This is a genomic window from Amycolatopsis jejuensis, assembly GCF_000717335.1.
Lineage (GTDB): Bacteria > Actinomycetota > Actinomycetes > Mycobacteriales > Pseudonocardiaceae > Amycolatopsis > Amycolatopsis jejuensis.
In genome coordinates this window covers 225,156-282,090 of record NZ_JNYZ01000020.1, presented here as the reverse complement: position 1 = coordinate 282,090, position 56,935 = coordinate 225,156, and the positions used below count along the sequence as shown (strand labels likewise).

At 68.3% G+C, this 56,935-nt stretch carries 51 protein-coding genes, 2 pseudogenes and 1 riboswitch (2 of these 54 only partly in view); of the genes and pseudogenes, 26 read left to right on the top strand and 27 right to left on the bottom strand.

The window, feature by feature from the left end; all coding sequences use genetic code 11:
* The 3 genes from OO71_RS27365 to OO71_RS27355 all read left to right on the top strand — a co-directional run.
* Positions 1-39 carry the end of an SAM-dependent methyltransferase gene (locus tag OO71_RS27365; RefSeq protein ID WP_033292845.1) on the top strand. 1,215 nt of this gene lie to the left of the window's left edge, so the window shows 39 of its 1,254 coding nt (coding positions 1,216-1,254); the start codon falls outside the window, past its left edge; its stop codon occupies positions 37-39.
* A gap of 112 nt (positions 40-151) precedes the next feature.
* Positions 152-1,348 (top strand): LCP family protein, encoded by a 1,197-nt coding sequence (locus tag OO71_RS27360; RefSeq protein WP_033292723.1) that lies wholly within the window; start codon positions 152-154, stop codon positions 1,346-1,348.
* A 66-nt stretch (positions 1,349-1,414) separates the two neighbouring features.
* Complete coding sequence (locus tag OO71_RS27355; RefSeq protein ID WP_211260612.1) at positions 1,415-1,936, top strand: GNAT family N-acetyltransferase; 522 nt, start codon at positions 1,415-1,417, stop codon at positions 1,934-1,936.
* 128 nt (positions 1,937-2,064) lie between these two features.
* Here the strand turns inward: OO71_RS27355 and OO71_RS27350 are convergent, their stop codons facing one another.
* From OO71_RS27350 to OO71_RS27340, 3 genes are all read right to left on the bottom strand, one after another.
* A complete protein-coding gene (locus tag OO71_RS27350) occupies positions 2,065-2,523 on the bottom strand; it encodes a peroxiredoxin (RefSeq protein ID WP_033292721.1) in 459 nt (152 codons plus the stop codon).
* Positions 2,524-2,554: 31 nt separating this feature from the next.
* A complete protein-coding gene (locus tag OO71_RS27345; RefSeq protein WP_033292720.1) occupies positions 2,555-4,390 on the bottom strand; it encodes a diguanylate cyclase domain-containing protein in 1,836 nt (611 codons plus the stop codon).
* A gap of 263 nt (positions 4,391-4,653) precedes the next feature.
* A complete protein-coding gene (locus OO71_RS27340) occupies positions 4,654-6,231 on the bottom strand; it encodes a cytochrome P450 (protein WP_084145326.1) in 1,578 nt (525 codons plus the stop codon).
* Between the two features lie 262 nt (positions 6,232-6,493).
* On the opposite strand from OO71_RS27340, the gene OO71_RS27335 reads away from it, so the two are divergent.
* From OO71_RS27335 to rfbH, 3 genes are read left to right on the top strand one after another with little or no spacing between them, the layout of a single operon-like run.
* Positions 6,494-7,663 (top strand): nucleotide disphospho-sugar-binding domain-containing protein, encoded by a 1,170-nt coding sequence (locus OO71_RS27335; RefSeq protein ID WP_033292719.1) that lies wholly within the window; start codon positions 6,494-6,496, stop codon positions 7,661-7,663.
* Positions 7,663-8,847, top strand: a complete 1,185-nt coding sequence (locus tag OO71_RS27330) for an MFS transporter (protein WP_051792361.1) — start codon at positions 7,663-7,665, stop codon at positions 8,845-8,847. Before OO71_RS27335 ends, OO71_RS27330 begins: the two co-directional genes overlap by 1 nt.
* Positions 8,844-10,157, top strand: coding sequence for a lipopolysaccharide biosynthesis protein RfbH (gene rfbH / locus OO71_RS27325; RefSeq protein WP_033292718.1), 1,314 nt, complete (start codon positions 8,844-8,846; stop codon positions 10,155-10,157). The genes OO71_RS27330 and rfbH overlap by 4 nt, the downstream gene beginning before the upstream one ends.
* 36 nt (positions 10,158-10,193) lie before the next feature.
* Here rfbH and metE read toward each other — a convergent pair whose 3' ends face one another.
* The 5 genes and pseudogenes from metE to OO71_RS27300 all read right to left on the bottom strand — a co-directional run bounded on the left by metE (position 10,194) and on the right by OO71_RS27300 (position 18,442).
* Positions 10,194-12,455 (bottom strand): 5-methyltetrahydropteroyltriglutamate--homocysteine S-methyltransferase, encoded by a 2,262-nt coding sequence (metE, locus tag OO71_RS27320; RefSeq protein WP_033292717.1) that lies wholly within the window; start codon positions 12,453-12,455, stop codon positions 10,194-10,196.
* Between the two features lie 88 nt (positions 12,456-12,543).
* Positions 12,544-12,778: riboswitch (cobalamin riboswitch) on the bottom strand.
* 11 nt (positions 12,779-12,789) lie between these two features.
* Positions 12,790-13,863, bottom strand: coding sequence for a ribonucleotide-diphosphate reductase subunit beta (locus tag OO71_RS27315; RefSeq protein WP_033292716.1), 1,074 nt, complete (start codon positions 13,861-13,863; stop codon positions 12,790-12,792).
* Positions 13,864-13,944: 81 nt separating this feature from the next.
* Positions 13,945-16,842, bottom strand: coding sequence for a ribonucleoside-diphosphate reductase subunit alpha (locus OO71_RS27310; RefSeq protein ID WP_033292715.1), 2,898 nt, complete (start codon positions 16,840-16,842; stop codon positions 13,945-13,947).
* Between the two features lie 436 nt (positions 16,843-17,278).
* Positions 17,279-17,554 (bottom strand): annotated as a pseudogene (locus OO71_RS27305) (LppA family lipoprotein); the annotation flags it as partial.
* 57 nt (positions 17,555-17,611) lie between these two features.
* Positions 17,612-18,442, bottom strand: coding sequence for an enoyl-CoA hydratase-related protein (locus OO71_RS27300; protein WP_033292714.1), 831 nt, complete (start codon positions 18,440-18,442; stop codon positions 17,612-17,614).
* An 83-nt stretch (positions 18,443-18,525) separates the two neighbouring features.
* Here OO71_RS27300 and OO71_RS27295 point away from each other — a divergent pair, with 83 nt between their 5' ends.
* The 9 genes from OO71_RS27295 (at position 18,526) to OO71_RS27255 (ending at position 28,668) form a co-directional block, all read left to right on the top strand.
* The gene (locus OO71_RS27295; protein WP_033292713.1) at positions 18,526-19,047 is read left to right on the top strand and encodes a hypothetical protein; all 522 of its coding nucleotides are present in this window, start codon (positions 18,526-18,528) and stop codon (positions 19,045-19,047) included.
* A gap of 75 nt (positions 19,048-19,122) precedes the next feature.
* The gene (locus tag OO71_RS27290; protein ID WP_033292712.1) at positions 19,123-19,914 is read left to right on the top strand and encodes a TIGR03084 family metal-binding protein; all 792 of its coding nucleotides are present in this window, start codon (positions 19,123-19,125) and stop codon (positions 19,912-19,914) included.
* Positions 19,911-21,608: an acyclic terpene utilization AtuA family protein gene (locus tag OO71_RS27285; protein WP_033292711.1), complete on the top strand. Its 1,698-nt coding sequence runs from the start codon at positions 19,911-19,913 to the stop codon at positions 21,606-21,608. Before OO71_RS27290 ends, OO71_RS27285 begins: the two co-directional genes overlap by 4 nt.
* Positions 21,605-22,756 (top strand): acyl-CoA dehydrogenase family protein, encoded by a 1,152-nt coding sequence (locus tag OO71_RS27280; RefSeq protein WP_033292710.1) that lies wholly within the window; start codon positions 21,605-21,607, stop codon positions 22,754-22,756. Before OO71_RS27285 ends, OO71_RS27280 begins: the two co-directional genes overlap by 4 nt.
* A complete protein-coding gene (locus tag OO71_RS27275) occupies positions 22,753-24,354 on the top strand; it encodes an acyl-CoA carboxylase subunit beta (protein WP_051792357.1) in 1,602 nt (533 codons plus the stop codon). The genes OO71_RS27280 and OO71_RS27275 overlap by 4 nt, the downstream gene beginning before the upstream one ends.
* Positions 24,355-24,359: 5 nt before the next feature.
* Positions 24,360-26,309 (top strand): acetyl/propionyl/methylcrotonyl-CoA carboxylase subunit alpha, encoded by a 1,950-nt coding sequence (locus OO71_RS27270; RefSeq protein WP_033292708.1) that lies wholly within the window; start codon positions 24,360-24,362, stop codon positions 26,307-26,309.
* Positions 26,306-27,472 carry an acyl-CoA dehydrogenase family protein gene (locus OO71_RS27265; RefSeq protein WP_084145324.1) on the top strand — a complete coding sequence of 389 codons (1,167 nt, stop codon included), beginning with the start codon at positions 26,306-26,308 and terminating at the stop codon, positions 27,470-27,472. Before OO71_RS27270 ends, OO71_RS27265 begins: the two co-directional genes overlap by 4 nt.
* A gap of 217 nt (positions 27,473-27,689) precedes the next feature.
* The gene (locus tag OO71_RS27260; protein ID WP_033292706.1) at positions 27,690-28,295 is read left to right on the top strand and encodes a TetR/AcrR family transcriptional regulator; all 606 of its coding nucleotides are present in this window, start codon (positions 27,690-27,692) and stop codon (positions 28,293-28,295) included.
* Positions 28,296-28,443: 148 nt separating this feature from the next.
* Positions 28,444-28,668: a hypothetical protein gene (locus tag OO71_RS27255; RefSeq protein WP_051792355.1), complete on the top strand. Its 225-nt coding sequence runs from the start codon at positions 28,444-28,446 to the stop codon at positions 28,666-28,668.
* A gap of 675 nt (positions 28,669-29,343) precedes the next feature.
* On the opposite strand, the gene OO71_RS27250 is transcribed toward OO71_RS27255, so the two are convergent.
* A complete protein-coding gene (locus OO71_RS27250) occupies positions 29,344-30,327 on the bottom strand; it encodes a chitinase (RefSeq protein WP_051792353.1) in 984 nt (327 codons plus the stop codon).
* Between the two features lie 533 nt (positions 30,328-30,860).
* Positions 30,861-31,307 carry a nucleoside deaminase gene (locus OO71_RS27245; RefSeq protein WP_033292840.1) on the bottom strand — a complete coding sequence of 149 codons (447 nt, stop codon included), beginning with the start codon at positions 31,305-31,307 and terminating at the stop codon, positions 30,861-30,863.
* Between the two features lie 89 nt (positions 31,308-31,396).
* Between OO71_RS27245 and OO71_RS27240 the strand changes: the two genes are divergently transcribed.
* Positions 31,397-32,356: a helix-turn-helix transcriptional regulator gene (locus OO71_RS27240; protein ID WP_033292704.1), complete on the top strand. Its 960-nt coding sequence runs from the start codon at positions 31,397-31,399 to the stop codon at positions 32,354-32,356.
* A gap of 43 nt (positions 32,357-32,399) precedes the next feature.
* On the opposite strand, the gene OO71_RS27235 is transcribed toward OO71_RS27240, so the two are convergent.
* The 6 genes from OO71_RS27235 to OO71_RS27215 form a co-directional block, all read right to left on the bottom strand.
* A complete protein-coding gene (locus tag OO71_RS27235; protein ID WP_033292703.1) occupies positions 32,400-33,005 on the bottom strand; it encodes a TetR/AcrR family transcriptional regulator in 606 nt (201 codons plus the stop codon).
* Positions 33,006-33,394: 389 nt separating this feature from the next.
* On the bottom strand, positions 33,395-34,438 hold the full coding sequence (locus OO71_RS27230; protein WP_051792351.1) for a tyrosine-type recombinase/integrase: 1,044 nt from the start codon (positions 34,436-34,438) through the stop codon (positions 33,395-33,397).
* Positions 34,435-34,968, bottom strand: a complete 534-nt coding sequence (locus OO71_RS50335) for a hypothetical protein (protein WP_156096559.1) — start codon at positions 34,966-34,968, stop codon at positions 34,435-34,437. Before OO71_RS50335 ends, OO71_RS27230 begins: the two co-directional genes overlap by 4 nt.
* Positions 34,965-35,684, bottom strand: coding sequence for a 3-oxoacyl-[acyl-carrier-protein] synthase III C-terminal domain-containing protein (locus OO71_RS27225; protein WP_051792349.1), 720 nt, complete (start codon positions 35,682-35,684; stop codon positions 34,965-34,967). The genes OO71_RS50335 and OO71_RS27225 overlap by 4 nt, the downstream gene beginning before the upstream one ends.
* A gap of 249 nt (positions 35,685-35,933) precedes the next feature.
* A complete protein-coding gene (locus OO71_RS27220; RefSeq protein WP_033292702.1) occupies positions 35,934-36,128 on the bottom strand; it encodes a hypothetical protein in 195 nt (64 codons plus the stop codon).
* Between the two features lie 89 nt (positions 36,129-36,217).
* Entirely contained in the window at positions 36,218-36,406 is a 189-nt protein-coding gene (locus OO71_RS27215) for a hypothetical protein (RefSeq protein ID WP_156096558.1), read from the bottom strand.
* 357 nt (positions 36,407-36,763) lie between these two features.
* Between OO71_RS27215 and OO71_RS27210 the strand changes: the two genes are divergently transcribed.
* The gene (locus OO71_RS27210; protein WP_033292700.1) at positions 36,764-37,162 is read left to right on the top strand and encodes an oxidoreductase C-terminal domain-containing protein; all 399 of its coding nucleotides are present in this window, start codon (positions 36,764-36,766) and stop codon (positions 37,160-37,162) included.
* 126 nt (positions 37,163-37,288) lie between these two features.
* Here the strand turns inward: OO71_RS27210 and OO71_RS27205 are convergent, their stop codons facing one another.
* Positions 37,289-37,930: a TetR family transcriptional regulator gene (locus OO71_RS27205; RefSeq protein WP_033292699.1), complete on the bottom strand. Its 642-nt coding sequence runs from the start codon at positions 37,928-37,930 to the stop codon at positions 37,289-37,291.
* 102 nt (positions 37,931-38,032) lie between these two features.
* Positions 38,033-39,376, bottom strand: a complete 1,344-nt coding sequence (locus tag OO71_RS27200; protein WP_051792347.1) for an MFS transporter — start codon at positions 39,374-39,376, stop codon at positions 38,033-38,035.
* Between the two features lie 191 nt (positions 39,377-39,567).
* Here OO71_RS27200 and OO71_RS27195 point away from each other — a divergent pair, with 191 nt between their 5' ends.
* The 9 genes and pseudogenes from OO71_RS27195 to OO71_RS27160 all read left to right on the top strand — a co-directional run bounded on the left by OO71_RS27195 (position 39,568) and on the right by OO71_RS27160 (position 49,313).
* Positions 39,568-41,139 carry an AMP-binding protein gene (locus OO71_RS27195; protein ID WP_033292698.1) on the top strand — a complete coding sequence of 524 codons (1,572 nt, stop codon included), beginning with the start codon at positions 39,568-39,570 and terminating at the stop codon, positions 41,137-41,139.
* Positions 41,069-41,308: pseudogene (locus tag OO71_RS53385) on the top strand (hypothetical protein); the annotation flags it as partial. The gene OO71_RS27195 and the pseudogene OO71_RS53385, both read left to right, overlap by 71 nt.
* Positions 41,309-41,419: 111 nt before the next feature.
* The gene (locus OO71_RS52425; protein ID WP_245633789.1) at positions 41,420-41,572 is read left to right on the top strand and encodes a hypothetical protein; all 153 of its coding nucleotides are present in this window, start codon (positions 41,420-41,422) and stop codon (positions 41,570-41,572) included.
* A complete protein-coding gene (locus OO71_RS27185; protein WP_033292696.1) occupies positions 41,565-42,695 on the top strand; it encodes a thiolase family protein in 1,131 nt (376 codons plus the stop codon). The genes OO71_RS52425 and OO71_RS27185 overlap by 8 nt, the downstream gene beginning before the upstream one ends.
* Positions 42,696-42,713: 18 nt before the next feature.
* Positions 42,714-44,309 (top strand): amidohydrolase, encoded by a 1,596-nt coding sequence (locus OO71_RS27180; protein WP_033292695.1) that lies wholly within the window; start codon positions 42,714-42,716, stop codon positions 44,307-44,309.
* A 36-nt stretch (positions 44,310-44,345) separates the two neighbouring features.
* The gene (locus tag OO71_RS27175; RefSeq protein WP_033292694.1) at positions 44,346-45,494 is read left to right on the top strand and encodes a zinc-dependent alcohol dehydrogenase; all 1,149 of its coding nucleotides are present in this window, start codon (positions 44,346-44,348) and stop codon (positions 45,492-45,494) included.
* A gap of 36 nt (positions 45,495-45,530) precedes the next feature.
* Positions 45,531-46,259 carry a TSUP family transporter gene (locus OO71_RS47715; protein ID WP_162186112.1) on the top strand — a complete coding sequence of 243 codons (729 nt, stop codon included), beginning with the start codon at positions 45,531-45,533 and terminating at the stop codon, positions 46,257-46,259.
* 473 nt (positions 46,260-46,732) lie between these two features.
* Complete coding sequence (locus OO71_RS27165; RefSeq protein WP_051792342.1) at positions 46,733-48,211, top strand: aldehyde dehydrogenase family protein; 1,479 nt, start codon at positions 46,733-46,735, stop codon at positions 48,209-48,211.
* 97 nt (positions 48,212-48,308) lie between these two features.
* Positions 48,309-49,313, top strand: coding sequence for an AraC family transcriptional regulator (locus tag OO71_RS27160; protein WP_063740125.1), 1,005 nt, complete (start codon positions 48,309-48,311; stop codon positions 49,311-49,313).
* 153 nt (positions 49,314-49,466) lie between these two features.
* Here the strand turns inward: OO71_RS27160 and trxA are convergent, their stop codons facing one another.
* The 9 genes from trxA to OO71_RS27115 all read right to left on the bottom strand — a co-directional run.
* Complete coding sequence (trxA, locus tag OO71_RS27155; protein ID WP_033292693.1) at positions 49,467-49,793, bottom strand: thioredoxin; 327 nt, start codon at positions 49,791-49,793, stop codon at positions 49,467-49,469.
* A 41-nt stretch (positions 49,794-49,834) separates the two neighbouring features.
* On the bottom strand, positions 49,835-50,776 hold the full coding sequence (gene trxB / locus OO71_RS27150) for a thioredoxin-disulfide reductase (protein WP_033292692.1): 942 nt from the start codon (positions 50,774-50,776) through the stop codon (positions 49,835-49,837).
* The gene (locus OO71_RS27145) at positions 50,773-51,087 is read right to left on the bottom strand and encodes a YdhR family protein (RefSeq protein WP_162186111.1); all 315 of its coding nucleotides are present in this window, start codon (positions 51,085-51,087) and stop codon (positions 50,773-50,775) included. The genes trxB and OO71_RS27145 overlap by 4 nt, the downstream gene beginning before the upstream one ends.
* A 28-nt stretch (positions 51,088-51,115) precedes the next feature.
* Positions 51,116-51,730 (bottom strand): carboxymuconolactone decarboxylase family protein, encoded by a 615-nt coding sequence (locus OO71_RS27140; protein WP_033292690.1) that lies wholly within the window; start codon positions 51,728-51,730, stop codon positions 51,116-51,118.
* Between the two features lie 203 nt (positions 51,731-51,933).
* Complete coding sequence (locus OO71_RS27135; protein ID WP_033292689.1) at positions 51,934-53,739, bottom strand: helix-turn-helix domain-containing protein; 1,806 nt, start codon at positions 53,737-53,739, stop codon at positions 51,934-51,936.
* 41 nt (positions 53,740-53,780) lie between these two features.
* A complete protein-coding gene (locus OO71_RS27130; RefSeq protein ID WP_033292688.1) occupies positions 53,781-55,613 on the bottom strand; it encodes an FAD-binding protein in 1,833 nt (610 codons plus the stop codon).
* Positions 55,614-55,650: 37 nt separating this feature from the next.
* A complete protein-coding gene (locus OO71_RS27125; protein ID WP_051792338.1) occupies positions 55,651-56,004 on the bottom strand; it encodes a Rieske (2Fe-2S) protein in 354 nt (117 codons plus the stop codon).
* Between the two features lie 49 nt (positions 56,005-56,053).
* On the bottom strand, positions 56,054-56,791 hold the full coding sequence (locus OO71_RS27120) for a ferritin-like domain-containing protein (protein WP_033292687.1): 738 nt from the start codon (positions 56,789-56,791) through the stop codon (positions 56,054-56,056).
* A 133-nt stretch (positions 56,792-56,924) separates the two neighbouring features.
* A protein-coding gene (locus OO71_RS27115; RefSeq protein WP_051792335.1) for a phosphate acyltransferase crosses the window boundary here: on the bottom strand, positions 56,925-56,935 show its final stretch. The gene runs 952 nt beyond the window's last position; 11 of the gene's 963 nt are visible here — the last part of the coding sequence; its start codon lies off the right edge, out of view — the gene reads right to left on this strand; its stop codon occupies positions 56,925-56,927.

The following is a 56,935-nucleotide window of genomic DNA, read 5'->3' as shown; positions in this document are numbered from 1 at the left end:
ATCAAGGTGCACCAGTTCGGGTTCGCCGATCCACGCTGAGCCTCGCGCGGCCCTGCCCGCACAACCCGCGTATGGTCCCGCACGTCCTAGACGTGAGGGCCGTGCCGGTACCGGGCGGCGCCAGTAGCACCGGATCGGGGAGATCGAGGCCATGACGTACGGAGGCGACGACGGCGGGCGGCGGATGCCGCCCGGGCCACCGCAGCCCCCCGCACGCCCGCGGCAGCAGCAGCGGGCCCAGATGCTCCCGCTGCCGGGGAGAGGACAGAGCCCTTACGACAGCCGGACCCGGCCGATGGGCGGCGTGCGCGGGGAGGCCCCGCCCCCGCCCCAGCCGCCGCGCCGGGAGCCGCCGGATCAGGGGTACCCGCCGCCGCAGCGCCCGCGCCGCCGCCGGAGATGGAGCGTCGGCAAGGTCCTGCTCACGTTGCTCGTGGTCTTCGTGCTGTTCCTGGGCGCGGTATGGGCGTACCTGGAGTTCTCGATCAACCGGGTCGACGCGCTCGCCGACTACTCCGGCCGCCCGGTCGCGGCGTCGGGGACGAACTGGCTGATCGTGGGCTCCGACAGCCGCGAGGGCCTGTCCGCGGAAGACGAGGAACGCCTGGCCACCGGCGATGTCGGCGAAGCGGGCGGGAAGCGTACCGACACGATCATGGTCGCGCACATCCCGGACAACTCCACCAAACCGACGCTGCTGAGCCTGCCGCGGGACTCGCAGGTGAAGATCCCGGGCCACGGCACGAGCAAGATCAACGCGGCGTTCGCGCTCGGTGGCCCGAAACTGCTGGCGCAGACCGTGGAGGGCGCCACGGGGCTGCGTATCGACCACTACGCGGAAATCGGCTTCGGCGGTTTCGCGAACATCGTGGACGCAATCGGCGGGGTCGACATGTGCATCGAGAAGGACATGAACGACACCATGACCGGCATCGACATCAAGGCAGGCTGCCAGAAGCTCGACGGCCGCCAGGCGCTCGGGTTCGTCCGCATGCGCCACAGCGACGCGACCCCGCGGTCGGACCTCGACCGGGTGGCGAACCAGCGCAAGTTCATCGGCGCACTGGTGAGCCAGATCGCCAGCCCGGGGACACTGCTGAACCCGTTCGACTTCTTTCCGCTGCTGTCCTCGGCCCCGGACGCACTGACCATGGACACCGGCGACCACGTCCACAACCTGGTCGGCCTGGCACTGGCAATGCGCGGCATCTCGTCGGATGGCGTCAACACCACCACGGTGCCGGTGACGGACGCGTCGGCGGAACATTGGGACAAGACGAAGTCGAAGCAGCTTTTCGACGCGCTGAAGGGTGACACCGAGGTGCCGTCGAGCGTGCTGGTGAAGTGACCCGTTGGTGGTGGGCCTGCGGAAATTCGCGGGCCTGCCACCGCCACGCCTGTCACGATGGCAGGCATGGAAACCCTCACCGACGGCGTCGTCACGCTCGTCCGCTGGCGGCCGGACCACCTGGACCTCCTGGTCGACACCGTCACCGCCTCGCTCGATCACGTCGGGGCGTGGCTGTTCTGGGCTGCCGACGGGTACGACCGGGCCAAGGGCGAGGAGTTCCTGTCCCGCTCGATGGAGGAGTGGGAGAGCGGCGGCGAGTACAACTACGCCATCTTCACCGCCGACGGCCTGGCTGGCGGCTGCGGTCTCATGCGCCGCGACGACGGGCGCGAGATCGGCTACTGGCTCGCGAAACCGCACACCGGCAAGGGGTACGTGACTCGCGCGAGTGCGTTGCTCGTCGCCGAGGCCTGGCGGCAGGGTGCCACCCACGTGCTGATCAAGCACGACCGACGCAACACCGGCAGCGGCGCGGTTCCGCCCCGGCTGGGGTTCACCGAGGTCGGTGAGGAAGCGTCGGTGCTGCCGCTCGCTCCGGCCTGCTCGGGCGTCAACCGGGTGTGGCGGCTCGAGCGGCCGGAGTGAGCTTTGCTCCTCGCTCGCCGCAAGCACCCCAATGTGGCATTGGTTGCGTTGAGCGCACCCAATGTGGCATTCGTTGCGTCAGATGCACCCAATGCCACATTGGGGTGCTCGGGGCGGGACGGGGCGGGTCAGGCGGTGGTGCGGGTTCGCAGTACCTGCAGAGCCCGGTCGGCGTGGGCGGTGAAGTTCAGTTCGCTCTTGATCACGTCCAGGATGCGGCGGTCGGGGCCGATCACGAACGTCTGCCGTTTCGTGTGCAGGGGCAGGATTTTGCGCCACACACCGAACTGTTTCGCCACCACACCGTCCACATCGGACAGCAGCGGGTAGTCGAACCCGTGCGTGGTGGAGAACGTGCGCTGCTTTTCGACCGCGTCCGGGCTGATGCCGACGCGCTGGGCACCCACCTCGGCGAACTCCGCGGCCAGGTCGCGGAAGTGGCAGCTCTCCGCGGTGCACCCGCTGGTCATCGCGGCCGGGTAGAAGAACAGCACGACCGGGCCGTCGGACAGCAGCACCGACAGGGTGCGGTCGGTGCCTTGGTCGTCGGACAGCGTGAAGTCGGGGGCGAGATCGCCGGGTTGCATCGGCAGGGGTCCTTCCGGTCGGGAGTACAGATCAGTCCGAGTGCCGGGCGATCATTTCGTCGACCTCGTCGCCGGTGGCGGATTCCGCGACGAACGAACCCCGCGCGGCCAGTACGCCGTGCTCCCGCAGCCGTTGCGCGTGGACCGCGTCGCGCACGCCCTCCGCGCCGATGCGCAGCTTCAGCTCCTTCGCCCGCGTCACGAGCTGGGACAGGTGCCGCAGATCGGTTTCGGACGGGTTGTCGCCGGCGAGGGAGTCCACGACCGCGCCGCTGAGGATCACGTGCTTCACCGGCAGCCGGTACTGCGGGATCAGCTCGAGGTCGGACGAGCCGGAGATGGTGAGCACCAGCTGCGCGCCGAGTTCGGCCAGCACGGTGAACGAATCGAGCACCTCGCCCTTGTCGTTGAACATCGACGCGCGGTCGGTGCACAGCCGCAGTGCCCGTGCGGGCAGGTGGTAGCGGTCGAGCTGATCTTTGACCAGCATCACCAGTTCCGGGTCGATGGCCAGCCGCTTAGGCAGCCGGATGCAGACGTCCGGCGCGGTGTCGCCGTACTGCCGCCGCCAGCGCGCGGTCGCCCCGAGCGACTCCGACAGCAGCCATTTGCCGAGCGGCACCGTCATCCCGGTGGTCTGCGCGAGCGGGAAGAACTGGTCGGACCCGAGCTCGCCCCGCTCCGGGTGATGCCAGAGCAGCCCGGCGTTCACCGCGGCGATCTCGTCCTGCTTGGCGAGCTTCACGGTCGGCTGGTAGATCAGCGAGAACTCGCCGTTTTCGAGCGCACCGGCAATCACCGCGCCGAGCTGGTACCGGCTGCGGTCGCGGGCGTCCTCCTCCGGGTCGAACAACATCCACTGCGCCTTGCCGGCTTCCTTGGCCCGGTGCAGCGCCAGCTCGGCCGCCCGCAGCAGCTCGCCCTGCCCGCCCTGGTTCGCCGGGCGCACCACGATGCCGATGCTCGCGCTCACGCCGATGCCGTGCTCGTCGAGATACACCGGCTCGCTCAGCTCTTCGAGGATGCGGTCGGCCAGCAGCACCGTCGTCCGCCGGTCGACCCCCGGACCGCGCAGCAGGACCGCGAACCCGTCCCCGGCCAGCCGCGCGACGTACCCGTCGTGCTCACCGGCGAACACTGCCGTGAGCTTCGCCGCGATCGCCTTCAGCACCAGGTCGCCCATTCCGGCGCCGAGACCGTCGTTGATCACCTTGAAGCCGTCGATGTCCAGGTACAGCAAGGCGATCCGGTCTTCGCCACCCGCGCCGAGGACGGCTTCGAGGCGCGCGGTGAAGGCGGCGCTGTTGGGCAGCCCGGTGAGCGGATCGTGGAGATTCTGGTGCAGCAGGCGCTCGCCGAGCAGGTGCAGGTCGTCGGCGTCGGCTGCCATCACGACCGGGAAGAACGTCCCCGGGCGGTCGCCGGGCAGCGAGGCGAGCGTGACGTTGGTGGTGAGGCCGCCGTCGCGGCTGTGGTCGAGGTGCACGCCGCGGACGATGCGCCGGTCCTTGCCGGTGAGCGGCAGGCTGTCCAGCGCGTCGCGCAGCCGCTGCGCGTCGTGCGGGGCGGCGGCCAGGTCGGCGAGGTGCCGCTGCTGCAGAGCGGCGGCGTTCGTGCCGAGCAGCTTGGCGAAGGCCGCGTTCACCTCGACGACGGTCCCCGCCGTATCGGCGAGCGCGATTCCGATCGGCGCGGCCGAGAAGAGGGCGGTGAAGCGCCGGAGCGCGCCGGTGTCCGCGGGCGAGGCGGTGACCTCGGCGGCGAACGACAGCAGGACTTGCTCGAGCTCCGCGGCGGGAAGCGTTACTCCGTTGGTGTCGGTCAGCTCGGCCGCGTACTTGCGCACGACGTCGACCAACCCTGGCATGGCACCAGGCTCCGGCACACTCCACCTCTTCATACGCGGACAAAGACCAGCTCAGACCCGGTGCCGGAATCCGAGGACCCACACTAGGTACGAGTTGGCCGCGAGTGATGCCACGGCATCACGGACGAAACAGGGTGTCTACCGGCTGAACGAGTGACAGGCGCTACACAACTGGTGACATGAGGTCACCATGAGTACACGAAGGTGGTGTACTGCGACTGTCTGCAGTTGATACCGGTTATCCCCGCCCCGCGCGGCGGCCGTCAACGATAAGCCAAGCGCATGGGGAGCCCGTCAGCGGGCACCGGAAGCGAGACGTAATCCCACTTCGCGACGTAGTCCCCGGGCACCGACCAGCGGTGGGCGCGGAGCATCTCGTGCATCAGCGCCTTCACCTCCAGGCTGCCGAACTGCAGCCCGATGCACTTGTGCGCACCGCCGCCGAAGGGCATCCACGCGAACCGGTGGGATTTGTCCTCGCGGCGGTCCGGACCGAACCGCTCGGGGTCGAACCGCAGCGGATCAGTCCAGCATCCGGGGGTGTAGTGGTTGAGCGTCGGCGAGACGCCGACCAGCGTGCCCGCGGGCAGGTAGTGCCCGAGCACCTCGGTGTCCTTCGTGGTCATCCGGGTCAGCGACGGGACCGGGGCACGCAGCCGGAGCGCCTCCTTCATCACGAGGTCGAGGGTTTCGAGGCTTTCCAGCTCGTCGAGGCCGGGCAGGTCGTCGCCGAGGCGGAGCGACTCCTCGCGGGCGCGGTCCTGCCATTCCGGATGTTTGGCGAGGTAGTAGGCCATCGCGCTGGCGGTGATGGTGGTGGTGTCATGCGCGGCCATCATGAGGAAGATCATGTGGTTGACGATGTCGGCGTCGCTGAACCGGTCGCCGTCCTCGGAGGTGGCGTGGCAGAGCGCGGAGAAGAGGTCGGTGGTGTCGGCGCTGCGTTTCGCGGGCAGGTTCTCGGCGAAGTAGCGCTCCAGGGTCCGGCGTCCGCGCAGGCCGGCCGCCCACCGCCCGCCTGGCACCGGGTAGCGCACTACGGCGGTACCGGCCCGGACAGCGCTCACGAACGCACGGTTGATCTTTGCCGCGTCGGCGGTGGCGGGCATGCCCATGAAGACCTGCGTCGCGACGTCCAGCGTGAGCTGCTTGAACGCCCGGTACAGCCGCGGGTGCCCGGCGGGCGGCAGGCCGTTCCGCAGCGCCGGGCCCATCTGCGCGACGTATCCGCGGAGCCGGTCGCGCGTGAACGCCTGCTGCATGATCCGCCGGTGCAGGTGGTGCTCGCCGAAGTCGAGGAGCATGAGGCCGCGTTCGAAGAACCGCTCGATGAAGAACTTCCAGCCCTCCTGGGAGAACGCTTTGTCCTTGTTCACGAGCGCGACTTGGGTGGCTTCGGGCCCGGACAGCGACACGATCCGCGTGCCGAACCCGCCCATCCACGAGACCGGGCCGTACTTCTCGTACCGGCGAAAGCTGAAGTCGAGGCCGAACCGCATCATGTCGAGCGTGTGCCCGACCACGGGCGGGCCGTCGTCCCCGAGGACGGGTTTGAGCCCGCTCCCGTCCGGCGGCGCGGCGAACTCCCGGACGGGCCACTCCGCGGCGAGCCACCGCCGATCGACCGCGCGGGGGAGGGGAATTGCGGTGAGCGGGGGAATGCGGGTGCGGAGGCTTTCGGCGACGCGGGTGACGCCGTCGCTTCCGGCCCGGCTGACCTTGCGGAGAGGCCGGATCCCGGTGGGGTGCAGGAGGGCGGCTTTGGTGGCGCTGAGCGCGGTTCCGGCTGTGGGGTGCGCGGTTCCGCTCCGGTCCGTGCGCAGGCCGGGCACGTCCGCCATGGGGACCACCTCCCGGGGTTCGGTCCCGTCCACCGTGCACCCTTGTTGACAGGTTGACAATACCCGGGGCCGACGTCGTTCGGGTGATTTCCGGACTGTGGCCTCGGGACCGGGCCGCGCTCACCGGCGGTTCTCCGGGCAGCCGGGAAAGGTGCCGTGCGCCCGATTTTGGCGTTACGTCTGGTGTTTCTACCAGTGCCGTGCGCCATACGCTCCGTGACTCGAACGGCATTCGTCAACGTCGACGCGGAAGGCGGACCCGATGCGAATCCTCGCTACCAGCTGCCCGAACCAGGGACATTTCTATCCGATGGTCCCGTTCCTGTGGGCACTGCGCAATGCCGGGCACGACGTCCGCGTCGCGATGACGGAGACAATGGCGGGGGTATCCGCCGCGGCGGGCCTGCCGTCGGTGTCCCTCGGCCCGGACATCCCCCTCGCCGGACTACGCAACGGCAGGGCCTCGGCGCCACCCGGACCGGGCGTCGAGGCGATGGTGGATCACGTACTCGAATACTACGTACCGCTGAGCGAGCTGATCGTCGACCGGGTCGTCGACGTCACCGGACGCTGGCGTCCCGACCTGCTCGTGCACACCGCGTGGGACTACGCCGGTTCCATCGCGGCCGCCCGGCTGGGTGTCCCGGTCATCCAGCACGGCTGGGGACTGACGCCACCGAAGGAAATCGACGACGCGGCATACGAGGAACTACGGCCGCTGTTGCGCCAGTGGAACGTCCCGGACCACCTGCCCGGCCCGTGGCGCTGGGTGGACGTCTGCCCGCCGAGTCTCCAGATCGGCCTGCCGGACTGCGCCGTGCTGCCGATGGTCTGGTCGTCGTTCAACGGCGGCGCGGTCCTGCCCGAATGGTTGCTGGACCCGCCGGACCGGCCCCGGATCTGCGTGACACTGGGCAACATCCCGATCATGCTCGGACACGCCGAGGTGTTCCGGAACGTACTGGCCGCCCTGCGCGACCTCGATGCCGAGGTGATCGTCGCGGCCAGCGGCAACCTGCCCCAGGTCGACGACCTGCCCGAGCACGTCCGGATCGTGCGGGGCATCCCGCTGCGCGAAGTCCTCGGCAGCTGCCGGCTGATGATCAACCACGGTGGGTCGAACAGCGTCATGGCCGCGATCGCGGCTGGCCTCCCGCAGCTCGTCCTGCCGCAGACGTGCGTGCATTTCCAGCACGGCGACCGGATCGCCGGCGTCGGTGCGGGGGAGAGCCTGCACCCGCAGGACGCCACCGTGGCCGCCATCCGCGCGGCCACGGTGCGCCTGCTCACCGACGAGGACAGCCGCGCGACCGCATCGCGGCTCGGCAGGGAGAACGCCCGCCAGCTGTCCCCGGAGTCGGTGGTGAGCTACCTGGATGCGGCCATGCGCCTGGAGAACACCGGGGCCCGGCTGCCGGCGGAGGCGAAGTGATGACCTCCGCGATCTCCAGCGGCCCGGCCCGCATCCGCTCCGGCCCGACGGTGGGCCTGCTCGCACTGACCATCACCGCGTTCGCCTTCGGCACGACGGAATTCGTCATCGTGGGGCTGCTTCCCCGGATCGCCGGAACGCTGGGGGTGTCCATTCCGGTCGCCGGCTTCCTGGTCTCGGGCTACGCGCTCGGTGTCGTGATCGGCGCGCCGCTGCTCACCCTCGTCACGGCCCGGTTGCCACGCAAGGCTTTCCTGGTGGCGCTGGTCATCCTGTTCTTGGCCTGCACGGTGCTCTGCGCGGCGGCGCCGTGGTACTGGCTGCTGCTGGTGGCCCGGATCGGCGGGGCACTCGCCCACGGCGCCTTCTTCGGCGTGGCGACGGTGGTCGCGACCACGCTGGTCCCGGAAAGCCGCAAGGGCACCGCCATCGCCGTGGTGTTCACCGGCCTCACCGTCGCCACCGTGCTGGGCGTCCCGCTGGGAACCGCGCTGGGTGAGGCCACCGACTGGCGCATGACGTTCTGGGCCGTCACGCTGCTCGGCGTCATCGGCCTGGCCGGCATCGTCACCCTGGTCCCGCGCCAGGAACGGACCGGCACCGCGAGCGTCCGCGGCGAGCTGGCCGCCTTCGGCAACCGGCGGCTGTGGCTGGCACTGGCCACCGCGGCGTTCGGACACGCCGGCCTGTTCGCCGCCCTCACCTATGTCAACCCCATCCTGACCGGCGTCACCGGCTTCGCCGCCGGGGACATCTCGCTGCTGCTCGTCGTGGTCGGGGCCGGGATGCTGGTCGGCAACCTGGTCAGCGGCAGGATCGCCGACCGGCGCCCGGCCGCCTCGGTGGTGGCCACCCTCGCCTGCCTGCTGGCCGTACTGGTGGTGGCGGGCTGGGCGTTCCAGTCTCCGGTCACCGCGATCGCCGCGCTGTTCGGCGTCGGCGCGGCCGGATTCGGGACGGTGGCGCCGTTGCAGCGGCGCATCCTCGACGAGGCGGGCGACGGGGGCAGGCTCGCGTCGGCCGCGAACGTGTCGGCGCTCAACGTCGGCAACATGCTGGGTTCCCTGCTCGGCGGGGTGGCGATCAGCGCCGGGTTCGGCCTCGTGTCCCCGTTCTGGGTCGGCGCCGCACTCACCGGGGCCGGGTTGCTGCTGGCCGTCTTCGCCATCGGAGGATCACGATGAACAGCTGCCAGAGCAGGGAACTTCTCCTGGAGGGCGTACGCAAGTACCACCGCGAGGTCGAGGCAGGCCCGGAGTTCGTCCCCGGCGAGACCGAGATCTGGTGCAGCGGCGCGGTGCTCGACGAGGACGACCGCGTCGCACTTGCCGAGGCAGCGCTCGACCTGCGTATCGCCAGCGGCAAGGTGGCCAAGCGGTTCGAGTCGGCGCTGGCGAAGGCGGTCGGGCTGCGCAAAGCACATCTGACGAACTCCGGCTCCTCGGCCAACCTGTTGGCCGTCTCGGCGCTCACCTCACCCCAGCTGGGCGACCGGAGGCTCCGGCCCGGCGACGAGGTGATCACCGTCGCGGCCGGCTTCCCGACGACCGTGAACCCGCTCATCCAGAACGGGCTGCGGCCGGTGTTCGTCGACATCGAGCTCGGCACCTACAACACCACCCCCGACCGCGTCGCCGCCGCGGTCGGCCCGCGCACCAGGGCGATCGTCATCGCGCACACCCTCGGCAACCCGTTCCCGGCCGCAGAGATCGCCGACCTGGCCGACCGGCACGGGCTGTTCCTCGTCGAGGACGTGTGCGACGCACTCGGCTCGACCTACCGGGGCAGGCAGGCCGGAACGTTCGGGGACCTCGCCACGCTCAGCTTCTACCCGGCCCACCACCTGACCATGGGCGAGGGCGGCGCCGTGCTGACCGATGACCTCGGACTGGCCCGTGCCGTCGAGTCGTTCCGCGACTGGGGCCGTGACTGCTGGTGCGCGCCCGGCGAGGACAACAAGTGCCTGCGCCGCTTCGACCAGCAGTTCGGCAAGCTGCCCTGCGGATACGACCACAAGTACGTCTTCTCCACCATCGGCTACAACCTCAAGACCACCGACCTGCAGGCTGCGCTCGGGCTCAGCCAGCTGTCCAAGCTGCCCCGTTTCACCCGGGCCCGGCGGGGCAACTGGCAACGGCTGCGCGAGCGGCTCGACGGAATCCCGTCGCTGATCCTCCCCGAGGCCACTGTGGACAGTGAACCGAGCTGGTTCGGCTTCGCCATCACCGTCGAACCCGGCTCGGCATTCACCTCCCGGGAGCTGGTGGAGTTCCTGGAGAACCGGCAGATCCGCACCCGCAGGCTGTTCGGCGGCAACCTCCTCCGCCAGCCCGCCTACGCCGGGATCGACCACCGCGTCGCCGGCGACCTGACCAACAGCGACATCGTCACCGACCACACCTTCTGGATCGGCGTGTACCCGGGGCTCACCGGCAGGATGGTCGACTACATGACCGACTCGCTGTGGGAGTTCGTCCGGGCGAACCACCGATGACGGCCCCGGCAGTGCTGGGGGCCGCCACCGGTCAGGTCAGCGGATCTCGGCGCGTAGCAGCCGCGCGGTGCCGGCCAGGTGCCGTAGCGCCGGTTCCACCTCGGCGTACCGGCGGGTCTTCAGGCCGCAGTCCGGGTTGAGCCACAGCCGGTCCGCGGGGACGGCGGCGAGGGCCTTCCTGGCCAGTCCGGTCATCTCCTCCTGGCTCGGCACGCGGGGCGAGTGGATGTCGTACACCCCTGGCCCGACCGCGCGGGCGAACCCGTCCAGCCCGGCCAGCACGTCCATCGTGGAGCGGGCGGCCTCGATGCTGGTGACGTCCGCGTCGAGGGCGTCGATCGCGGGCAGGACGTCGCCGAATTCCGAGTAGCACATGTGCGTGTGGATCTGGGTGGCCGCCGCGACGCCCGACGTCGCCAGCCGGAACGCGGGGACCGCCCAGCCGAAGTACTCCTCGTGGTCGCGCGCGTGCAGCGGCAGGAGTTCGCGCAACGCGGGCTCGTCGACCTGGATGATCCGGATCCCGGCCGCCTCCAGGTCCGCGACCTCGTCCCGGATCGCCAGCGCGACCTGCCGTGCGGTGTCCGCGAGCGGCTGGTCGTCGCGGACGAACGACCAGGCAAGGATCGTGACCGGACCGGTCAGCATCCCCTTCACCGGCCGCTCGGTCCGGCTTTGCGCGTACTGCGTCCAGCCGACCGTCATCGGCGCCGGGCGCGCCACATCGCCGAACAGGATCGGTGGGCGCACGCACCGCGAACCGTATGACTGGACCCAGCCGTGCGCGGTCGCGGCGAACCCGGTCAGCTGCTCGGCGAAGTACTGCACCATGTCGTTGCGCTCGGGTTCCCCGTGCACGAGCACGTCGAGCCCGAGGTTTTCCTGCAGCCGGACGGCGCGGTCGATTTCGGTGCGCATGGCGCGTTGGTAACCGGCGTCGTCCAGCTTCCCGGCCCGATGCGCCGCGCGGGCCTGGCGTACCTCGGCAGTCTGCGGGAACGAGCCGATCGTGGTGGTCGGCAGCGGCGGTAGCGCCAGCGCTTCCTGTTGCGCTGCAACGCGTTCCGCATACGGCGCGCGTACGGCATCCGACGGCCGGAGCGCCGCTACCCGGGCCCGAATCGCCGGGTCGGGAAGGGAAGCCGCCCGATCCGCGACCGCGGTGCGCGCCGGTCCGAGGTCGACGTCCTCGCCGCGCAGCGCAGCACCCAGCAGGACAACCTCGTCCACCTTCTGCCGTGCGAAGGCGAGCCAGTTCTTCAGCCGCGGGTCGAGGCCGGTTTCCGCCTGCACGTCGTACGGCACGTGCAGCAGCGAGCACGACGTGGCGATGCTGACCTGCGCCGCGGTGCCCACCAGCCGTGCGGCGCGGGCGAGCGCGACACCCGGGTCGGTCCGCCACACATTGCGGCCGTCCACGACCCCGGCGAGCACCTCCTTGTCCCGCAACGCCCCTTCCGCGGCCACAGCGTCCACAAAGGACGGATCGGTGACCAGGTCGACGGCCAGCGCTTCGATCGGGGAGCGGGCCAGCACGCCCAGCGCCCGGCCGAGCCCGCCGAAGTACCCGGCCACCAGCAGCCGCGGCCGGCGCTTTTCCTTGGCCAGCACGTGATACGCGCGGGTGAGCGCGTTGAGCTCAGCGGTGGTCCGGTCGGCAGCGAACGCCGGTTCGTCGAGCTGTACCCACTCCACGCCCTCGTCGCGCAGCTGTGCCAGCAACTCCACGTACGCGGGGAGCAGTGCGTCGAGCAGTTCCAGTGGCGCGAAGCCGGGCGTCGTCGATTTCGCCAGCAGCAGGAACGTGACCGGCCCGACGAGCACCGGGCGCGGGGTGATGCCGAGTGTGCGGGCCTCGCGGACCTCGTCGACCGGCGCGGTGCCGGTGAGCGTGAACTGCGTGTCCGGGCCCAGTTCCGGGACGAGGTAGTGGTAATTGGTGTCGAACCACTTCGTCATCTCGAGCGCAGGCGCGTCCGGCACCCCGCGCGCGGCGGCGAAGTACGTGTCCAGCGGCGAAAGACCCAGCCGGGTGAACCGTTCCGGCAGTGCGCCGAACAGCGCGGCGGTGTCCAGCATGTGGTCGTAGTGGGAGACCATGTTCGACGGGATCGAGCCGAGACCTTGGTCACGCAACGCCGTCCAGGTCTGGGCGCGCAGCCGTTGCCCGGTGGCAAGCAGGTCGTCCTCGGTGCCGGCGCCCGCCCAGTACGCCTCCAGCGCCTTCTTCAGTTCGCGGTTCGGCCCGATGCGCGGGTATCCCAGGACGGTGGTGCCGATCGTGTTCACAGCATGCATCCTCACGTGCTCGCCGGAAGAGCCCGGGCACGTGCGAACCGTGCTTCGGTCGTGCCTTGTCCCACGAGGCCCGGACTCACGCACGCCGTCGGCGCGCGTACCACGGGCAGGTCTTCGGACTCGCGGGCACCGTGCACACTCCTACTCGCCGTCGCTTCCCGGGCTGGCGCCCAGTGCTGTACCACGGTTTCCCGTGGTGACGGCTTTCGTTCCTGCTCACCGCTGCGGGGCAGTCCCGGATTCGCACCGGGTTCCCTCTTGCCTCGCCCGGACGCGGCACGAACTCGGCCACGCCCTGGCGAACCAGTGGCGTGGCCGAGTTTAGCGGGAACGGTCAGTCCCAGTCGAGGGCGCCGCCCGACTGGTACTCGATCACCCGGGTCTCGAAGAAGTTCTTCTCCTTCTTGAGGTCCATCGCCTCCGACATCCACGGGAACGGGTTCTCGTTCTCGCCGAAGAGCGGCGCGAGCCCGATCTGCTGGGCCCGCCGGTCGGTGATGAAGTGCATGTACTGCTCGCACAGCTGTGCGGACAGCCCGAGCATCCCGCGCGGCATCGTGTCGCGCGCGTACGCGACCTCCAGCTCACAGGCTTCCTGCAGCATCCCGCGGACCTCGGCCTGGAACTCCTCGGTCCACAGGTGCGGGTTCTCGATCTTGATCTGGTTGATGCAGTCGATGCCGAAGTTCAGGTGGATCGACTCGTCGCGCAGGATGTACTGGTACTGCTCGGCGATGCCGACCATCTTGTTCCGCCTGCCGAGCGACAGGATCTGCGCGAAGCCGGTGTAGAACCACATGCCCTCGAAGATCACGTAGAACGCCACGAGGTCGCGCAGGAATGCCTGGTCGGCCTCCTGGGTACCGGTCTCGAAGTCCGGGTTCTCGAGGTTCTGCGTGTACTTGAGCGCCCACGCGTCCTTGCCGGAAATGGACGGCACCTCGCGGTACATGTTGAACAGCTCGCCCTCGACGAGGCCGAGGCTTTCGCAGATGTACTGGAAGGTGTGCGTGTGCACGGCCTCCTCGAACGCCTGGCGCAGCAGGTACTGGCGGCATTCCGGGTTGGTGATCTGCCGGTACACCGCGAGCACGATGTTGTTGGCCACCAGCGATTCTGCCGTGGCGAAGAAGCCGAGGTTGCGCTTGAGCATCTGCCGCTCGTCCTCGGTGAGGCCGTCCGGCGACTTCCACAGCGCGATGTCGGCCTGCATCGCGACCTCGGTGGGCATCCAGTGGTTGTTGCACGCCGCGAGGTACTTGTCCCAGGCCCACCGGTACTTCATCGGCAGCAGCTGGTTGACGTCGGCACGCGCGTTGATCATCCGCTTGTCGTCGACGTTGATCCGGGCGGCGCCGACCTCGATCTCCCCGAGGCCGGTCGCGTCCGTCGTTTCCACGTTGGTCATCCGGGTTTCCTTGCAGACACGTCCGTGAAGGGAACCATCACGGAATCTGATTCCCTCATGGTTCCCTTCACGGACTTGGGCTTACTGGCAGGCTTCGCAGTCGGGGTCGTCGATCCGGCAGGCCGCGCCTTCGGTGGCGACGAAGTCGACGTCGGTCACCTTCGGCATTTCCTTCGGCTCCGGCGAGGGCGAAGGCGCCGGGGCCGGGGCCGGGGTGGCCGCCGGGGTCGCGGAGACGGCGTTGAGCTTGCCGTCGGTACCGCGCAGCGTGCTCTTCTCCACGTGCGTCGCGGACTGCGCCCGCAGGTAGTACGTCGTCTTGAGGCCCTTGTGCCAGGCGTAGCGGTACAGCTCGTCGAGCTTGCGCCCGCTCGGCGCGGCGATGTACAGGTTCAGCGACTGCGCCTGGTCGATCCACTTCTGCCGCCGCGAACCCGCGTCCACCAGCCACTTCGACTCGATCTCGAACGCCGTGGCGTACAGCGCCTTGAGGTCATCGGGCACCCGGTCGATCTGGCCGAGGCTGCCGTCGAAGTACTTGAGGTCGCTCACCATCACCTCGTCCCACAGCCCGCGCGCCTTGAGCGAGCGCACCAGATGCGGGTTGACCACGGTGAAGTCACCGGACATGTTGGACTTCACGTACAGGTTCTGGAACAGCGGCTCGATCGACTGGCCGACCCCGCAGATGTTGGAGATCGTCGCGGTGGGTGCGATCGCCATCACGTTGGAGTTGCGCATGCCGACGGTCTGCACGCGCTGGCGCAGCGGCGCCCAGTCCAAAGTGGACGACGTGTCCACGTCGAGTGCATCGCCCTGACGAGCGTCGATGAGCAGCCGCATCGAGTCGATCGGCAGCACGCCGCGGCTCCAGAGCGAGCCCTCGAACGACTGGTAGCGGCCGCGTTCCTCGGCGAGATCGGTGGACGCCGAGATCGCGTAGTAGGAGATGTGCTCCATGCTCGTGTCGGCGAACTGCACGGCGGCGTCCGACGACAGCGGCACACCCAGCTCGAACAGCGCGTCCTGGAAGCCCATCAGCCCCAGCCCGATCGGGCGGTGGCGCAGGTTGGACCGGCGCGCCTCCGGGATCGTGTAGAAGTTGATGTCGATCACGTTGTCCAGCATGCGGACCGCGGTGCGCACGGTCTTCTCGAGCCGCTCGGTGTCGAGGCCCGCGGGGGTGACGTGCTTGAGCAGGTTCACCGAGCCGAGGTTGCACACCGCGACCTCGTCGGTGCTGGTGTTCAGCGTGATCTCGGTGCACAGGTTGGACGAGTGCACCACGCCGACGTGCTGCTGCGGCGAACGCAGGTTGCACGGGTCCTTGAAGGTGATCCACGGGTGGCCGGTCTCGAACAGCATGGTCAGCATGCGCCGCCACAGCTCCACCGCGCGGACCCGCCGGAACACCTTGATCTCGCCGCGTTCGGCGGCCGCCTCGTACTCACGGTACCGCTCGGCGAACGCGAGCCCGTAGAGGTCGTGCAGGTCGGGGGTCTCGTCGGGGGAGAACAGCGTCCACTGGCCGTCGGACTCGACGCGGCGCAGGAACTCGTCCGGCACCCAGTTGGCGGTGTTCATGTCGTGCGTGCGCCGCCGGTCGTCGCCGGTGTTCTTGCGCAGGTCGAGGAACTCCTCGACGTCGATGTGCCAGGTCTCCAGGTACGCGCACGCCGCGCCCTTGCGCTTGCCGCCCTGGTTGACGGCGACCGCGGTGTCGTTGGCGATCTTGAGGAACGGCACGACGCCCTGGGACTGGCCGTTGGTGCCCTTGATGTGCGCGCCGAGCCCGCGGACCGGGGTCCAGTCGTTGCCGAGGCCGCCGGAGTACTTGGCCAGCAGGGCATTGTTCTTGTACGCCTGGAAAATCGAGTCCAGATCGTCGTCCACCGTGGTCAGGAAGCAGGATGACAGCTGCGCGCGGGTGGTGCCGCTGTTGAACAGCGTCGGGGTGGACGCCATGAAGTGGAACGTGGACAGCAGCTCGTAGAACTCGATCGCGCGGGCTTCGCGGTTGTCCTCGCGGATCGCCAGCCCCATCGCCACGCGCATGAAGAACGCTTGCGGCAGCTCGAACCGTACGCCGTTGTGGTGCTGGAAATACCGGTCGTACAGCGTCTGCAGGCCGAGGAACCCGAAGTCGAGGTCGCGCTCGGGGCGGATCGCGGCGGTGATCTTGTCCAGGTCGAAGGTGTTGAGCTGCGCGTCGACCAGTTCCAGCTCGATCGCGCGGCGCAGGTACGCGCGGAAGTACGGCGCGTACTCCGTGGTCATCTCGTCCTGGCTGGCCTGGCGCGGCGTACCGGCCAGGTAGCTCAGCGCTTCGCCGCGCAGCTTGTCCAGCAGCAACCGCGCGCTCACGTACGAGTAGTTCGGCTCCTGCTCGACCAGCACGCGCGCGGCCATGATCTGCGCGAGGGCCAGCTCGTCGGCGCTGATGCCGTCGTACAGGTTGCGCTTGGCCTCGGCCAGCACCGGCTCGGCGGACACGTCCTCCAGCCCGGCGACCGCCTCGCCGACCACGTGCGACACGCGCGCCCAATCGAGCGGACGCACTGTGCCATCAGCGTTTTTGACGTTCAGCGCGGCCTCGGCGGGCACCGGCGTGACGGTCTCGCGGGCCTTGGTGCGCTCCTCGCGGTACAGCACGTAGGCGCGGGCGACCTTGTGGTGCTCGCCGCGCATGAGGGCGAGCTCGACCAGGTCCTGGATCTGCTCGATGTGCAGCGCGGTCTCCGGGCCGGCGTGCCGCAGCAGCGACGTCTCGACCTGCTCGGTGAGCTCGGCGACGACGTGGTGCACCCGGGACGACGCGGCGGCGTCCCCTCCTTCGACCGCGAGGAAGGCCTTGGTCAGCGCCACCGAGATCTTGCCCGCGTCGAAAGGCGAGACGGTGCCGTCCCGCCGGATGACGCGTACCGTGCTCGGGGCCCCATCCGCCGCCGACGGCGGCCGCTGACCGGTTTCCACTGACATGCGTGTCTCCAACAGTGCTCTCGAAATCCTTGAAACGGGCGCGTTCGAGCGGCACACGGCCGGTCAAGGCCATGCGCTGCGGTTTCGTCGAAACAGCCCGGCCGCCCTCGTCAAGCGGTCTCCCCGTCGCTGGGGGCTGCCGGTTCCCAGAGACTACATGTTGGGGTTCGGCCTTGCACGCGCCCCAAGGGGTGGCGTGTCGGTCTCACCCTCGCGGGTTATCCGATCACCGAGGGCGAGCCGCACAGCGGCCGGGTGTCACCCCGGTCCAGTACCCACGAGGGGTGTCGTCCGGCCAGGTAACCGAGGGGTCCGGCGTGGCCGATGGCCCAGCCGGCGGCAGCGCGTGGCTTTGCCCGCCACTCGACCGGGGTACTCCGCAGTTGCGTGATTCCGTTCGATCGAGGGGCACTGCCAGGTGCGGTGTCGAGGTCGGTCACGGCGTGGTGGTGGGTTTGCCGCGTTGCTTGGCGGCGGGGAAGAGGTGGCAGCCGAGGTCGAGTCCCAGGCCGGTGTTGAGCGCGGTGCCGAACGAGATCGCTCCTTCGTCGGTCCTGTTGTGGAAGACCGCGTCGTGCGATCCGGGTGCATCGTGCAACCGTTGGGGTTGCGGGTCGAATCCGTAGCGCTGAGCGATGGTTCCGATGATGGTGAGCGCTTTCTCGTAGTCCGCGTCGGGCAGGTTTCCGGTCACCCCGTGGTCGCCCACCCGTCCGCTCTCCCCGTCGTTGCCGACGCCGGGGAATCGCGCACCGCAGAGTAGATCTGCTCAGCCGACCCAGGGCAGGTACTCCGGCAGGCCGCCGTTCACCCGCAAGGGGAACTCGGGCGCCCGCTTCTGCAGGAACGACGCGACGCCCTCGACGGCGTCCGGGTTCGAGCCGAGGTGGGCGATCAGCTTGGAGTCCACTTCGTGGACGTCGAGCGGCGACGGGGCCGACGCCATCCGGTACAGCAGCTGCCGGGTCACCGCGACCGCGACCGGCGAGGTGGTCTTCACGAGCTCGGCCGCCAGTGCTTGTGCCTCGGGCAGGACGTCGTCCGGTTCGTGGATGCGGTGGACCAGCCCGGCGCGCAGGGCTTCGTCGGCGCCGAAGAGCCGTCCGCTCACCATCCAGTCGACCGCCGTGCCCATCCCGACGAGCCGCGGGAGGAACCATGCGGAAGCGCCCTCGGGGTAGATGCCGCGGCGCGTGAAGACGAAGCCGAACTTCGAATCGGCGGCCGCGAGCCGGTAGTCACACGACAGCGTGATCGTGATGCCCGCTCCCACGGCGGCCCCGCGCAACGCGGCGATCACCGGCTTGTTCATGGTGAAGATCCGCTTCGAGACCCGGCCCGCGGGTTCCTGCCAGTCGTCCGGCGGGTGGTCGCCGAAGTCGAAGCCGCCGGACGCGAGGTCGGCGCCGACGGAGAAGTCCTTGCCGGTGGTCCCGAGCACGACCGCGCGCACGTCCTCGTCCCGGTCGGCGCGGTCCATCGCGTCGGCCAGCTCGTCGGCCATCCGGATGGTGTAGCCGTTACGGGCCTGCGGCCGGTGCAGCAGAACGGTTGCCACGCGCGCGGCGACCTCGTAGGTGATCTCCGCGTAGGACTCCATGCGCAGCACGTTATGGCACGGGTGGGTTGTTTTCAACGCGTCAACAGGGACCGGTCCCCGGCGGGTGCGAGCACAGTGCCGCGGTGGAGAAGAGCGATGCGATGCCGCCCGAGCTGGCCGACCTCGCCCGGCAGCTGCGGCTGGGGGAGTTCGAGTTCCGGTTCGGGTACGAGCCGCGGGTGCTCACGGCGATCGTGGTGATTTCCGTGGGGATCTCCGCCACGGTGTCGTTCGTGGGGGCGCTGGCGGTGGGTGCGTGGGTGTTCTGCGTGACGTCGCTGCTGGTGCTCGCCGGGGTGGGGTGGTGGGGGCATCGGACGCGGGTCCGGGCGCGGGGCGGGGTGTACCTGTTCGAGGGCGGGATCGCCGAGGCGTACGCGGGGAAGGTCGTGAAGATCTTCACCTGGAAGGAGATCCAGTCGGTGCAGCGGCGGACGGTGGTGATGATCGGGTTCTTGCCGCTGCCGTTCTTCGTCGACCGCGAGTGGGTGCTCTACGCCTTCCGGGAGGACGTCGCGGAGGTGGACGGGATGATCATCCGCGGGACGCTCGACCAGCGGCAGGTCCTGCTGCGGATCGTCGAGGCGCGGGCGGGCTGCCCGTGAAAACAATCAGGCGCGCTTGATTTTTCCGGCGCCAGGGTTCACGCTGGGCCGTACGTGGACGCAGGGAGGCGCAGGATGGCTGATCTCGCCGGGATCCTCCGGGACTTGGCGGCCGAATCGAAGGTGGCCGACGACCTGGTCGCCGGGCTGCCCGCCGACGCGTGGGCCCGGCCGACGCCCGCCGAGGGGTGGACGGTCGCGCATCAGATCGCGCACCTCGAGTGGACCGACGCCAAGGCGCTGATCGCCGCGAGCCGGCCGGGGGACTGGCCCGCTGAGGTCGAGAATCTGCTGAAGATCGGCGAGAACTACGTCGACGTCGGTGCTGCCGAGGGCGCCTCGTTGCCGCCCGCCTCGCTACTCTCGCGGTGGCGCGCCGGACGGACGGCGCTTGCCGACGCGCTCGCCGTGGTGCCGGACGGGCAGAAGCTTCCGTGGTACGGGCCGCCGATGAGTGCGGCGTCGATGGCGACCGCGCGGATCATGGAAACCTGGGCGCACGGGCAGGATCTCGCGGACGCGCTCGGCGTCACGCGCGAGCCCACCGGACGGCTGTGGCACATCGCCCGGTTCGGCACACGGACGCGCGACTTCGCGTACAAGCTGCATTCGCTTGCCCCACCGGCTGAGGAATTCCGGGTCGAGCTGGCTGCACCGGACGGGAGCACCTGGGCGTTCGGGCCGGAGGACGCGGAGCAGCGGCTCACCGGCGGCGCGCTCGGGTTCTGCCAGGTAGTCACCCAGCGGCGGCATCCGGACGACACCGATCTGGTCGCCACCGGCGCGGACGTCGAGGAATGGCTGGGGATCGCACAGGCGTTCGCCGGTCCGCCAGGGTCCGGGCGCAAACCGGGGCAGTTCGCGTGACCCCGGCGCCGCTTCGGGTCGGGAATGCGTCCGGGTTCTACGGCGACCGGTTTTCCGCCGTGCGGGAAATGCTCACCGGCGGTCCGCTCGACGTGCTCACCGGGGATTATCTTGCCGAGCTGACCATGCTCATTCTCGGCCGCGATCGGATGAGGGACCCTTCGCGGGGGTACGCCAAGACGTTTCTCCGGCAGATGGAGGAGAATCTGGTGCTGGCGAAGGAAAAGGGCGTCCGGATCGTCGCGAATGCGGGTGGGCTCAATCCGGCCGGGCTGGCCGACGCATTGCGGGAATTGGCCGCCCGGCTTGGGGTGGACGTGCGGATTGCGCACGTCGAGGGCGATGATCTGATTGCCCGTGCGGACGAGTTCGGCTTCGGAAAACCGTTGACTGCCAACGCTTATCTCGGCGCTTGGGGGATTGCCGAATGTTTGGACGCGGGTGCGGACGTGGTGGTGACCGGGCGGGTCACGGATGCGTCGGTGATCGTCGGACCGGCGGCCGCACATTTCGGCTGGGCTCGTGACGATTACGACGCGCTTGCCGGGGCGGTCGCGGCTGGGCATGTGATCGAATGCGGGGCGCAGGCCACTGGCGGGAATTACGCGTTCTTCCGGGAACAACCCATCGGGGTACCGGGGTTTCCGATCGCGGAGATTCACGGCGACGGGTCCAGTGTGATCACCAAGCATCCGGGTACCGGTGGGGTGGTGAACATTGGCACTGTTACCGCGCAATTGTTGTATGAGATCACCGGTGCTCGTTATGCGAATCCTGATGTGACGGCTCGGTTCGACACGCTTTCCTTGTCTTCGGACGGGCCTGATCGGGTGCGGATCAGCGGGGTGCGTGGGGAGGCGCCGCCGCCGACGCTGAAGGTCTGTCTCAACCGGCTGGGCGGGTTCCGGAACGAGACGACGTTCGTCCTTACTGGACTCGACATTCCGCAGAAAGCCGCGCTGGTAAAGGAACAGCTGGAAGGTGCGCTGGCTTCGCATCGGCCCGCGGAGGTCCGATGGACGCTGGCTCGCACCGACCATGCGGATGCCGACACCGAGGAGCGTGCCAGTGCGTTGCTGCACGTGGCGGTGAAGGACGACGACCCGAAGGTCGCCGGACGGGCATTCAGCGGGGCGGCCGTGGAGCTTGCGCTGGCGAGTTATCCCGGATTTCATGTGACCGCACCGCCTTCGGACGCTTCGCCGTTCGGGGTTTATTCGGCGGCCTATGTGGACGCTGTCGCGGTGCCGCACGTCGCGGTGCTGCCGGATGGGTCCAAGGTGGACATTGCGCCCGCTGCGTCCACTTTGGAGTTGTCCGAAGTGGACGAACCAGCGCTACCTGCGCCGCTGTCGGCTGGTCCGGTTCGGCGAGTGCCGCTCGGTGCCGTTGCCGGGGCGCGAAGCGGGGACAAGGGCGGTAACGCCAACCTCGGGGTGTGGGTGCGGTCGGAACCGGCGTGGCGCTGGCTCGTGCATCGGCTGACCGTTGCGGAATTCCGCCGGTTGCTGCCGGAAACCGAGGGACTGGCGGTCACCCGGCATCTGCTGCCGAAGCTCTGGGCGATGAACTTCGTGGTCGAGGGGATTCTCGGGGACGGCGTCGCGTCGCAGGCGAGGTTCGATCCGCAGGCGAAAGCGCTTGGCGAATGGCTGCGGGCACGGGAACTCGACGTTCCGGAGGAGCTGCGGTGACTGAGGATCCATTCCGGACACCGGAGCGGCTCGAACTGCGTGCTACCGTGCGGCGGTTCGTCGACAAGGAAGTGTTGCCGTACCTCGATGATTGGGAACGAGCGGGCGAACTGCCGCGCGAGTTGCACCGCAAGGCCGGACAACTGGGCCTGCTCGGGGTCGCGTTCCCGGAGTCCGTGGGTGGCGGTGACGGCAATTACCTCGACGCGCTCGTCGTTGCCGAGGAAATGCACTACGCGGGTGGTTCCGGCGGGCTTTTCGCTTCGCTGTTCACATGTGGAATTGCGGTGCCGCACATTGCCGATGCCGGTGATCCGGTGCAGATCGAACGCTGGGTACGGCCGACGCTCGCCGGGGAGAAGATCGGTTCGCTGGCGGTCACCGAGCCGGACGGTGGGTCGGATGTCGCCGGGATTCGCACCACTGCCGTGCGCGAAGGTGATGAATATGTGGTCAATGGGGCCAAGACGTTCATCACTTCGGGGTGCCGCGCGGACTTCGTGACCACTGTGGTCCGCACCGGCGAGCCTGGCGCGCACGGGATTTCGTTGCTGGTGGTGGAACGGGGTATGCCTGGATTCACGGTGTCGCGCAAGCTGGAGAAAATGGGCTGGGCGGCGTCGGATACTGCCGAACTGTCTTATGTGGACGTCCGAGTTCCGGCGGAGAACCTGGTGGGTGCGGAGAACAGCGGATTCGCCCAGGTCGCCACGCAGTTCGTCACCGAACGGCTTTCGCTGGCGGTACAGGCGTACGGGCATGCGCAGCGGGCGCTGGATCTCACGCTGGATTGGTGCCGGGTCCGCGAGACGTTCGGCCGTCCGCTCATTTCCCGTCAGTTGGTGCAGCACAAGCTCACCGAAATGGCTCGGAAGGTCGACGTCGCCCGCACTTACACCCGGCAGACTGCGGTGCGGCACGTTTCCGGCGAGGAAGTGATCGCCGAGGCCTGCTTTGCCAAGAACACCGCGGTGGAAGCCGCCGAATGGGTCGTGAACGAGGCGGTGCAGCTGCACGGCGGGCTCGGGTACATGCGGGAGTCCGAAGTGGAGCGGCACTACCGGGACGTCCGCATCCTCGGAATCGGCGGCGGTACCACCGAAATCCTCACCGGACTGGCCGCGAAGCGATTGGGATACACCGCATGACCACTATCCGGTCCACAGTGGACACCCGAACGGACGAGTTCGCCACGAACCGCGAAGCAATGCTGGAGAAGCTCGCGGAGATCGACGCCGAGCACGCCAAAGCAGTTGCCGGGGGCGGTGAGAAGTATGTGGAGAGGCATCGCAAGCGCGGAAAGCTGCTGGCGCGCGAACGGATCGAGCTGCTGATCGACGAGGATTCACCGTTCCTGGAATTGTCGCCGCTGGCCGCCTGGGGCTCGGACTACCGGGTCGGCGCGAGCCTGGTCACCGGGATCGGCGTGGTGGAAGGCGTCGAATGCCTGATCTCGGCCAGCGATCCGACGGTCAAGGGTGGTGCGAGCAATCCGTGGACCGCGAAGAAATCTTTTCGGGCGGCGGACATTGCGGCGCAGAACCGGCTGCCGGTGATCAACCTGGTCGAGTCGGGTGGGGCGGATCTGCCTACTCAGAAGGAAATCTTCATTCCCGGCGGCCGGATTTTCCGTGACCTCACGCGGTCTTCGGCGGCCAAGGTGCCGACGGTGGCACTGGTTTTCGGCAATTCGACCGCGGGTGGGGCGTACCTGCCGGGTATGTCCGACTACGTGGTGATGGTGAAGGAACGCGCGAAGGTATTCCTCGGTGGTCCGCCGCTGGTCAAAATGGCGACCGGCGAGGAGTCCGACGACGAATCCCTCGGCGGTGCGGAAATGCACGCGCGCACGTCCGGGCTCGCCGATTACCTCGCCGTCGACGAGCAGGACGCCATTCGCCTCGGCCGCTGCATCATCAAGCGGCTCAATTGGCACAAACAAGGTCCGGCGCCGCGGACGGATTATGCCGAGCCGCTGTTCGACGCGGAGGATTTGCTCGGCATCGTGCCCACTGACCTGAAGATCCCGTTCGACCCGCGCGAGGTCGTCGCCCGCGTCGCGGACGGTTCGGACTTCGACGAGTTCAAACCGCTCTACGGGCCGAGCCTGGTCACCGGATGGGCGAGTATCCACGGCTATCCGGTGGGTATTCTGGCCAATGCGCAAGGGGTGCTCTTCGGCGAGGAATCGCAGAAGGCGGCGCAGTTCATCCAGCTGGCCAACCAGAGCGACACCCCGCTGGTGTTCCTGCACAACACCACCGGGTACATGGTCGGCAAGGAATACGAGCAGAGCGGCATCATCAAGCACGGCGCGCTGATGATCAATGCGGTGTCCAATTCGAAGGTGCCGCATCTGTCCGTCCTCATGGGAGCGTCGTATGGCGCCGGGCATTACGGAATGTGCGGCCGGGCTTACGATCCGCGGTTCCTGTTCGCCTGGCCGAGTGCGAAGTCGGCGGTGATGGGTCCGGCGCAGCTGGCCGGGGTACTGTCCATTGTGGCCCGTGCGGCCGCGGCGAGCCGGGGTCAGGAATACAGCGAGGAAAACGACGCGGCCATGCGCTCGATGGTGGAAAATCAGATTGAGGCGGAGTCGATGCCGATGTTCCTGTCCGGCATGCTCTACGACGACGGCATCATCGACCCGCGCGACACCCGTACCGTGCTCGGGCTGAGCTTGTCGGCGATCCACAATGGACCAGTGAAGGGCGTCGAAGGCGGCTTCGGCGTTTTCCGGATGTGAGGGCCATGATCGAGAACCTGCTGGTCGCCAACCGGGGCGAGATCGCCCGCCGGGTCTTCCGCAGCTGCCGGGACGCCGGAATCGGTACGGTGGCGGTGTTTTCCGACGCGGACGCCGATGCACCGCATGCCAGGGAAGCCGACGTCGCGGTCCGGCTCCCGGGCAATGCGCCGGGGGAGACGTACCTGCGCGGCGAATTGATCGTGAAGGCCGCGGCGGACGCGGGGGCCGACGCAATCCATCCGGGGTACGGGTTCCTGTCCGAAAACGCGGCCTTCGCGCGGGCGGTGCTCGATGCCGGGCTCACTTGGGTCGGTCCGCCACCGGCGGCGATCGAGACCATGGGGTCCAAAGTGGAGTCGAAGCGGCTGATGGCCGCCGCCGGGGTACCGGTACTGTCCGAACTGGACCCGGCCGAGGTGACCGCGGACGATCTTCCGTTGCTGGTCAAGGCTTCTGCCGGGGGTGGTGGCCGCGGGATGCGCGTCGTGCGCGCGCTGGACGAGCTGGCCGAGGCGGTGGAAAGCGCTCGCGCGGAGGCCGGATCGGCCTTCGGTGACCCGACGGTGTTCTGCGAGCGATACCTCGAAACCGGGCGGCACATCGAGGTGCAGGTGCTCGCCGACACCCACGGCACAGTGTGGGCAGTGGGGGAGCGGGAATGTTCGATCCAGCGGCGGCACCAGAAGGTGGTCGAGGAGGCGCCGTCACCGCTCGTCGACGAGCGGCTGCGGGCCGAACTGTTCGACGCAGCCCGGAAAGCGGCGCAGGCCATCGACTACGTGGGTGCGGGAACGGTCGAGTTCCTCGCCGGGCCGGACGGGTTCTACTTCCTGGAGATGAACACCCGGCTGCAGGTGGAGCATCCTGTGACGGAGAACGTCACCGGGCTGGATCTCGTGGCACTGCAGCTTTCGGTCGCCGAAGGCGCGCGGTTGCCTGCGGAACATCCGGCAGCACAAGGACATTCGATCGAGGTCCGGCTGTACGCCGAGGATCCGGCGGCCGGCTGGCAGCCGCAGAGCGGGACGCTGCACACGTTCGAAGTGTCCGGAGTGGACCGGGAGTTCACCCACGGACCCGGCCTGCGGCTCGACTCCGGAGTGGAGTCCGGTTCGGTGATCGGGGTGCATTACGATCCGATGCTGGCCAAGGTCATCTCGTGGGCGCCGACGCGGGCGGAGGCAGCCCGGCGGCTCGCGGGGGCGCTGGCGGGCGCGAAGATCCACGGCGTGGTGACCAACCGCGACCTGCTGGTGCGCATCCTGCGGCACGAGGCATTCCTGGCCGGGGAAACGGATACGGCGTTCTTCGACCGGCACGGACTGGACACCTTGGCGGCCCCACTGGCCACTGTGGACACCGAGAGATGGTCCGCGCTTGCCGCGGCATTGGCTGATGCGGCGGGAAACCGCGCGGCGGCGGCAACCTTGGGACGGTTGCCCAGCGGCTGGCGCAACGTGCGCTCGTCGGGGCAGCGGAAGGTTTTCCTTAACGGCGACAGTTCTTATGAGGTCGTCTACGCGCTGACCCGCGACGGATTGCGCGCCGAGGGTTACGACGATGTCGTGCTGGTTTCCGCTCTCGCGGACCAGGTGGTCCTGGACATTGCCGGAGTGCGACGGTCCTTTGTGGTGGCACGGCACGGCTCGACGTCCTATGTGGACTCTCCGCTTGGGGCAGTGACCTTGGTGGCCGAGCCGCGGTTTTCCGATCCCGATGCGGCGCTGGCCGCCGGGTCGCTGGTGGCGCCGATGCCGGGTACGGTCGTCCGGCTGGCAGTGTCCACTGGGGACAGTGTGCGGGCCGGGGATCCGTTGCTGTGGCTGGAAGCGATGAAAATGGAGCACCGGATTTCGGCGCCCGCGGACGGGGTGGTCGCCGAGCTGGCGGTGGAGGTCGGGCAGCAGGTCGAGGTGGGCGCGGTGCTGGCAGTGGTGGGAGAGACGGAATGAACGCGATGAACTTCGTGGAGCCCGAGGAGCGGGTCGCGCTGCGGAAGGCCGCGGCCGAGCTGGCAGGCAAGTACGGACACGATTACTACGCGAAAAAGGCCCGCGCGGGCGAGAAGACCGACGAGCTGTGGGCCGAGGCCGGGCGGCTCGGCTACCTCGGCGTGAACCTGCCCGAGGAGTACGGCGGCGGGGGCGCGGGCATCGCGGATCTCGCGGCGGTGCTGGAGGAGTTCGCGGCCGCCGGGTCGCCGTTGCTGCTGATGGTGGTGTCGCCCGCGATCGTCGGGACGGTGTTGTCGCGGTTCGGCACGGCGGACCAGAAGAAGCAGTGGCTGCCGGGAATCGCGGACGGCAGCAAGAAGATCGTCTTCGCGATCACCGAACCGGACGCGGGGTCGAACTCGCACCGGATCACCACGACCGCCCGCCGCGACGGTGGCGATTGGCTGCTGTCCGGGCGGAAGGTGTTCATCTCGGGCGTCGACGAGGCGGACGCGGTGCTCGTGGTAGGCCGCACCGAGGACGCGAAGACCGGGCGGCTGAAGCCGGCGCTGTACGTGGTGCCGACCGACACCCCGGGGTTCGAATTCCGGAAGATCGACATGGATATTGTCGCGCCGGAAAACCAGTTCGCGCTGTTCCTCGACGACGTCCGGCTGCCCGCGGAAGCGCTGGTCGGAGAGGAGGACGCGGCGATCGCGCAGCTGTTCGCGGGCCTCAACCCGGAACGGATCATGGGCGCGGCGTTCTCGCTGGGTACCGCCCGGTACGCGCTGGACAAGGCGGTCGGGTACGCGAACGAACGGCAGGTCTGGGGCGCGCCGATCGGGTCGCACCAGGGACTCGCGCATCCGCTCGCGCAGGTCAAAATCGAGCTGGAGCTGGCGAAACTGATGACGCAGAAGGCCGCGTCGCTCTACGACTCGGGCGACGACTTCGCGGCGGGTGAATCGGCGAACATGGCCAAGTACGCCGCCGCCGAAGCCGCGATCCACGCGGTCGACCAGGCGGTGCAGACGCACGGTGGCAATGGACTGGCGACCGAGTACGGGCTCGGGACGCTGGTGACGTCCGTGCGGCTGGGCCGGATCGCGCCGGTGAGCCGGGAAATGGTGCTGAATTTCGTCGGCCAGCACAGCCTCGGGCTGCCGAAATCGTACTGAGCGGGCGGGATGTCATGACGGAGTTGCGGGCATTCCCGGGTTTCGACGGTCGCGAGTGCGTCGCGGGCCGGGGGTCCGGCACGGTTCGGCTGCGGGCACGACCGGAGTTCGGCGGCCCGGCGCAAGGTGACCGCAAGCGGCTGGCGTTCCGCGGGTCCGTTTCGCCCCGGCGCAGACGACAGTCCGGCGCCGTTTTCTCGTCCGCCGGGGGTCGCTGATGCTTCGCGAACCGCAGCAGGAACGCAGCCGGACCACGCGGCGGAGGTTGATCGAGGCCGCGATGGACTGTATCGGCGAGCGGGGGTGGTACGGGGTCACCGTGGCGGTCATCGCCGAGCGGGCGGGGGTGTCGCGGGGCGCGGCGCAGCACCACTTCCCGACGAGGGAGTCGCTGGTCGCGGCGGCCGTCGAGCTGCTCGGCGACGCTCAGATCGACGAGCTGCGCGCGCGGGCAGACCGGCTGCCGAGCGGGTCGTCGCGGATCGAGGGGGTCGTCGAGATGGTGCTGACCCTCTACACCGGCCCGATGTTCCGCGCCGCGCTGCAGTTGTGGGCCGTCGCGTCGACCGACGACCAGCTGCGCGGCGTGCTGGTGCCGCTGGAGGCGCGCGTGGGCCGGGAGGCGCACCGGCTGACCGTCGAGCTGCTGGGCGTCGACGAGGGTCGCGCCGGGGTCCGCGAGCTGGTCCAAGCCACTCTCGACCTGGGCCGCGGCCTCGGCCTGGCCAACCTCCTCACCGACGACGCCCGCCGCCGGAAACAGATCGTCCGCGAGTGGGCGCGCACGCTCGAGTCCCGCCTGGCGGGAACCGAACAGGTCTAGGGACTGTCTCATTCCCGAAGCGCTACAGTGTGGTTGTTAACACATTCGGCCCAATCGGCGATAACGTTGAGTAAGTGGCCCTAGAGGGAAGAAGGCGATCCCGGTGTCCGGTTCAGAAGGGGAGTCAGTCGAGCTCACCCATCGCGCGATGGCCATGTTGCGGGCCGTCGCGCAACAGCGGGCGGAGATGTCCACCAGCTGTGAGCCCGACCTCTTCATCGACGGTTTCGCCTGCTGCGACCAGATGACCGCACACGCCCTCGCCAAGGGTGGCTACCTGCGCCCGGCCGCCGGGTCCGCCCCGGGCGGCCGCGTGCCCGCAGAGCTCACGGAGGCCGGAGCAGCCGCACTGGCGATCACGGCTGCTGCCTGAGGCTTTTCGATCTTTTCACCCGTTTGGACGCTGCCGGGTACGGTGTGTGACCGACGGGGCGGGGACCTTCCCGGGTGGAAGGTCCCCGTTTCCGGTCCGGGGGTTGCGGCTGGGGTGCTTGGCTGGGCCTGGTTCAGTCCAGTCAGTCCGGTCCGGCTCGTTTCAGTGGGTTCAGGCCCGGCCGGGGTTCAGCTGGTTCAGTCCGGCCCGGTCCTGCCCGTCCCGTCCGGCCTGGTTCAGCCCGCTCGACCCGCTCTGGCTGGTCCCCGCTCGGCCCGGTTCAGCTCAGTTCGGCTCGACCCGGCCCGGTCGGCTGGGTTCAGCCGCTCCGTTCCGCTCTGCGGAGGCCGGTCCGGCTTTGCTTGGTCCGGTGCGATCCGGGCCGTTCGGCCGACCTGGGCTTGACCCGTTCGGTTCCACCCAGCCCTGGCCCCAGTCCCGGCTCAGCCCGCTCAGCCACTTCAGCCCTGCTCGACCCCTTCAGCCCTGCTCAGTCGGTCCAGCCTGGTCCAACCCGGTGTTCAGCCCGGATCAGCCAAGGCAGCTCGATCCGCCTGGCCCGGCCCGGTTCAGTCCTGTTCAGCCCGGATCAGCCAATACAGCCCGATCCGCCTGGCCCGGACCGGTATTCCGTCCGCGCTCAGCAGTTCAGCCCGGTGTTCACCCGAGCCCGGCTCAACCGGCGTAACCCGCCACGATCTTCGTGAACGCGTACTTCTCCTGGTCGATTCCGCTGCAGCCGCTGCCTGTTCCGGGGCAGTCCCGGTTGGTTGCCCAGAAGGTGAGGCGGCCGAGGTGGTGGTCGTCGGCGTAGGTGCGGATGGCGGTGAAGTCCGCGACCGACACGGTTTCCCCGGCGCGGTCCGTCTTGCCGTTCATCGATGACAGGCCGCTGCGGCGGTATGCGGTCGCGTCGTCCCAGCCGAAGGTGGATTTCAGTTGCGTCGCCAGGCCGTCGACGGCGGATTTCGTCATTGCGGCCATGTCACCGCCGTCGGAGAAGTCGAAGGGCATCACCGACCACACGTCGACGTCCGCGCCCAGGGCTTTCGCCTGGGTGATCAGGCGTTTGCCCCAGTCGTTCGGGCCCTGCGGGGTGGTGCCGATGGTGATCACGACGCGCAGGTTCGGGTTCTTCTGCTTGGTGATCTTGACCGCGTTCAGGATCCGGTCCTGCACGGTCGCGTTCTCGAACTCGTCGGTGTTCTCGACGTCCAGGTCGATCGCCTTGAGCTGGTACGCGTCGATCACCTTCTGGTAGGCGCCGGCGAGCTCCTCGGGGGACCCGCACTGCGGGCCGAGCTTGGTGCCCTGCCAGCCGCCGAACGACGGGATGACGTCGCCGCCCGCCGCGCGGATTTTCTGGATCATCGCGGAATCGGTGCCGTCGAGGGCGCGGTTGCCGTCCCAGGCCGGGTTGCAGCCGCCGCTGGAAAGCATGAAGGCGAGCGTGAACGACTTGACCCCGGTCGCCTCCATCGCGGCGGCGGGATCGGCCTGCCCGCCCCATTGGTACAGATACGGCGCCGCGACCACCGGATCCGGCGCGGCGGACGCGGTCCCGGCAGTGGCGGTCAGCGCGGCACCCGCAGCGAGCGCGAGGATGCCGATCCTGCCGACGACCTTCCGGTGAAAAGCTTTGTGGCACAACGAATTCATGGGTCCTCCATCAGGGAGACGCGCACCCGGAGGCACGCGGCGGACGGAGCACCTGACGCGACTTGACCCGGCGGGTTCAACTCCGCAGGCACTCGGTGGGGACGTGTGCGCAGTCACAATGGACTAGACCATTGAGAAGTGTCAAGGCTGCCGTATGGATGGGAAAAAACCCACCGAGGTCACCGGATGGTTTTCGAGTACCGATGAGCGGCACGGGGCCGCGCGGTGTGGCAATCGTTCTGGGCAGTGGCGTGGGGGTCACGGGGTGGCAGTGGTTCGGGGCAGTGGTACGGGGGTCACGGGGTGGCAATGGTTCTGGGCTGCCGATGAGCGGCGCGGGCAACACGGGGCGCCGCAATGGTCGGGGGGACCACTGGGTGGCACGGGGGCCGCGGGCAATGGTTCGCGTGCATCGCTGAACGGCCCGAGGGTGGCGGGCGGGTGTCGATGGTTCGCCAGTACCGCTGAGCGGAGCACGGCACGCGAGACCAGTCAGGCGAAGCTTCCCACCAGGTGCAGCCCAGCGTGGCCGCTCACGAGGACGGTTCCCCGATGTCCTCGAACCACAGCGCCGGTTCGCGGGCGATGAAGTCCGTCATCAGGGCGACGCACGCCGGGTCGTCGAGGACGTCGATGCGGACTCCGTGCGTGGCCAGCCAGTCGTGGCCGCCGGTGAACGTGCGGGATTCGCCGATCACGACGTGCGGGATGCCGAACTGGCGGACCAGTCCGCTGCAGTACCAGCACGGCGACAGCGTGGTGACCATGATCGTGTCGCGGTAGTGCGGGCGGCGGCCGGCGGCGCGGAAGGCGGTGGTTTCGGCGTGCAGCGACGGGTCGCCGTCCTGGACGCGGCGGTTGTGTCCGCGCCCGAGGAGCGTGCCGGACCGGTCGAAGAGTGCCGCTCCGATCGGGACGCCGCCCTCGGCTTTTCCGGCTTCCGCTTCTTCGCGGGCGACAGCGAGCAGGTCGTCGAGCATGAGCCACTTTTGCCGGTCGCGGTGCCGGACGGCAAGTCGCGGGGGATTGAGGACCGGATGTGTCCGCATTATCTGGCAGAGTGACCCGCATGTACGGAACCTCCGAACGCCTGCTGCGCCTGCTGTCACTGCTGCAGGCACGCCGCGACTGGCCAGGGCCGGACCTCGCCGGCCGGCTGGGGGTCGACGTGCGCACGATCCGCCGGGACGTCGAACGGCTGCGGACGCTGGGGTACCCGGTCCACGCGACCCCCGGCGCCGCGGGCGGCTATCGGCTGGGCTCCGGCGCCGCGCTGCCGCCGTTGCTGCTGGACGACGACGAGGCGGTCGCGGTGGCGGTCGGCCTGCGCACGGCCGCGAACGGCACCGTTTCGGGGATCGAGGAGACGTCCGTGCGGGCGCTGGCGAAACTCGAGCAGGTCCTGCCCGCGCGGCTGCGGCACCGGGTCACCGCGATGGATTCGGCGCTGGTCCGCACGCCCGGTTGGGGTCCGATGATCGACGCCGAGCTGCTCACCGTGGTCGCCGCCGCCTGTCGCGACCACGAGCGGCTCCGGTTCACCTACGGCACGCGCGCGGGCGAGGTCGCCGAGCGGGACGTCGAGCCGCTGCGGCTCGTGCACACCGGCTGGCGCTGGTACCTCGTGGCCTACGACCTCGGCCGCGGCGACTGGCGCACCTTCCGCCTCGACCGCATTGACGGCGTTCCGGCGCCGAGTTTCCGCTTCACCCCACGCGAACCGCCTGCCGAGGACCTCGCCGCGTACGTGGCCAGCCGCATTGCGACCGCGCCGTACCCGCACCAGATCACCCTGCGAGTGTCGGCCTCGGCGGAGGTGCTGGCCGCGCGCGTTTCGCCCACGTCAGGCGTGGTCGAGCCGATCGACGAGCACACCTGCCGCCTCCGCACCGGCGCGAACAACCTCGACTTCGTCCCGTTCTACCTCGCGCAGTGGGACTTCGATTTCGTGGTGGAGGACGCCCCGCCGGGCCTGGTGGAACGGCTCGGGCGGATCGCGGAGCGGTTCTCCCGCGCTGCGGGGGCCTGAGGTTTCGCCCCTTTTTGCAGCTGCAGGTCTCGCTGAGTTTGCGTTACCCCGCGCCGAGCATGCGCAGCACCAGCTCGCTGTACTCCTTGCCGAGCTCCTGCGGCGTCTGCTTGGTCCGCTCGCTGTACCAGCGCGCCACGTCGACCCCGAGCGACAGCACGGCGATCCCGGCAATCCCGGCGTCGGACGCGGTGAACGCACCCGACCCGATGCCCTGCTCGATCACCTCGCGCACGAGCTGCTCGATCCGCCGCCGCAACTGCGAGACGACCTTGTACTCCTGCTCCGGGAGCGCATTGAGCTCGTACTGCACGACCCGCGCGACCATGTGCCGCCGCGCGTGCCAGGCGACGAAGTCCTGCACCAGCGACCGCATCCGCTCGACCGGGTCGCTCGTATGCGCCAGCACGTTCTCGACCAGGGCGAGCGTCTGCTCGTGCCCGTTCCGGCTGATCTCGAACAGCAGCGCGGCCTTGGACGGAAAATGCACATACAAGGCAGCCGGGCTCATCCCGGCCGCCCCGGCGATGTCCCGCGTGGTGGTGGCGTGATACCCCCGCTCGGCAAACGATTCCACCCCGGCGAGCATGAGCCGGCGCGCGGTCTCGGGCTGCACGTCGGGCCACAGGTCTGCCGAGAGCGTGCTCATCCGGGCGATCCTCCTCCAGTCCGCGCCGGCCGGTGGTCCCGCCCGTCACCGCTAGTCTAAGCGCTTGCTTTGCCGACTGAACGGGTGATAGATCCCGCAACTGGGGATGTCATACCGAGAACTCTACCGACCGGTCTCGGCGAGAGATCCGGAATATGGCTCGTTCGGGGATCGGACCCGGCTGATCAGCGGGCTGTGCCGGCGGCAGGATGACGGGCCGCTGCGAGCGCGCAGCACCTAATCATCGGATGTTCTCGCGGAACCGAGTCGGCGGATCGGGTCTCCGCCGAGCTTGATCGGCCGGGTCGTTTATTGGTGACCTCGAGGCGAGCCAACCCCGGCGTGCGCGACCTCGCAGCTGTGGCGCGCATGCACGGTGCCGTGGATGGTCAAGCTGCGAGGGGATGCGGTTCGCCGGTCAGGGCAGCGAGCGCTGTTGCGAGTTCCTCGATCGTCGCCGACACGTAGGTCAGGGTTGTTCCGGTCTGGAAGCCGGCGGCATGTCCGGCGTAGGCGGCGGCGACGGCGTAGCCGAAGTTGCGCTCGACCCAGGTCAGCGTGGTGTAGCGGAGCCAGTGCGCGGTGACCCCGGCCGCATTGATCCACGGGAGATGGCGGCCGAGCCGGGCCCAGAGGGCGTCGTACCGGGCGTGCTGCATGGGTGTTCCCGTGCGAGTGCGCAGGAGCCGATCAACATCAGTCCCGGCGGGGTTTCGGTGTGTCGTGTGGTCGGTCAGGGCGGTCATGAGAGTCGGCGAAATGGGCTGCTCTCGGGTCGTGCCACCCTTCTCGCGAAGCCGGATCGTGTAGTCCACGTGGTTGAGATCGATCGGGCGCAACGCGAGTGCTCCGCCCCGGCGGCACGCCGTTTCGGTGTGGAGCCGGATCAAGAGCGCATCGAGATGTGGATCGTTCCCCGTCGTGGTCGCGACGTGATTGATGTCGCAGAGTTGGCGATGGGACAACGCTCGGCGGAGACTCCGATGCCGGCGAGGCCGTTTGAGGTGGGCAGCCGGATTGGCGTTCGCCTCGATGAGCTTGTCATAGACCGCCTGGTTGTAGAGGACCCGGACGGCATCGACAAATGTCGACTTCGCGCCTTGTCCATCTCGGGAATTTCCTCGGCGGGCGGCCTTCTGCTGGACAATGTTGGCCAGCGTGCCGAGGTCGGAGGCGGTCGGTTCGTCGAGCCTCGTGCCACCCCGCTCGTCGACCAGCACGGCCCAGTAGTGCCGCCACGTGTTTTCGGAGCTTGGAGATACCGTGGCGGCAACGACGGGAACGTACTCGGCGAATGTGGGAACGTGCTTCAGTGAGTGAGTTGTAGTCAATTCAAGCGGAGATACGTTCAGCCGTTGAAGCAGCAGCTGCGCGGTGGAGAGATCGTCTGAATGCGATCGCCGAATTTGAGCGGGGTCGATATCGGTGCTCATGATTGCCGGCTGTCTTGGTCTGCGTGATAGTGGGAGATCATCGCGTCGATCGCCGAGAGCGGGTAAACAATGACGGCCCGCGATTTTGGTGCCGCGGCCAGCAAGGCTTTGTCTTTCGGTGCAAGATCCAAGTGCTTACGTGCATAGGACGGGAGCGCAACGCTCCTGCGCCGTGTCACGATCAATGGTCCCTGGCCCGATGGAATGAGCACAGCAACACCGTGAATGAGTTCAGCTCGAAGGCGTTCGCCAGAGCGCCAGGATACGGCGTTGATAATGCTCTGATCGTGAAATCGCCCCGAATCGTCGAGGCGGCATAATGCATAGACAATGGAGGATTTGCAAAGATCGCTTCTCGGTACGGCCATGGGAAGAGGGCCGGTGGATGAACCGCGGCCGTGCTCGCGAATATCCGGTGTCAGCGCTGCGATGATCGGTGCGAGCGGGGAATTCTCCTCAGCCTGAGGACGCGGGCCGAGGTTGTCCAGGTCGTGTGGTTGAACATCATGGCCGGTGTCTGGGCTGCTCATTGACATGCCCGTTCACCGATCAATTGGACGCCGGGGACATGCTCGACGCGGACGATGGCAGTTGTCCACGTCATCCCGATCCCGATGCCGACGAGGGCGAGGTGGTCACCAGCCTGAACGCCCCCGTGGGCGAGCAGCCAGGTGAGACCAATGACCTGGTCGTTGGGGCCGATGTGGCCCCATTGCCCGCCCATATCGCGGAGTGTGTGTTCTCCGGGGATGCCGAGGGGTTGCAGGCAGTGGGTTTCGAGCAAGCGCTGGCCATAGTGGGGGAGGAGGACCCACTTGAGCTGGTCGCTCGTGAGCTCGGCGTCGGCGAGGGCGTGGTCGAAGGTGTCGCGAATGCCGCGTGCGTTGCGGGTGTTGATCGAGGTGGTGCCGACCGTTGCGAGGTATTGCAGCTTGCGTTCGCGGACGCGTTCGGGGCCGGGTTCAGTGGTGCCGGCGGGGAGGAAGCGGTGGTGGCCGCGGTGGAGCTGTTCCAGCGTGGGGTCGGTGTAGGAGGCGGTGGACAGTACTCGGGCGATGCCGGGGTCGCGGCCGAGGATGAGGGCTGAGCCTCCGTCGCCGTAGGCGATGCCGTGGTCGGCGTTGAGGTGGTCGAAGGCCGGTGCGCCGAAGACTTCGCCGCCGGTGAGCAGGACGTGCTCAAGGTCGGTGCTGCCGGTGAGGATGCGGGCCGCGAGGTCGATTCCGCCGACGAGAGAGTTGGACATGGCGTTGAGCTCAGCGGTGATGCCCGGATTGCGCTGTGCAGGTGCATGTCTGGGACCGGCAAGGGACCGTTGGTGATCTGGGCCAGTGTCGAGAGCGCAGCGTTGCCCGCGCGGACCGCGAGGTCCATTCCAGTGGTGTGATGGTCGATCGAGACGGATTGCTGCCCGGTGCGGTGCTTGCCGGCGACCGGGACCAGCTTGCCGAGCGCGCCGCCGATTCCGCGGACGTGGACGGATGGCCACCGCATGTCAGCGCCACCGACCGGCCGGGTCTTCAGCTCGGAGATCCGTACGGATCGCCTCGACCGAGGTGTAGTAGGCGCGCAGCTGATCGCGGGTGATCCCCGCCTGTGCGGCGATTTCATCAAGGGTGATTGGCGGCAATGAGACAGGGGATTGTGCGGTGAGCAGCTCGCGCGCTGCTCTCAGGATCTGGTTGCGCATGGCATCCCTCCCTCGGCGGCGCGTACCGAACATGGAGGCGCCGGGGTAGGGAGGGCGTGGCGGTACATAGTTGGTTCAGCGACCGTCGATCAACGCCGTCTCCGACGTAGTTCGGGCATGCGGCGCGCATGGATGCGCTTGATGTGTTCGGCGCGCAAGGCGATGGCACGGTCGGCGGCCAGCCCTGCGTGTTCGGGCGCCTGGACGACGTCGCTCTCGACGGTGGGATCGGTCGTGATCGAGAGAAACAGCACGGCGGCGTTGAGGCTGAGATTCACGATGGAGTAAGCGACTCCGATGGGGATGTAGACGACGTCCCCGGGCGCTGGCAGGACCGGAAACAACTGCTCCCCGGACAGGACGGCGACGTAGCCGCTGAACGCGACCAGCGCTGTCTCTGCGCTGCGATGGCGTTGCGGGGGAAGGATTCGCGCACCCGGCAGGAGCGTTCGCGTTGCTGAGATTCCCTGAACAGGTAGCGGAGGTGCCGCGAATGCGGTGGGGTGCGGCCGCGAGGGTTTGGGCGAGTGCGGCGTTGGCTTCGGCGTCGGCGGCCGTGTCCGCAGGCTGCGGCGACGGCGGTGACGGGGCGGTCGAGGGCCCTGCGGTGGGCGGAATCCGTTGGCTGCGAGGCCGTGGCCAAGATCGGTGGCACCGTACCCGACCTGGGCAGCAACGCGGCGCATCTGCGCCTGATCCGCCGCGCGATCGTGTCCACGGTCTTGCGGGCCGTCCTTCTTCTCGAGGGAGCGCAGGTCGAACTGATCGTGACGGAGGCCGGGGAGGCGGTCCGTGACTTCGTCCGCCTGGGCCTGCAGCTTACGGGCATCTTCCGCGCCGTCCGGGTGGGGCAAGCGTGCATCCTGTGCTGGGAGAACGACGTTTTCGTCGGCGGCGAGTCGGTGAACCGGCCCGGGGACCACATCGCGGTGCGCCGCCTGCTGGCGAGCGCTTCCCGGCTGACCCCGGGCGAGGCGAAGCAACCCGGCTTCACCCTCAAGCCTCAGGCGAAAACGCCGGCCGCGAGGGCTTGAACGATCACCGAACCCTCGTCGCCGAACGACCGAACCACTCGCCTTGTGCCTGGCAGACGTTGTGGACATCTCTGTGGTTCTGTTGCCCGCAACGACCTCGAGCGGATGCCGACCTGTCCACGGTGGTCAATCATCGGGAGCGTCCTGGACCTGGTTGTCGTGGAGTACGCCGTGGAGGAAGCTGCGCATCATTTGCTCGTGCAGCTGCCGCGGGGTGAGCCGGTTCGAGCGCATTGCGCTGTACAGCGTCGGGTGCGCGTCCTTGTCGACCTTGGCGAATACCTTGGCTCGCTGGGGGGCCGGACGGACGGCTTCGGTGAGGGCCACGCCGAGGGTCAGCTTTTCGAGGCCGTCCAGGATCTGTACGTGCAGTCGCACCGGCACTCCGGACTCCACGAGATAGGTCGCCGCGCGTTCCCACATGTCGGTGACGAGGTCTCGGGGCAGGAACTGCAACATCGCCGGCGCGGCGTTGGGGTGGCGGAGCACGACGTCCCGGAAGTTCAGTGCGTACCTGACGATCCAGTCCTGCCAGTTACCGTCGGCGGGCTGCCTCGGGACACGGGTCTCGTTGACGATCGATCGAGTCACCTCGGACAGCAGCTCGGTCCGGTCCGAGAAGTGGTGGTAGAGCGACGGGGTGGCGACTCCGAGGCGCTGGGCCAGCTTGGGCAGGCTGAACGCGTCGAGCCCGTCGTCGTCGATGATGGTGAGGGCTGCAGCCACCGCGGCGGTTCGGCTGATCAGCGGTTTGGCCGGACGGGCCATCGGGCACAGTCTCCTTCGTTCGGCGGCGTGGTTGCTCCTGCCGGGGGCAAGGCTCTGGTCACCAACGTATGGCACCCGCCGGGCTCCTGGACGACGAACCTGCTAATGCCGCTCGGGCACCGGACGGTCTGTCTGCACCGTACGGGCAGCCGATGCCGCTCTGCTGTTACGCAGGCCGGCGTAGCCGATCGCCAGTGCTGCCAGTACGGCCGGGATCACGAAGAGCAGGAAGATCGAGTTCGCCGTCCAGGCATGGTCGACGAGCAGACCGACCCCGAGCGGGGTGGCGATGCTGCCGATGCGGCCGAGGCCGGCGGCGATCCCCAGTGCCGAGACCCGGGCGTCGGGGCGGAACAGGATCGGAACGATCGTGTACAGGCCGGTGAACGAGCCCATGAGGCAGACCCCGAGCAGCATCGCCACGATCAGAGTCGGGACGAGCTGACCCGAAAGCGAGGACATGACGGCGAAAAGCACCGCGCTGGCGACGGAGAAGCCGGCAGTGACCGCCAAGGCGGAGACCCGCAGTGCCAGTGCGGCGAAGAGCAGGGTGCCGGCCACGCCGCCCAGCGAGAACAGCAGTCCGCCGCCGATGCCCTCGTTCATCGACATACCGGCGGTCGTGAGCAGTTTTGGGGTCCAGGTGTTGCTGAAGAAGTAGGCCGAGTTGACCAGGCAGAAGGCCACACACGTGGCGACCAGCATCCATGACTTGAGGGACGCCGAACCCGCCGTGGCGCGCGCGGGTGCCTCGAACTGGTGCACGTCGACGTTTTCGCGCAGTTTCATCCGGACGGCGAGCTGGGCCAGCTTCGCGCGGGCCGCCTCGGTGTTCCGGCTTTCCAGGAAGTCCGGTGACTCGGGGATGCCCCGGTAGGCGACGACGACCGTGGCGGCTGTCACGATGGCTCCGAACACGAACGCCGAGCGCCACCCGTAGTTGGCCATCAGCACTGCTCCGGCAGCACCACCGAGCATGCCGCCGGCCGGGATGCCGATGGCGAAAAGCGCGATCAGGGTCGAGCGTTTGCGGGCCGGGCAGTATTCGCCGACGATGATCGGCAGGCTGGGGATGATGCCGCCCATGCCGATGCCGGTCAGCAGCCGGGTCAACGCCAGCTGGGTCACGTCGCCCGAGAGCGCCGAGAGGGCCATGCCGGCGGTGATGGCGAGCAGGGAGCCGATCAGCAGCGGGCGGCGGCCGAACCGATCGCCGACCGGGCTGAGCAGGATGGAGCCGGCCGCCATCCCGACGAGACCGGCACTGAAGAGGAGACCGGACTGGGTGCCCGAGATTCCCCAGTCGTGGGTGATGGGAAGCACGGCAAGGGAGATCGAGAGGATGTCGTACCCCTCGGCCATGCTCACGATCGCGCACAAGACGATCACCCGGATCTGGAGCCGGCTGATCGGAGAGGCGTCGATCCGCGCTCGTACTGAAGCCATCGGCTGTTCCTATCGTGGGCAGGGGCGGTAGCGGGCGGCGCAGGTGGCTGTGCGCAGCGCCACAATTAACCTAATGCCTGTTGGTTTGTGGGTCAACGGTCCCGGCTTGATTAATCTAAAGCATGATGGTTTAGTGGGGTTCTGCCGCACCGCTTCGGCGGGGTCGCCGACTACACGGGAAGGACGGGCCGGTGCCTCTATCGGACTTCTTCGACCAAGGTTTCGCGATGAATCCGGCGGCCGTCGCGTTTCGGCACGGTGATGTCGAGTGGACGTACGAGGCGGCGTATGCGTTTTCGTGCCGGGTCACGAACGCGCTGCTGCGAGACGGTCTCGAACTCGAGACCAAGGTGGCTGTGCTGGCCCCCAACGACCCGGCCGCCTGGATGTGCGTTGTCGCCGCCTGGCGCGCCGGTGGGACCTGGGTGCCGCTCAACCCCGTCAGCCCGGTCGCGGAGAGCATCGGCCTGCTCGGGCAGTTCGACTGCGAGGTGCTCTTCTATCACTCGTCACTGTCAGCTGTGGCGGAGGAGATTCACGCCTCGGCCGGCGACCGGCTTCGGATGATTTGCCTCGATGCCGATGTCGATGCCGGCGTTCCGTCGTACGCCGCGGGGATGGCGGAGTGGCTCGGCGACGTGGCGGCCGCGGCGCCGGGTAACGATGTTCCCCAGGACGCCGTCGCCGTCATCTCACCCACCGGGGGAACCACCGGCAAGCCCAAAGGCGTGATGAACACCCACCGCAGCTACGGCATCTGCATTGCCCAGCTGCTCATGGTCCTGCAGTACCGCGCCGATGAGCACGTGGTCAATCTCGCGGCGGCGCCGATGACCCACTCGGCAGGCGTGCTGACCTTGCCGGCGACTGCTCGCGGCGGGACCGTCGTGGTGCTGAAGCGACCGGAAACCGTCGCGCTGCTGGAGGCCATCGACCGGCACTCGGTCACGGACCTGTTCCTGCCGCCGACCGTGATCTACCGGCTGATCGAGCACCCGGATCTGGCCGGTTACGACCTCTCGTCGCTGCGATACTTCCTCTACGGCTCTGCTCCCATGTCGGCCGAGAAGCTGCGCCGGAGCCTGGAGTTGTTCGGCCCGGTGATGATCGAGGTGTTCGGCCAGACCGAGGCACCCGGCTCGATCAGCTTCCTGCGGCCGGAGGAGCACTTCGCCGGCGACGCGATCGCCGGCGACGCGCGGCTGCTTTCCTGCGGGCGGCCGTCCCCGTTGGTCAAGGTCGAGATCCGCGACAACGACGACCGGGTCTTGCCGGTGGGGGAGCGCGGGGAGATCTGTGTCCGCGGCGACTTGGTGATGAAGGGGTACTACGGCAATCCGGAAGCGACTGCCGAGGCCATCCGCGACGGGTGGCTGCACACCGGGGACATCGGGTTCCTCGACGAGCAGGGCTACCTCACTCTCACCGATCGCAAGAAGGACCTGATCATCTCGGGTGGTTTCAACGTTTTCCCGGCCGAGGTGGAGCAGGTCATCTGGGCGCACCCGGCCGTGCAGGACTGTGCCGTCATCGGGGTCCCCGACGAGAGATGGGGCGAGGCCGTCACCGCGGTCGTGGAGCTCAACGAGGGAGCGGAGCTCGATGTCGAGGAGCTCCTCGAACTCTGCCGTGCCCGGCTGGGGCCGGTGCGGACGCCGAAGCAAGTGTTCATCACCGACCGGTTGCCGCGCAGTGTCAACGGCAAAGTGCTCAAGAAGGACCTTCGCGAATCCCATTGGACCGACCAGACAAGGAGGATCTGACGTGCATGCGACGTCCGCAGCCGACGCCCGCAGTGCGACCGGACATCTCGACCACCCGTCATTCGACCCCGGAGTGCTCCGGTGCGATGCCGGCGGCTTCGCCCTCCGCGCCTGCGCCTGCAATCGCTGCGGGACAGTGAGTTTCCCCGCTCGTGAGCACTGCGCCAAGTGTCACGCGTCGGCCGCGGCCATGGACCTTCCTGCCCTCGGTACCGTGGTATCCCATTGCACGTCAACGTTTCCCATCGCCGGAGCCGTGCCGCCTGTCCACATTGCACAGGTGCGGCTCGGCGACAGCGGCGTCGAGGTCCTCGGAGTCTGCTCCGGCGCCATCGGCATCGGCGACCCGGTCGCCGTGGTGCCCAGGGCAGTCCACAGCGACGACGACCACGCCACGGCCTATGGCTTCGAGAAGGTGGCCGGCGATGCCTGAGGTCTATCTCTCCGGGGTCGGCATGACCCCGATCGTGGCCCGGACGACGACGCCTGCGCACGTCCAGGGCGGGCAGGCGCTCCAGGCGGCACTCACCGACTCCGGCGCCGAGTGGCCCGAGATCGGGTTGCTGGTCGTGGGTGCGGTCGGGACCGGGATGTCGTCGGGACCGTTGGTACTGCACGAAATGGCCCGGACCGGGATTCCGGTGCTCGCGGTCGAGAACGCCTCGGCCACCGGCACGGCCGCGTTCGAGCACGCCCGCGAGGCAGTCGCCAGCGGGCGGGTGGAGACGGCGGCGGCAGTGGGCATCGGCAGCCTGGGCGCCCTGTTGCAGAGCCGCGCGTCCGAGGACCAGCGACCGCCGGACCTCATCTCGATCTCGGGAATGTCCGTGCCCGCGGTGCCTTTCGCACTCATGAAGCAGGCACGGATGCATCGGTACGGCGAGCCTGCCGACGCCGGGTTGCTCGTGGTCGGCAAGAACCTGCTCAACGCCAGCCGCAATCCGATGGCCCAGCGCACCCGTTCGCTGACCATGGACGAAATGCGGTCCGCCCCCATGCTCGTCGACCCGCTGCGCAAGGTCGAGTCCTGCCCGGTCGGCGACGGCGCTGCCGCCGTCATCCTGACCAGCCGCCGAGCCAGGAACGCAAGCCGTCCGGTCCGGGTCGCCGCAGCCGTGGCCGAGAGCGACCGGTGGCACGCTTCCGCCGCCTTCCTGCCCGACCTCGGCTCCACCGAGAGGGTGGCGGTCCGTGCCTACGAGCAGGCGGCCATCGGTCCGGAGCAGCTCGACCTCGTCGAGGTCCACGATGCTTTCAGCGTCGAGGAACTCCAGTACGTCGAGGATCTCGGGCTCGCAGCGGCGGGTCGGGCGGCAGCCGCCATGGCCGACGGGCAGTTCCACATCGGCGGCCGGGTGGCGGTGAGCCCCAGCGGCGGCCTCATCGGCCGAGGGCATCCCGGAGGAGCGACGGGTCTGTCGCAGGTCGTCGAGATCACGCAGCAGCTGCGCGGGCAGTCCGGCGAGCGCCAGCACCCGAACGCCCGGGTGGGACTGGCACACATGATCGGCAATGGGGGAGTCAACTATGCGCACATCCTCGTCGGTGAGGACTGACCCGGACATGGACCCGAGATGAGCAACCGTGACCTCCGCGCCTACGTGAACGGGCGCATTCACCCGATGGCTCCCGGGGTGACCGGGACGCCGACCGCCATGGCGTGTGCCGGCGGCCGGTTCGTGGCGGTCGGCTCCGACGAACAGGTCCTGGACCTCGCCGGAGCGGACGCCGTGGTCGTCGACCTGGGTGGGGCGGTGGTCGTCCCTGGCTTCATCGAGACACACGTGCACCCGATGATGTGGGGGCTGATGCTGGCCGGGGTCGATGCCACGCCTGCGGCGTGCGCCACGATCGGCTCCCTGATCGACGCGTTGCGGGTCCGCGCTGACCACACCGCGCAGGGGCAGCTCATCGAGGCGTGGGGCTTCGACGACACCCTCGTCGCCGATCAGCGAGGACTGACCACCGCAGACCTCGACCAGGCTTCGGCCCGGCACCCGATCCTGGTGCGGCATGCCTCGGGGCACGGCATCTACCTCAACTCGCCGGCGCTGGCCGCGGCCGCCGTCGACGCGGCGACGCCGGACCCGGTGGGCGGTGTCATCGTCCGCGACGGGGCCGGGGTCCCGACCGGTGAACTGCTCGAGCAACCCGCGATGATGCTGTTCCCCGGCGCGCTGCCGGCGATGGATGTCGAGGCCGGTTGCCAGGCACTGCTGCGGGCCCAGGAGGCGATGGTCCGCGTCGGCGTCACCAGCTTTCACGACATGTTCGTCACGGCCCCGATGTACGACGCGTACCGGCGGCTGGACGCGACGGGTGACCTCCGGCTGCGGGGGCGCCTGTACCTGGCCGAGGGGCTGCATGAGCAGCTGGGTGGCCTGCCTGCGCCGACGGATCGCTTGACCGTGGGCGGCGTCAAGCTCATCTCGGACGGGTCCGTCCAGCTCCACACCGCAGCGCTGACCGAGCCGTACCACGACCTGGGTGGCTGCCACTGCGGCGGAATGGCCATCCCGTCCGATCACCTGGATTCCCTCGTTCTCGAGAATCACGCCGCCGGACGCACCGTTGCCATCCATACGAACGGCGATCGGGCCATCGACCTGGCTCTCGATGCGATCGCCGCCGCACAGCACGCACACCCGGACCGGCCCGGCGGGCACCGTCTCGAGCACGTGCAGACGCTGCGCGAGGACCAGATCGTCCGCATGGCCGAGCTGGCCGTCGCGGCGTCGATCTTCGTCAACCATGTGTACTTCTGGGGAGACCGCCACCGCAATCGCTTCCTCGGGCCCGCGCGCGGTGAGCGCATCAGTCCGGTGGCGTCCGTGGTGGCCGCGGGCCTCGGCTACGCACTGCACAGCGATTGCCCGGTCACGCCGGTGCATCCACTGTTCACGATGAACACTGCGGTGCACCGGGTGACGCGGGAGGGCGACGTCCTCGGCCCGGACCAGCGGGTTCCGCCCCTCGCCGCGCTGGCCGGGTTCACCAGCTCGGCAGCCCGGCTGGCCGGCGAGCACGCGGACAAGGGGCAGATCGCGGCGGGACAGCTCGCCGACTTCGTCGTCCTCGACGGCGACCCGCTTGCCGAGGGGCCGGTGGACCTTGCCGCCATCCAGGTCAAGCGGACCGTCGTGGGTGGAACGACCGTTTTCGAGGCGTGAGCCCGCATCCCCACCACCGATCAGGAAGGAAGCACGGTGGCCACTACAGCGCGCGCAGCGGTCCAGGTCGCGGATCGGACCTTCGAGATCCGGGAGTTCGACCTGCCGGAGATCAGTACCGACGATGCACTTCTGCGGGTCGATGCCGGTGGCCTGTGCGGGAGCGATGTCGAGCAGTACGACGGAGAACTGGCGTCGCTCGGGGTGACCTACCCGTTGATTCCCGGGCACGAGCCGCTGGGAACGATCGTCGAAATCGGCGAAGGAGCCGCGCGGCGCTGGGGCGTCGAGGCGGGTGACCGGGTCGCGGTGGAGCCGGTGTTCGGATGCGGATCGTGCCGGACGTGCCTGGTCGGTGACTACCGGCGCTGCCGTCGCGCGGCGCCGCCGGGGGCGATCGCGAGCGCGTACGGTGCGATTCCGCTCGCGATCGAGCCGAGTCTGTGGGGCGGCTTCGCCGAATACCTGTACCTCGGCCCACGCACGGTCCTGCACAAGCTCGGTGCCGGCCTGCCGTTCGAGCTCGCCGCCCTCTACCAGCCGATGGCCGCGGCCATCCGGTGGTGCGCCCACGATTCGGGGATCAAGGTCGGTGACACGGCACTGATCCTCGGCGCCGGGCAACGGGGACTGTGCAGCGTCGTCGCGGCCCGTGCGGCGGGTGCCGAGAACGTCATCGTGACCGGGCTGGCCCGGGATGCCCACAAGCTGGCACTCGCGAGGGAGCTGGGCGCGGACGCGACCATCGTCGTCGACCAGGAGGACATGGTCGCCGCTGTCCGTGACCTCACCGGCGGAGAGGGCCCCGACGTCACCATCGACCTGACTCCGGTCGCCACCCAGCCCATTGCCGATGCCATCGAGGCGGCCAAACCGGGCGGGACGATCGTGCTGGCCGGCCTGAAGGGGTCCGCCTCGACGATGCCGGAATTCTCCCCGGACCGGGTCGTGATGAAGGAGCTGACGCTCAAAGGCGTGTTCGCACAGGACATCCGTGCCTTCGAACCCGCGCTGCGCCTCATCGAGTCACGCAAGTACCCGCTGGAGAAGCTGCACACCCACACCTTCGGCCTCGACGATGTCGCACTGGCGATCGAAACCCTCGCCGGACGCGTTCCCGGCGAGGACGCGGTACACGTGATGCTGGCTCCGCACGGCAACGGTGCCGTTGCCGGGGGTGCGTGATCCGGCGAGAAACCGTGCCGGGGCAAGGAGTTGATGGTGGAGCTGCTGGGTCTGGCCGGCCTGGGCTTGGTGGTCTACTGCGTATCGGCGCTCGCTCAGGCGATCACCGGGTTCGGGCTGGCGCTGGCCGCGATTCCGCTCCTGGTACCGGTCGCGGGTGTCGTTGCGGCGATCACCTCCAGCGTGCTGGTCAGCATCGTGCTGTGCGGGCGGGTCTGGTGGCAGGAGCGCGCAGCGGTCGACCGGGCGATCTTGACCCGGACGACGGTGGCGTCGGCGGCCGGGCTGCCCCTGGGATTCATCGGGCTGTCGGTGGTGCCCGAACGGGACATCACCTTGGTGATCGCCGCGGTCATCCTCGTCAGTGTGGTGGTTCTGTCGATCGGCAAGCTGCCGCCGCTGGGGCCGGCCGGGCAGTTCGGTGGCGGCTTGCTCAGCGGGGCCTTGCTCACCTCGACCGGGCTCAACGGTCCACCGTTGGTGGTGGCTTATCAGGCAGCCGGGCTGCAGCCGCGGTCTTTCCGGGCGACGCTGCAGGCGAGCTTCGTGCTCCAGGACGCCGCGGCGCTGGTGGGATTTCTGGTGCTGGCCAAACTGGACGTCGCGGCCGTGGCGCTGGGCGCCGGTGGCGTGCTCGGTGCGCTCCTCGGCTGGAAGGTCGGTGACCGGATCTTTGCCAGACTCGATCCCGCGGCGTTCAAGCGGGTGGTGATGGTGGGATTGGCGATCACGGCTGCAGCCTCGGCAACTGCCGTGGTGCTCTGAGCCGGACGGGGAGTTGCCTGTGTGCTTGTCGGTGTCGGGTGACCGAGGTTGATGACTGGACCCTGGTGTGGCCGCCGCTTCTGCATCCGCGAGGCGCGCTTGGCACCGGCTGTCGCGGAACCGGCTCCGCCGCGCAGCCGGGCCTCGGCCAGCAACGGGTGGCTCGGGCAACCGGGCATGCCGAACCTCCTCACCGGGAGCGAACACCGTCTCCCCGACTGCCACCGTGGCCCGGCTGGAGGGGCAGGCCGTCGACCGCGACAGCGTCGCCGAGGCACTCACCACCATGGTGCTGGACGGTCTCCGCTCCCGGGAGCGGTGAGGCTCCGGCACCCGTTGCCGAATGGTGCGTCTGCTGTCCGCTCCGGTGCGTCGAGCGGATCGATCCGGGCGGCGCGCCGACCTAGCGTTCCCGGCATCACGAGGAGCCGAACCGGCTCCTCGGCGGTACGGCGACGCCTCAGGAGGCCGCGATGACACAGCCTGCCGGACTCATTGCTCCGGGTACCCATTACGAACCGCTGATCGGTGGCAAGCGCCGCTCGTTCACCGGCGAGACCTTCCTCGCGATCGACGCCGCGAATGGCGGCCGGATCGCCACGATCACCCGTTCGGGACAGGCTGAGGTGGATGCGGCAGTGGCCGCGGCGGACGCTGCGTTCCCGGCCTGGGCGGCGACGCCGGCGCCCCAGCGGGCCAGGTTGCTGCACCGGCTTGCCGACTGGGTGGAGGAAAACCTGACCCGGCTGGCTGCCATCGACACCATGGACATCGGCCGCACGATCTTCGAAACGCCGATCGACCACCGGATCGCGATCGGGCAGTACCGGTTCTTCGCCGCCGCAGCGATGACCCACTTCGGGTGGAACCAGGCCGTCCCCGGAGGATGGGCGATCGCGATGCGGGAGCCGATCGGTGTGGTCGGGCAGATCATCCCGTGGAACGTGCCCGCCATCATGACGGCGTTCAAACTGGCTCCGGCGCTCGCGGCCGGCAACACCGTGGTGCTCAAGCCCGACGAGAACGCCTCACTGTCCACAATGGAACTCTGTGTGGCACTGGCGGAGATTTTCCCGCCCGGTGTCGTCAATGTCGTGCCCGGTTTCGGTGACGAGGCAGGTGCGGCGCTGACCGCCCATCCCGGAGTCGGCAAGCTGGCGTTCACCGGCTCTGCGGAGGTGGGCAGGCTGGTCGCGCACGCCGGTGCCGAGCGCCTCGTCCCGGTCTCCCTCGAACTCGGCGGGAAGAGCCCGAACATCGTGTTCCCCGATGTGGAGGACGTGGACCGCGTCGTGGACAACGCCACGTTCGCGGCCACCTACTGCAACGGTCAGTCGTGCCTTGCCGGTACCCGGTTGTTCGTCCACGACGACCTCTACGAGACGTTCCTCGGCAAGCTGCGTACCAGCTTCGAGGCGGTGCGGCTCGGCTCGCCGTCGGATCCGGCCACCCGCCTTGGCTGCCTGGTTTCGGCGAAGCAGGGCGAGCGCGTGCTCGACTACATCGCCTCGGGGAAGCGGGAAGCCACCCTCGTCACCGGTGGCGGCCGGGCCGCGGTGGACGGCAGCGAGCGCGGCTACTTCATCGAGCCGACCGTGTTCGAGACCGCCAACGACACACGGATCGCGCAGGAGGAGATTTTCGGTCCCGTGCTGTCCGTCATCCGCTGGAAGGACTACGACGCGCTGATCGAACAGGCCAACGACGTCGACTACGGGCTGGCCGCGGGCCTCTACACCACCGACCTGAGGAACGCGATGCGCACGGCGAGCCGGTTGAAGGCGGGTTCGGTGTGGGTCAACCAGTACTTCAACCTCGTGGACGGGTCGCCGTTCGGCGGATACCGGGGCAGCGGGCTCGGCCGGGAGTACTGCGCCGAAACCCTGGACATGTACACCCAGCTGAAGTCGGTGGTGCTCGCCGAGGAGCTGCCGCCGCCGCTGTTCGGCTGATCCTCCGGGACGAATAGCGGCAGATTGACGATCGTGTTACCGGCGCTAGAATCGGGCTGCCTCCCATGGCCTCCATCCGGCGAGGTGAGGAAACGGAATGAGGTCTCGATCCGCGGGCCAGGTGGACACCGCCGACCCGGATGAAGCCGTTGCGCGGCTGAGTGATGTCTACTGCCCCCACCGGCTGAGGCTGGTCGGTGGAGGCACCGGCTTCCGGGCGCACCAGACGGGTGGCGGCCTGCCCGAGCTTCAGCTGTACGACGTCGGCTACGGCTCGTGCGAGGTCATCGTGGAGCCGGAGCCGTTCGACGACTTCATTCTGGTCAGCAGGCCCCTGTCGGGGAGGTTCGCTGTCCGGTCGGCACAGGAGGGGGCAGTCGCCACCACCCACGAGGCCGTCGTGATGGATGCCTACGGCGCCTACCAGATGCAGTGGAAGGACGGGTGCCGGGTCGCGCACCTGGTGGTCAATCGTGCCGCGCTCGAACGCGTGGCGGCAGAACTCGCCGGCTTCGACGAACCGGCAGCCGTCCGATTCCAGCTGAGCCTGCCACAGTCGGCGTCAGTCGGCCGGGCGTGGTCTTCGGTCACCGGGTTCCTCCGTGAGCAGTTGACGCCGTCAGGGGAGGTGCTGGGACCACTCGCGCGGGCGCAGTTGTTGCGGTTCACCGCCGCAGCGCTCCTGGACGCCTACCCGACCAGTCTCCGGAAGTCGGACGCCCCTCGGGCAGGCCTGGCGACCCCGGCAACGCTTCGCCGCGCCATTGCGTACATCGAGCACCATGCCGACGAGCCGATCGGGCTGCTCGAGATCGCGCACGCGGCCAGGCTCAGTCCGCGGGGCTTGCAGGCTGTTTTCCAGCGTTACGAGGGGACTGCGCCGCTGGCGTACCTGCGGCATACGCGGTTGCTCCGTGCGCACGCCGAGCTCAAGACGGCCGATCCGGAGCGGACGACCGTGGCATCGGTTGCCGTCCGGTGGGGTTTCGTCAACTTGGGCCGGTTCGCGGCCGAACATCGCAAGCTCTACGGGTGCTCGCCCCGCGAGGTACTCGGAATCGCGGCCCCGCCTGCTCCGCGATCGAACAAGGAAGGCAGGTAGCCGGGACGGCCATGGCGCATTTGCCTCGGTGGCTGTTGCCGGTGTGCCCGGGTTTCACTCGTGACCTGCGGATGCCGCGGGGCGTGGGACCTCCGGAGCTGCGTGACTCCGGCAGCGCGAGAGGCCCCACGCCCGGCGCGCGGACCTGTTCCGTCAGGAAAGGTGCGCGGCGAGTTCGTCCAGCAGCACGTCCTTGGGCTGTCCGCCGAGAATGGTCTGCACCACTTTGCCGTGCTTGAAGACGAGTAAGGCAGGGATCGATTTCACCTGGTATGTCTCGACAGTGGCCGGGTTGTCCTCGATGGTCATCTTGGCGACGCTGATCTTTCCGGCGTGTTCGGCGGCGATCTCTTCGAGGATCGGCGCCAGCATGGTGCAGGGGTGGCACCACGGTGCCCAGAAATCGACTACGACGGTCTGGTCACTGGCCAGGACGTCGGCGTCGAATGACGCGTCCGTGACGTTCAGCAGCGCAGTCATGGGACGGTTCCTCCTTCGCGGGAACGGGTTGGTCAGCCTGCTTACGGCAGGGGCGCGGTCGTGGTCAGCCATCGTTCGGCGTCCAGTGCCGCCGCGCAGCCCGATCCGGCAGCGGTGATCGCCTGCCGGTAGGTATGGTCGACGAGGTCGCCGCAGGCGAAAACGCCCTCGACGGCCGTTCGCGTGGACGGATGATCGACAATGACGTGCCCGAGCGCGTCGACGGGCACTGCGGCTCGGACGAGCCGGCTTCGAGGCTCGTGCCCGATCGCGATGAACACGCCGGACACGTCGAGCAAAGACACGTCGTGCCCGGCAGCATCGCGGAGGGTCACTCCGGATACGGAAGTTTCGCCGTCGATCGACACCACCTCGCGCTGCGTCAGCGACCGGATTTTCGGGTCGGCGTGCGCGCGGGCCACCATGATGCGTGACGCACGGAACTCGTCCCTCCGCAGGATCATCGTCACCGACCGGACGAACCGGCTCAGGAACGTGGCCTGTTCGATCGCGGAGTCTCCGCCGCCGATCACGGCGACGTCCTGGTTGCGGAAGAAGAAGCCGTCGCACGTCGCGCAGGACGAAACCCCGTGCCCCAGCAGCTTCTGCTCCCCGGGAACGCCGAGGTACCGGGGAGCGGCGCCCATGGCGAGGATGACTGCTCGAGCACGGTGCTGCCGTCCGCCGGCGGAAACGGTCTTGACCGTCCCGGTCACCTCGGCTGCCTCGACGTCTTCGGTGCGGAGCTCCGCACCGAAGCGCTCCGCTTGGTTGCGCATGCGCTTCATCAGGTCGGGCCCCATGATGCCGTCGTCGAAGCCGGGATAGTTCTCGACATCGGTCGTCGTCATCAAGGCACCACCGAACTGCGTGCCCTCGAACACCAGCAGACGCAACCCGGCTCTGGCGGCGTAGGTCGCCGCCGTGTATCCGGCCGGGCCGGACCCGATGATGATCAGGTCGGATGCGGCTGTGGTCCTCATTCTTGGGGGTTGCCCCGGGCAACCAGCCACGTCCGGGCGCTCAGCTCGGGATCGACGGCGAACTGGCGGATGTCGAAGTCGCTGAACGCCGGATGCGCGCGCAGGCTCTTGACCAGCGGGCCGTTGATGTACCCATCGGCGGCGGTGCGGTCGGTGAAGACGTAGAAGCCGCCCTGGGTGGATCCGTCGGCAAGCCATGCCTTGGACAGCAGGCCGGGCACGTTGCGCACCACTTCGGCGAACTCGGAAGCCGTCTTCTGCAGCTCCTGGTCGTCCGCCGACGACGTAAAGGTGATCAAAATTGCGTGCATCATCTCATCCTCGGGTGGGATTTGCGACTTACCAGATCTCGACGTTCAAGGCCGAGAAGAATTTCGACAGCGCGGACATGTGGCAGGCCAGTTCGGTCAGTTCGACGATTTCCGGCAGCGAGAACCACTTGCCGAGGCCGGCGACTTCCTCGTCGGTGACCTGGTACGCGTGGTTGGCGATTTTTCGCGCATAGTCGAACGTTGCCTGCTGCATTTCGGAAAACGCATCGCGATGCTCGTCGTAATTGCGCAGCTTGGTGACCAGATCCGGTTCCGCGCCCTCGAACCGGGAAGCCGCCGAATGCCACGCAATGCAATACGGGCATTCGAGAGCGATCGCGACCACGAGACCCACCATCTCGGTGAGCTGGACGTCTTTCTTGGCGATGAGGCTCTCGCGGACCATGTACCAGTCCTTTTCGAGCCAGGCTTTCAACAGCCCCGGACTGTGGCCCAGTACCTTGACGAACTGGGTCACCCACTCCTCGTGTTCGGGAGTGTTCTTCTCGCGCCATGGGTGATCGACGTCGAGAGCGATCTTGAGATACTCGCCGCCGGTCTTTTTCAGGTAGGCGTCGAGGACTGCCTGCGATTCCGGTGACAGGTCCTTCACCTCGGGGATCAGTTCTACGCGCGGTGCCATCGCTGCTCCAATCGCCACACTACGTTCCGGGCTGGGCATCCAGCCTTGCTCAACCCGAAAAGTAATGCCGCCGGAGACCGGCGGGCTAGCCGCGAAACGACCCGGATCGGCCGCTGGGCGCACCGTGGCAGACGGTATTGCGCGACACCGCCGATGCTGTCCCTGCCCGGGCACGCCGGCACTCGTAGTGCATGTGCGACAGGTCAGCCCAGCAAGTCCCGGATCCGTAAGGCGAGTTCGAGACACAGCCAGTAGTCGGCTTCGTCGCAGTCGCCTTGACAGATCTCGTGGACACGGTCCAGGCGGTAACGCACGCTGTGGGGGTGGACATGGAGTTCGGACGCGCACGCTCCGAGCTTGCGGTTGGCGGCGAGATAACAACGCAGGGTCGGGACGAGCTCGGTGTTGTTCTTGGAGTCGTAGCGCTCGATCGGGACCAGGACCCGGTCGGCGAACTCGACGAGGCTGGTGCGATCCGTGACCTGCAGAAGCAAGTGGTAAGACCCCATCGATTCGGTGAACACCAGTCTGGGCAAGGCATTCATCCGGACCAGCAGCGCCGTCGCCCGGTCGATCTCCTGCAACGCACCGCCGAGTGCGCCGAGTTCGGGGCACAGCGGGCCGGCGACGATGAGCGTGTCGCCGTCACCGGCGCAGGCTTTTTCGAGGGTCGTCCACCAGCTGCGCAAGTCTGCTGACTGCTGGGCCTCTGCCTCGGCAAGCAATCTTTTGAGGACCACCAGGCGCGCGTCCTTTTCGATCACGACGCCATCACCGGCGCCGTCGAACATCGTCTCGACGATCCACCGGAGCCGGGCGAGCCGCTCCGGCGTATTCCGGGCCGGGCCGTGCTGCCGCGGGATCAGCATGCCGATCCCATAGGCGGCAGAAGGGTCGAGCCCCAGCGCGATGGCTCGACGATCGAGGTGTTGTTTTCCCACGCAGTCGTCCGCGATCAACGCTGCGAGCAGATCGCCGTGCAGCTTGCGCTCGGCTTCGGCGACTTCACGTTCCTTCAGCATCGACAGGCCGACGGCGACCGCGGCGTGCCCGGCGGCGGCAGAGGCGAGGCCGTCGAGTTCGTCGGCCACCGGTCCTACGACGACAAGCCCCATCGGCTCGTTCGCGCCGACCACCGGGACGGCGATGATCTCGCCGTAGGGCTCGAGCAGCCGCAGGGCCGAGTCGACAGTGAGCGGATCGTTGCCGATGACGCCGAGGCTTGCGGCGGCGAGCTTCGGTTCTTCTTCCGGGGTATAGCTGCTCGCGAGGATGTTGCAGAACGTGTCGGTGATGCGGACGGGGGCGCCGAGCAACTCGGACAGCTTCGCGGCGATGTCGGCGACGGAGAATCCGCGAAGCACCAGGTTACTGAGCGACTCGTGGATGTCCAGCGACTTGCTGAGCATCCGCCGGGAACGCCGCTCGGACTCGTAGAGCCGGGCGTTCTGCAACGCGACAGCCGCTTGGTCGGCCAGCGTCTCGGTCAGTTCCAGATCGAAAGCGTCGAACGTTCCCTCGGACCGGAGGTTCTCGACCGCCATGACTCCGATGAGGTCGTTCTCCACGACCAGCGGTACGACCAGCGCCGCCTTCGGCGAGTCCAGCCCGCCCGACGCCTCACGATAGGTCGCGCGTTGCTCAGGAGCGAGATTCGCCATCCGCTCCGCCGCGGCAGCCGCGTCGTGGACAACGGCCAGGCCGGTGCTGAACACGTCGCCGCTGAGCCCTTGCCCCACCAGTACGCTCATGTTGCAGATCGCATCGGTGAACCCGGCTGCCGCGCGCACTACCAGCAGACCCGAAGAGTCGTCCCGCAGCGACAACAGACCGGAGTCAGCCGAGTCGACGATCGCGACTGCTCCCTCGACGATGGCGCCGAGGACCCGGTCGAGGTCGAGCGAGCCGGACACCGAGCGGGACGCCCACGCCAAGGTTCGCAGCCGCCGGATCCGGTCTCCGGCATGGACGTGGGCGGCATCGATCGAGTGGCCACCGTCGACGGCCATCCCGGCACCCCCGTTCTCCTGAGCGGTTGTCCGGCTTGAGGCTACGCGAGCCGCTGTCGCAGGTCAGCGAAAAGCCGGGGCACAAGTTCCCGGACGTCAGCCACCACACCGAGATCAACATGCTCGAACATCGGCGAATCGGGGTCGTTGTCGACTGCCACGACGGCAGCGGAGCGGCGCACCCCGCACAAGTGCTCGTAGGCTCCCCGGACCCCCAGCGCCAGATAGACCTGCGGGGCGATGCACTGACCGGTGAGGCCGATCTGATGCCGCCGGGGGAGCCAGTGCCGGTCGGCAACTGGCCGGGTACACCCGACGGCTCCGTCCAGCGCCCCGGCGATCGCCTGGACAGCCGGGAGGAGGTCCGCAGAACCGATGCCGGTGCCCACCCCGACGACGAAACCGGCCTCGAGCAAGTGGTCCGCGGCATCGTCGCTGTCCTCGGCGATTTCCGCACCCTCGACATCGGTGAACAGGTCCGAGCGGTGGGCTGAAACCTCGGCGGTGCGGGATCGGTCAGGGTCGGCCTGGGCAAACACTCCAGGCCGGACGGTGGCCAGTTCCGGGAGCCGGGTCGACCTGATCATGGCGACGACAGAGTCGCCGAAGGCGGGCTTGTGCTGGACCAGTTCTCCGTCGTGGCCAAGAGAGAGGTCGACACAGTCAGCTGTCAGTCCCAGATCGAGCCGGGCCGCGACCCGGGCGGCGAGATCCGGTCCGGCGCCCGCCGAGGAGAACAACACCGATCGTGGTCGGGCATTCTGGAGTGCACGGGCGAGTTCGGTGACGTGGATCGGCACTGTGCTCGGAGTGACCGCGGGACCCTGGAGCGCGAGGACGCGGTCCGCGCCGTGCGCAGCAAGCTCCCGGGCAGCGCCTTCGACGTCGGCCACCCCGACTGTCACCGCCACCACGTGACCGCCTTGGAGTCCGGCCAGCTCATGTGCCTTGGCGACGAGCTCCAGGTCTCCTCGTGCTGCCTTGCCGCGGCTGAGGTCGGCGAGGACCCAGACCGCCGGACCGCCGGACGCGACCGTCGCCCGAATGCGTACGAGGTCCTGGCGGTGGTCGTGCTTCCCCGTGGGCAGCCCGGCTGCGATCAACCAGTCGGCGAGAAACGCCGAGGTGGTGGCGGGATCGGCGACGTCGAACATCTCACCCTTGCGGATCGTCTCCACCTTCGCCAGGCCTTGCACCTCGGTCCGCGAGCCGGCGACCCCGCACGCCCACCGCGGCACGGCAAGGTCGACCAGCCGGAGTTCCTCGATCGCCGCGCCGCCGGCTTGTTCGCGTTCCTGCCGGGTCGGGTAGCGCTCCGGCCCGAAGTCTTCGGCCACCGTGACGACCACAGGAAGCGCGATTGCCGTTTCGGCACTCTCCGGCTCGGACGCGATGTGCGCGGACGGTCGGGGATCGGCGCCGATTGTCAACCGGCAGACCTCGGTCGTCTGTGGCCAGTCGAGCAGCTCCGCCAGTTGCCGCCCGACCTGGCCGGTCTCGGCGTCCGTGCTTGCCCGCCCGCAGAGGATCAGGTCGACCGGTCCCAGCTGCCGTACTGCCGCGGCGAGCACCCGGGCGGTCGCGATGGTGTCCGACCCGGCGAAGGCACCGTCGGAAAGGTGCACCGCCCGGGTCGCCCCCATCGCGAGGCAGTCGGTCAGCACCCGCGTCGCCGACGCCGGTCCCATCGTGAGCGCGATGACCTCGTGCTCACCACCGGCCTCGGCGAGCCGGTCGACGATTCCCCGCATGGCTCGCACGTCCGCCGAGTTGAGCTCCAGGGGAACCCCTTCGCGCTTCATGCGAAGGCGCTTCTTGTCGAACCGCATCGCGGCCACGACGGGCACCTGCTTGACGCACACGACAACGCGCACGGAACAACTCCCAACTCGTGTGGAGGCGGACGCCTCCTCAGTCGAACCATTTCCAGTCCATCCCGTCCGGGACCTCGGCGAAGAGCAGCTCACCGTCGCTCGTCACCGGAAACACCCGCTGCGGACACACGTTTTCCGGGTCTCCCTCGAGGGGCTCCCGCCGGACCGCCCCGTCCCGGACGTCGAACTGGGCGAGGTGAGACGGGCAGGTCAGCGTGAAGTCGCGCAGCCGCCCGTTGTGCATCGACACTCCGGCGTGCGAGCACAGGTTTTCGACTGCGTACACTTCGCCCTCGATTTCGACCGCGAGGATGTCGTACTCGGATGAGCGGACCCGGATCCGGCCACCCGCCACCGTGATTTCCTCCCGGGTACCGAGCTTCACCTTCACTCGAATCGACCCCTTCCATCATCGAACGTCCACGGCACTGCGGCAATTCTCAGGACAGCTTGTCGAAAAAGTCCTGATATGCCGCGTTGGCGCGATGGTGGTAATCCAAGGCAAGATCCAAGTTCCGGATCGCGATTTGCTGCAGCTCGCGATGTCCGTCGCAGCGGACGAGCACGCGCTCGCCGTTCTCGGCGTGCAGCTGCTCGTCCGTGATGATCCGCGATTCGAAAATCTCGAACATCTCCGGGTTGGAATACTCGATCTCCTTCATGAACTCCGGATGGATGAACTCCACATCCCATCCCTCGACCGCGAACTGGAGGACGACCGAGCGGGCGACGACCTTCGTGGCCGCATCCACCGAAACCTGGAAGTCTCCGGTCTGCGCAAGGCTCAGCAGGTCCTTCCACTCCTGGAACGGCGGTTGGTAGTCACCTGGATAGGTCTCGCCGAAGTGCCGGTAGAGATAGTCGCGAATGAGCTTGAAGTGCACGAACTCGTCGTGGACCTGCCGGGCGAAATCGGCCTTCAGATCCAGCCAGGGAATGTAGTCGAGCATCTGTAGCGGGATGTCTCCGGCGCTGATCTCGGCGTGGCATTGGATCAGCAAGCGGGCCTTGATCGCCGCGTCACTCTGATTCTCGAAACCTTGATAGTGAGTCCGCTCCGTGGCCGGCTTGTTGTTCCAGAACTCCGTACGACGTTCGAGCATGAGGTCGAGGAAGCGGTTCCCGGAGACCGCGTCCCGATCGCCGTGCAGAATCTCGTCTAGCGTCGTATCAGCCATTGCTGCTCCCGAATTGAAAACTGTAGTTCGCAATAAGTAAAAGACTATGGCGGTATTCGGCACTGCACAATCGACCGCGGGCTAACATCCTGGAGTGCACATTTGGTCACCGGTACAAACACGTGCACAACCGTCAGGTGGCCG

What these genes read in the sequence shown, in the direction of transcription:
- OO71_RS27360 (WP_033292723.1), top strand. Translation starts at nt 152, where the DNA reads ATGACGTACGGAGGCGACGACGGCGGGCGGCGGATGCCGCCCGGGCCA.
- OO71_RS27355 (WP_211260612.1), top strand. Translation starts at nt 1,415, where the DNA reads ATGGAAACCCTCACCGACGGCGTCGTCACGCTCGTCCGCTGGCGGCCG.
- OO71_RS27350 (WP_033292721.1), bottom strand. Translation starts at nt 2,523, where the DNA reads ATGCAACCCGGCGATCTCGCCCCCGACTTCACGCTGTCCGACGACCAA.
- OO71_RS27345 (WP_033292720.1), bottom strand. Translation starts at nt 4,390, where the DNA reads ATGCCAGGGTTGGTCGACGTCGTGCGCAAGTACGCGGCCGAGCTGACC.
- OO71_RS27340 (WP_084145326.1), bottom strand. Translation starts at nt 6,231, where the DNA reads ATGGCGGACGTGCCCGGCCTGCGCACGGACCGGAGCGGAACCGCGCAC.
- OO71_RS27335 (WP_033292719.1), top strand. Translation starts at nt 6,494, where the DNA reads ATGCGAATCCTCGCTACCAGCTGCCCGAACCAGGGACATTTCTATCCG.
- OO71_RS27330 (WP_051792361.1), top strand. Translation starts at nt 7,663, where the DNA reads ATGACCTCCGCGATCTCCAGCGGCCCGGCCCGCATCCGCTCCGGCCCG.
- rfbH (WP_033292718.1), top strand. Translation starts at nt 8,844, where the DNA reads ATGAACAGCTGCCAGAGCAGGGAACTTCTCCTGGAGGGCGTACGCAAG.
- metE (WP_033292717.1), bottom strand. Translation starts at nt 12,455, where the DNA reads ATGCATGCTGTGAACACGATCGGCACCACCGTCCTGGGATACCCGCGC.
- OO71_RS27315 (WP_033292716.1), bottom strand. Translation starts at nt 13,863, where the DNA reads ATGACCAACGTGGAAACGACGGACGCGACCGGCCTCGGGGAGATCGAG.
- OO71_RS27310 (WP_033292715.1), bottom strand. Translation starts at nt 16,842, where the DNA reads ATGTCAGTGGAAACCGGTCAGCGGCCGCCGTCGGCGGCGGATGGGGCC.
- OO71_RS27300 (WP_033292714.1), bottom strand. Translation starts at nt 18,442, where the DNA reads ATGGAGTCCTACGCGGAGATCACCTACGAGGTCGCCGCGCGCGTGGCA.
- OO71_RS27290 (WP_033292712.1), top strand. Translation starts at nt 19,123, where the DNA reads ATGGCTGATCTCGCCGGGATCCTCCGGGACTTGGCGGCCGAATCGAAG.
- OO71_RS27275 (WP_051792357.1), top strand. Translation starts at nt 22,753, where the DNA reads ATGACCACTATCCGGTCCACAGTGGACACCCGAACGGACGAGTTCGCC.
- OO71_RS27270 (WP_033292708.1), top strand. Translation starts at nt 24,360, where the DNA reads ATGATCGAGAACCTGCTGGTCGCCAACCGGGGCGAGATCGCCCGCCGG.
- OO71_RS27265 (WP_084145324.1), top strand. Translation starts at nt 26,306, where the DNA reads ATGAACGCGATGAACTTCGTGGAGCCCGAGGAGCGGGTCGCGCTGCGG.
- OO71_RS27260 (WP_033292706.1), top strand. Translation starts at nt 27,690, where the DNA reads ATGCTTCGCGAACCGCAGCAGGAACGCAGCCGGACCACGCGGCGGAGG.
- OO71_RS27255 (WP_051792355.1), top strand. Translation starts at nt 28,444, where the DNA reads ATGGCCATGTTGCGGGCCGTCGCGCAACAGCGGGCGGAGATGTCCACC.
- OO71_RS27250 (WP_051792353.1), bottom strand. Translation starts at nt 30,327, where the DNA reads ATGAATTCGTTGTGCCACAAAGCTTTTCACCGGAAGGTCGTCGGCAGG.
- OO71_RS27245 (WP_033292840.1), bottom strand. Translation starts at nt 31,307, where the DNA reads ATGCTCGACGACCTGCTCGCTGTCGCCCGCGAAGAAGCGGAAGCCGGA.
- OO71_RS27240 (WP_033292704.1), top strand. Translation starts at nt 31,397, where the DNA reads ATGTACGGAACCTCCGAACGCCTGCTGCGCCTGCTGTCACTGCTGCAG.
- OO71_RS27235 (WP_033292703.1), bottom strand. Translation starts at nt 33,005, where the DNA reads ATGAGCACGCTCTCGGCAGACCTGTGGCCCGACGTGCAGCCCGAGACC.
- OO71_RS27230 (WP_051792351.1), bottom strand. Translation starts at nt 34,438, where the DNA reads ATGAGCACCGATATCGACCCCGCTCAAATTCGGCGATCGCATTCAGAC.
- OO71_RS50335 (WP_156096559.1), bottom strand. Translation starts at nt 34,968, where the DNA reads ATGAGCAGCCCAGACACCGGCCATGATGTTCAACCACACGACCTGGAC.
- OO71_RS27225 (WP_051792349.1), bottom strand. Translation starts at nt 35,684, where the DNA reads ATGTCCAACTCTCTCGTCGGCGGAATCGACCTCGCGGCCCGCATCCTC.
- OO71_RS27220 (WP_033292702.1), bottom strand. Translation starts at nt 36,128, where the DNA reads ATGCGCAACCAGATCCTGAGAGCAGCGCGCGAGCTGCTCACCGCACAA.
- OO71_RS27205 (WP_033292699.1), bottom strand. Translation starts at nt 37,930, where the DNA reads ATGGCCCGTCCGGCCAAACCGCTGATCAGCCGAACCGCCGCGGTGGCT.
- OO71_RS27200 (WP_051792347.1), bottom strand. Translation starts at nt 39,376, where the DNA reads ATGGCTTCAGTACGAGCGCGGATCGACGCCTCTCCGATCAGCCGGCTC.
- OO71_RS27185 (WP_033292696.1), top strand. Translation starts at nt 41,565, where the DNA reads ATGCCTGAGGTCTATCTCTCCGGGGTCGGCATGACCCCGATCGTGGCC.
- OO71_RS27180 (WP_033292695.1), top strand. Translation starts at nt 42,714, where the DNA reads ATGAGCAACCGTGACCTCCGCGCCTACGTGAACGGGCGCATTCACCCG.
- OO71_RS27165 (WP_051792342.1), top strand. Translation starts at nt 46,733, where the DNA reads ATGACACAGCCTGCCGGACTCATTGCTCCGGGTACCCATTACGAACCG.
- OO71_RS27160 (WP_063740125.1), top strand. Translation starts at nt 48,309, where the DNA reads ATGAGGTCTCGATCCGCGGGCCAGGTGGACACCGCCGACCCGGATGAA.
- trxA (WP_033292693.1), bottom strand. Translation starts at nt 49,793, where the DNA reads ATGACTGCGCTGCTGAACGTCACGGACGCGTCATTCGACGCCGACGTC.
- trxB (WP_033292692.1), bottom strand. Translation starts at nt 50,776, where the DNA reads ATGAGGACCACAGCCGCATCCGACCTGATCATCATCGGGTCCGGCCCG.
- OO71_RS27145 (WP_162186111.1), bottom strand. Translation starts at nt 51,087, where the DNA reads ATGCACGCAATTTTGATCACCTTTACGTCGTCGGCGGACGACCAGGAG.
- OO71_RS27140 (WP_033292690.1), bottom strand. Translation starts at nt 51,730, where the DNA reads ATGGCACCGCGCGTAGAACTGATCCCCGAGGTGAAGGACCTGTCACCG.
- OO71_RS27135 (WP_033292689.1), bottom strand. Translation starts at nt 53,739, where the DNA reads ATGGCCGTCGACGGTGGCCACTCGATCGATGCCGCCCACGTCCATGCC.
- OO71_RS27120 (WP_033292687.1), bottom strand. Translation starts at nt 56,791, where the DNA reads ATGGCTGATACGACGCTAGACGAGATTCTGCACGGCGATCGGGACGCG.